54 protein-coding genes, 2 tRNA genes, 1 pseudogene and 1 riboswitch (1 of these 58 cut by a window edge) are annotated in these 55,180 nt (G+C 71.7%); of the genes and pseudogenes, 29 read left to right on the forward strand and 28 right to left on the reverse strand.

Annotated elements, in window-relative coordinates; genetic code table 11:
- The 4 genes and pseudogenes from AB0L00_RS34490 to gcvT form a co-directional block, all read right to left on the reverse strand.
- Positions 1-123: pseudogene (locus AB0L00_RS34490) on the reverse strand (lipoyl synthase); the annotation flags it as partial.
- Between the two features lie 13 nt (positions 124-136).
- Entirely contained in the window at positions 137-1,393 is a 1,257-nt protein-coding gene (gene glyA / locus AB0L00_RS34495) for a serine hydroxymethyltransferase (RefSeq protein ID WP_364441413.1), read from the reverse strand.
- A complete protein-coding gene (gene gcvH, locus AB0L00_RS34500; protein WP_364441414.1) occupies positions 1,393-1,776 on the reverse strand; it encodes a glycine cleavage system protein GcvH in 384 nt (127 codons plus the stop codon). The genes glyA and gcvH overlap by 1 nt, the downstream gene beginning before the upstream one ends.
- The gene (gene gcvT, locus AB0L00_RS34505; RefSeq protein ID WP_364441416.1) at positions 1,773-2,879 is read right to left on the reverse strand and encodes a glycine cleavage system aminomethyltransferase GcvT; all 1,107 of its coding nucleotides are present in this window, start codon (positions 2,877-2,879) and stop codon (positions 1,773-1,775) included. The genes gcvH and gcvT overlap by 4 nt, the downstream gene beginning before the upstream one ends.
- A 165-nt stretch (positions 2,880-3,044) precedes the next feature.
- A riboswitch (glycine riboswitch) is annotated at positions 3,045-3,142 on the reverse strand.
- A gap of 240 nt (positions 3,143-3,382) precedes the next feature.
- On the opposite strand from gcvT, the gene AB0L00_RS34510 reads away from it, so the two are divergent.
- Both AB0L00_RS34510 and AB0L00_RS34515 read left to right on the forward strand, forming a co-directional pair.
- The gene (locus AB0L00_RS34510; protein ID WP_364441417.1) at positions 3,383-4,681 is read left to right on the forward strand and encodes a site-2 protease family protein; all 1,299 of its coding nucleotides are present in this window, start codon (positions 3,383-3,385) and stop codon (positions 4,679-4,681) included.
- Positions 4,682-4,762: 81 nt separating this feature from the next.
- Positions 4,763-5,599, forward strand: coding sequence for a hypothetical protein (locus tag AB0L00_RS34515; protein ID WP_364441418.1), 837 nt, complete (start codon positions 4,763-4,765; stop codon positions 5,597-5,599).
- A 3-nt stretch (positions 5,600-5,602) separates the two neighbouring features.
- Here the strand turns inward: AB0L00_RS34515 and AB0L00_RS34520 are convergent, their stop codons facing one another.
- Positions 5,603-7,132: an ATP-dependent DNA ligase gene (locus AB0L00_RS34520; RefSeq protein WP_364441419.1), complete on the reverse strand. Its 1,530-nt coding sequence runs from the start codon at positions 7,130-7,132 to the stop codon at positions 5,603-5,605.
- Between the two features lie 210 nt (positions 7,133-7,342).
- On the opposite strand from AB0L00_RS34520, the gene AB0L00_RS34525 reads away from it, so the two are divergent.
- Entirely contained in the window at positions 7,343-8,104 is a 762-nt protein-coding gene (locus AB0L00_RS34525) for a hypothetical protein (RefSeq protein WP_364441420.1), read from the forward strand.
- A gap of 592 nt (positions 8,105-8,696) precedes the next feature.
- Here AB0L00_RS34525 and AB0L00_RS34530 read toward each other — a convergent pair.
- Positions 8,697-9,107 (reverse strand): hypothetical protein, encoded by a 411-nt coding sequence (locus tag AB0L00_RS34530; protein WP_345349623.1) that lies wholly within the window; start codon positions 9,105-9,107, stop codon positions 8,697-8,699.
- A 217-nt stretch (positions 9,108-9,324) separates the two neighbouring features.
- Between AB0L00_RS34530 and AB0L00_RS34535 the strand changes: the two genes are divergently transcribed.
- From AB0L00_RS34535 to AB0L00_RS34580, 10 genes are all read left to right on the forward strand, one after another.
- Positions 9,325-9,990 carry a class F sortase gene (locus AB0L00_RS34535; RefSeq protein ID WP_364441422.1) on the forward strand — a complete coding sequence of 222 codons (666 nt, stop codon included), beginning with the start codon at positions 9,325-9,327 and terminating at the stop codon, positions 9,988-9,990.
- A gap of 68 nt (positions 9,991-10,058) precedes the next feature.
- Positions 10,059-10,487 (forward strand): CBS domain-containing protein, encoded by a 429-nt coding sequence (locus AB0L00_RS34540; RefSeq protein ID WP_364441423.1) that lies wholly within the window; start codon positions 10,059-10,061, stop codon positions 10,485-10,487.
- Positions 10,488-10,629: 142 nt separating this feature from the next.
- Positions 10,630-11,376, forward strand: coding sequence for an alpha/beta fold hydrolase (locus AB0L00_RS34545; protein ID WP_364441425.1), 747 nt, complete (start codon positions 10,630-10,632; stop codon positions 11,374-11,376).
- A gap of 9 nt (positions 11,377-11,385) precedes the next feature.
- On the forward strand, positions 11,386-12,342 hold the full coding sequence (locus AB0L00_RS34550; RefSeq protein WP_364441427.1) for an NAD-dependent epimerase/dehydratase family protein: 957 nt from the start codon (positions 11,386-11,388) through the stop codon (positions 12,340-12,342).
- Complete coding sequence (locus AB0L00_RS34555) at positions 12,339-13,529, forward strand: glycosyltransferase (RefSeq protein WP_364441428.1); 1,191 nt, start codon at positions 12,339-12,341, stop codon at positions 13,527-13,529. The genes AB0L00_RS34550 and AB0L00_RS34555 overlap by 4 nt, the downstream gene beginning before the upstream one ends.
- A 71-nt stretch (positions 13,530-13,600) precedes the next feature.
- Complete coding sequence (locus tag AB0L00_RS34560; protein ID WP_364441429.1) at positions 13,601-14,329, forward strand: hypothetical protein; 729 nt, start codon at positions 13,601-13,603, stop codon at positions 14,327-14,329.
- Entirely contained in the window at positions 14,326-14,682 is a 357-nt protein-coding gene (locus tag AB0L00_RS34565) for a hypothetical protein (RefSeq protein ID WP_364392628.1), read from the forward strand. The genes AB0L00_RS34560 and AB0L00_RS34565 overlap by 4 nt, the downstream gene beginning before the upstream one ends.
- Complete coding sequence (locus tag AB0L00_RS34570; protein ID WP_364441430.1) at positions 14,682-15,794, forward strand: glycosyltransferase family 4 protein; 1,113 nt, start codon at positions 14,682-14,684, stop codon at positions 15,792-15,794. Before AB0L00_RS34565 ends, AB0L00_RS34570 begins: the two co-directional genes overlap by 1 nt.
- 53 nt (positions 15,795-15,847) lie before the next feature.
- Complete coding sequence (locus AB0L00_RS34575; protein WP_364441431.1) at positions 15,848-16,471, forward strand: hypothetical protein; 624 nt, start codon at positions 15,848-15,850, stop codon at positions 16,469-16,471.
- The gene (locus AB0L00_RS34580) at positions 16,468-17,307 is read left to right on the forward strand and encodes a hypothetical protein (protein ID WP_364441432.1); all 840 of its coding nucleotides are present in this window, start codon (positions 16,468-16,470) and stop codon (positions 17,305-17,307) included. The genes AB0L00_RS34575 and AB0L00_RS34580 overlap by 4 nt, the downstream gene beginning before the upstream one ends.
- Positions 17,308-17,314: 7 nt before the next feature.
- Here AB0L00_RS34580 and AB0L00_RS34585 read toward each other — a convergent pair whose 3' ends face one another.
- The gene (locus AB0L00_RS34585) at positions 17,315-18,031 is read right to left on the reverse strand and encodes a DUF2993 domain-containing protein (protein ID WP_364441434.1); all 717 of its coding nucleotides are present in this window, start codon (positions 18,029-18,031) and stop codon (positions 17,315-17,317) included.
- A gap of 127 nt (positions 18,032-18,158) precedes the next feature.
- Here AB0L00_RS34585 and AB0L00_RS34590 point away from each other — a divergent pair, with 127 nt between their 5' ends.
- Together AB0L00_RS34590 and AB0L00_RS34595 are read left to right on the forward strand one after the other, a co-directional pair.
- The gene (locus AB0L00_RS34590; protein WP_364441435.1) at positions 18,159-20,471 is read left to right on the forward strand and encodes an FHA domain-containing protein; all 2,313 of its coding nucleotides are present in this window, start codon (positions 18,159-18,161) and stop codon (positions 20,469-20,471) included.
- 61 nt (positions 20,472-20,532) lie between these two features.
- Positions 20,533-21,654, forward strand: coding sequence for a PP2C family protein-serine/threonine phosphatase (locus AB0L00_RS34595; RefSeq protein ID WP_364441437.1), 1,122 nt, complete (start codon positions 20,533-20,535; stop codon positions 21,652-21,654).
- 1 nt (position 21,655) lies between these two features.
- On the opposite strand, the gene AB0L00_RS34600 is transcribed toward AB0L00_RS34595, so the two are convergent.
- Complete coding sequence (locus AB0L00_RS34600; protein WP_364441438.1) at positions 21,656-22,351, reverse strand: nucleotidyltransferase domain-containing protein; 696 nt, start codon at positions 22,349-22,351, stop codon at positions 21,656-21,658.
- Positions 22,352-22,474: 123 nt separating this feature from the next.
- On the opposite strand from AB0L00_RS34600, the gene AB0L00_RS34605 reads away from it, so the two are divergent.
- Positions 22,475-23,074, forward strand: coding sequence for a bifunctional 4-hydroxy-2-oxoglutarate aldolase/2-dehydro-3-deoxy-phosphogluconate aldolase (locus tag AB0L00_RS34605; RefSeq protein ID WP_364441439.1), 600 nt, complete (start codon positions 22,475-22,477; stop codon positions 23,072-23,074).
- Positions 23,071-24,003 carry a sugar kinase gene (locus AB0L00_RS34610; protein WP_364441440.1) on the forward strand — a complete coding sequence of 311 codons (933 nt, stop codon included), beginning with the start codon at positions 23,071-23,073 and terminating at the stop codon, positions 24,001-24,003. Before AB0L00_RS34605 ends, AB0L00_RS34610 begins: the two co-directional genes overlap by 4 nt.
- Positions 24,004-24,206: 203 nt before the next feature.
- On the opposite strand, the gene AB0L00_RS34615 is transcribed toward AB0L00_RS34610, so the two are convergent.
- Both AB0L00_RS34615 and AB0L00_RS34620 read right to left on the reverse strand, forming a co-directional pair.
- The gene (locus tag AB0L00_RS34615) at positions 24,207-24,989 is read right to left on the reverse strand and encodes an IclR family transcriptional regulator (protein ID WP_364441441.1); all 783 of its coding nucleotides are present in this window, start codon (positions 24,987-24,989) and stop codon (positions 24,207-24,209) included.
- Between the two features lie 136 nt (positions 24,990-25,125).
- Positions 25,126-27,036: an ABC transporter ATP-binding protein gene (locus tag AB0L00_RS34620; RefSeq protein ID WP_364441442.1), complete on the reverse strand. Its 1,911-nt coding sequence runs from the start codon at positions 27,034-27,036 to the stop codon at positions 25,126-25,128.
- A 388-nt stretch (positions 27,037-27,424) separates the two neighbouring features.
- On the opposite strand from AB0L00_RS34620, the gene AB0L00_RS34625 reads away from it, so the two are divergent.
- Positions 27,425-27,595, forward strand: a complete 171-nt coding sequence (locus tag AB0L00_RS34625) for an SflA family class IV lanthipeptide (RefSeq protein WP_364441443.1) — start codon at positions 27,425-27,427, stop codon at positions 27,593-27,595.
- A 173-nt stretch (positions 27,596-27,768) separates the two neighbouring features.
- On the forward strand, positions 27,769-30,480 hold the full coding sequence (gene lanL / locus AB0L00_RS34630; protein WP_364441444.1) for a class IV lanthionine synthetase LanL: 2,712 nt from the start codon (positions 27,769-27,771) through the stop codon (positions 30,478-30,480).
- 174 nt (positions 30,481-30,654) lie between these two features.
- On the opposite strand, the gene AB0L00_RS34635 is transcribed toward lanL, so the two are convergent.
- Positions 30,655-31,065: a RidA family protein gene (locus AB0L00_RS34635; protein ID WP_364441445.1), complete on the reverse strand. Its 411-nt coding sequence runs from the start codon at positions 31,063-31,065 to the stop codon at positions 30,655-30,657.
- 155 nt (positions 31,066-31,220) lie between these two features.
- On the opposite strand from AB0L00_RS34635, the gene AB0L00_RS34640 reads away from it, so the two are divergent.
- On the forward strand, positions 31,221-32,045 hold the full coding sequence (locus AB0L00_RS34640) for an IclR family transcriptional regulator (protein ID WP_364441446.1): 825 nt from the start codon (positions 31,221-31,223) through the stop codon (positions 32,043-32,045).
- A gap of 18 nt (positions 32,046-32,063) precedes the next feature.
- Here the strand turns inward: AB0L00_RS34640 and AB0L00_RS34645 are convergent, their stop codons facing one another.
- Positions 32,064-32,930 (reverse strand): NAD(+)/NADH kinase, encoded by an 867-nt coding sequence (locus AB0L00_RS34645; RefSeq protein WP_364441447.1) that lies wholly within the window; start codon positions 32,928-32,930, stop codon positions 32,064-32,066.
- A 322-nt stretch (positions 32,931-33,252) separates the two neighbouring features.
- On the opposite strand from AB0L00_RS34645, the gene AB0L00_RS34650 reads away from it, so the two are divergent.
- On the forward strand, positions 33,253-34,896 hold the full coding sequence (locus AB0L00_RS34650; protein WP_364441449.1) for an APC family permease: 1,644 nt from the start codon (positions 33,253-33,255) through the stop codon (positions 34,894-34,896).
- Between the two features lie 57 nt (positions 34,897-34,953).
- On the opposite strand, the gene serA is transcribed toward AB0L00_RS34650, so the two are convergent.
- Complete coding sequence (gene serA, locus AB0L00_RS34655) at positions 34,954-36,171, reverse strand: phosphoglycerate dehydrogenase (RefSeq protein WP_364441450.1); 1,218 nt, start codon at positions 36,169-36,171, stop codon at positions 34,954-34,956.
- Positions 36,172-36,315: 144 nt separating this feature from the next.
- Positions 36,316-37,128 (reverse strand): helix-turn-helix domain-containing protein, encoded by an 813-nt coding sequence (locus tag AB0L00_RS34660; protein ID WP_364441451.1) that lies wholly within the window; start codon positions 37,126-37,128, stop codon positions 36,316-36,318.
- A gap of 89 nt (positions 37,129-37,217) precedes the next feature.
- Here AB0L00_RS34660 and AB0L00_RS34665 point away from each other — a divergent pair, with 89 nt between their 5' ends.
- On the forward strand, positions 37,218-37,799 hold the full coding sequence (locus AB0L00_RS34665) for a TIGR03086 family metal-binding protein (RefSeq protein WP_364441452.1): 582 nt from the start codon (positions 37,218-37,220) through the stop codon (positions 37,797-37,799).
- A gap of 123 nt (positions 37,800-37,922) precedes the next feature.
- On the forward strand, positions 37,923-39,095 hold the full coding sequence (locus AB0L00_RS34670) for a cytochrome P450 (RefSeq protein WP_364441453.1): 1,173 nt from the start codon (positions 37,923-37,925) through the stop codon (positions 39,093-39,095).
- A 45-nt stretch (positions 39,096-39,140) separates the two neighbouring features.
- Here the strand turns inward: AB0L00_RS34670 and AB0L00_RS34675 are convergent, their stop codons facing one another.
- A complete protein-coding gene (locus tag AB0L00_RS34675) occupies positions 39,141-39,908 on the reverse strand; it encodes a DUF72 domain-containing protein (protein WP_364441454.1) in 768 nt (255 codons plus the stop codon).
- Between the two features lie 160 nt (positions 39,909-40,068).
- Between AB0L00_RS34675 and AB0L00_RS34680 the strand changes: the two genes are divergently transcribed.
- Complete coding sequence (locus AB0L00_RS34680; RefSeq protein WP_364441455.1) at positions 40,069-40,983, forward strand: hypothetical protein; 915 nt, start codon at positions 40,069-40,071, stop codon at positions 40,981-40,983.
- Between the two features lie 28 nt (positions 40,984-41,011).
- Here the strand turns inward: AB0L00_RS34680 and AB0L00_RS34685 are convergent, their stop codons facing one another.
- A complete protein-coding gene (locus tag AB0L00_RS34685) occupies positions 41,012-41,392 on the reverse strand; it encodes a hypothetical protein (protein WP_364441457.1) in 381 nt (126 codons plus the stop codon).
- Positions 41,393-41,683: 291 nt separating this feature from the next.
- Between AB0L00_RS34685 and AB0L00_RS34690 the strand changes: the two genes are divergently transcribed.
- Both AB0L00_RS34690 and AB0L00_RS34695 read left to right on the forward strand, forming a co-directional pair.
- Positions 41,684-41,756 (forward strand) — tRNA-Leu (locus AB0L00_RS34690).
- Positions 41,757-41,768: 12 nt separating this feature from the next.
- Positions 41,769-41,847: transfer RNA gene (locus AB0L00_RS34695), tRNA-Met, on the forward strand.
- Positions 41,848-41,905: 58 nt separating this feature from the next.
- On the opposite strand, the gene AB0L00_RS34700 is transcribed toward AB0L00_RS34695, so the two are convergent.
- Together AB0L00_RS34700 and AB0L00_RS34705 are read right to left on the reverse strand one after the other, a co-directional pair.
- Complete coding sequence (locus AB0L00_RS34700) at positions 41,906-43,801, reverse strand: bifunctional metallophosphatase/5'-nucleotidase (RefSeq protein ID WP_364441458.1); 1,896 nt, start codon at positions 43,799-43,801, stop codon at positions 41,906-41,908.
- Positions 43,802-43,955: 154 nt separating this feature from the next.
- Positions 43,956-44,918 carry a helix-turn-helix domain-containing protein gene (locus AB0L00_RS34705; RefSeq protein WP_364441460.1) on the reverse strand — a complete coding sequence of 321 codons (963 nt, stop codon included), beginning with the start codon at positions 44,916-44,918 and terminating at the stop codon, positions 43,956-43,958.
- 109 nt (positions 44,919-45,027) lie between these two features.
- Here AB0L00_RS34705 and AB0L00_RS34710 point away from each other — a divergent pair, with 109 nt between their 5' ends.
- The gene (locus AB0L00_RS34710) at positions 45,028-46,038 is read left to right on the forward strand and encodes a saccharopine dehydrogenase NADP-binding domain-containing protein (RefSeq protein WP_364441462.1); all 1,011 of its coding nucleotides are present in this window, start codon (positions 45,028-45,030) and stop codon (positions 46,036-46,038) included.
- Between the two features lie 156 nt (positions 46,039-46,194).
- Here AB0L00_RS34710 and AB0L00_RS34715 read toward each other — a convergent pair whose 3' ends face one another.
- Together AB0L00_RS34715 and AB0L00_RS34720 are read right to left on the reverse strand one after the other, a co-directional pair.
- Entirely contained in the window at positions 46,195-46,419 is a 225-nt protein-coding gene (locus AB0L00_RS34715; protein ID WP_364392676.1) for a DUF2945 domain-containing protein, read from the reverse strand.
- Positions 46,420-46,473: 54 nt separating this feature from the next.
- The gene (locus AB0L00_RS34720) at positions 46,474-47,370 is read right to left on the reverse strand and encodes a LysR family transcriptional regulator (protein WP_364441463.1); all 897 of its coding nucleotides are present in this window, start codon (positions 47,368-47,370) and stop codon (positions 46,474-46,476) included.
- A gap of 178 nt (positions 47,371-47,548) precedes the next feature.
- On the opposite strand from AB0L00_RS34720, the gene AB0L00_RS34725 reads away from it, so the two are divergent.
- Entirely contained in the window at positions 47,549-48,292 is a 744-nt protein-coding gene (locus AB0L00_RS34725) for an SDR family oxidoreductase (RefSeq protein ID WP_364441464.1), read from the forward strand.
- A 93-nt stretch (positions 48,293-48,385) separates the two neighbouring features.
- Here the strand turns inward: AB0L00_RS34725 and AB0L00_RS34730 are convergent, their stop codons facing one another.
- Positions 48,386-49,039, reverse strand: a complete 654-nt coding sequence (locus tag AB0L00_RS34730; RefSeq protein WP_364441465.1) for a response regulator transcription factor — start codon at positions 49,037-49,039, stop codon at positions 48,386-48,388.
- Positions 49,036-50,028, reverse strand: coding sequence for a sensor histidine kinase (locus tag AB0L00_RS34735; RefSeq protein ID WP_364441466.1), 993 nt, complete (start codon positions 50,026-50,028; stop codon positions 49,036-49,038). The genes AB0L00_RS34730 and AB0L00_RS34735 overlap by 4 nt, the downstream gene beginning before the upstream one ends.
- Before the next feature lie 290 nt (positions 50,029-50,318).
- Here AB0L00_RS34735 and AB0L00_RS34740 point away from each other — a divergent pair, with 290 nt between their 5' ends.
- A complete protein-coding gene (locus AB0L00_RS34740) occupies positions 50,319-50,828 on the forward strand; it encodes a hypothetical protein (RefSeq protein WP_364441468.1) in 510 nt (169 codons plus the stop codon).
- A 33-nt stretch (positions 50,829-50,861) separates the two neighbouring features.
- On the opposite strand, the gene AB0L00_RS34745 is transcribed toward AB0L00_RS34740, so the two are convergent.
- The 6 genes from AB0L00_RS34745 to AB0L00_RS34770 all read right to left on the reverse strand — a co-directional run.
- Positions 50,862-50,957 carry a DUF397 domain-containing protein gene (locus AB0L00_RS34745; RefSeq protein WP_364441469.1) on the reverse strand — a complete coding sequence of 32 codons (96 nt, stop codon included), beginning with the start codon at positions 50,955-50,957 and terminating at the stop codon, positions 50,862-50,864.
- Positions 50,948-51,727, reverse strand: a complete 780-nt coding sequence (locus tag AB0L00_RS34750; RefSeq protein ID WP_364441470.1) for a helix-turn-helix transcriptional regulator — start codon at positions 51,725-51,727, stop codon at positions 50,948-50,950. The genes AB0L00_RS34745 and AB0L00_RS34750 overlap by 10 nt, the downstream gene beginning before the upstream one ends.
- A gap of 151 nt (positions 51,728-51,878) precedes the next feature.
- Positions 51,879-52,508: a uridine kinase gene (locus AB0L00_RS34755; RefSeq protein WP_364441471.1), complete on the reverse strand. Its 630-nt coding sequence runs from the start codon at positions 52,506-52,508 to the stop codon at positions 51,879-51,881.
- A 34-nt stretch (positions 52,509-52,542) separates the two neighbouring features.
- Positions 52,543-53,424, reverse strand: a complete 882-nt coding sequence (locus tag AB0L00_RS34760; protein ID WP_364441473.1) for an SAM-dependent methyltransferase — start codon at positions 53,422-53,424, stop codon at positions 52,543-52,545.
- A gap of 361 nt (positions 53,425-53,785) precedes the next feature.
- Complete coding sequence (locus tag AB0L00_RS34765) at positions 53,786-54,511, reverse strand: alpha/beta hydrolase (RefSeq protein ID WP_364441475.1); 726 nt, start codon at positions 54,509-54,511, stop codon at positions 53,786-53,788.
- 107 nt (positions 54,512-54,618) lie between these two features.
- Positions 54,619-55,180: the 3' portion of a helix-turn-helix domain-containing protein gene (locus AB0L00_RS34770; RefSeq protein WP_364441476.1), read on the reverse strand. It continues 74 nt past the right edge of the window; only the last 562 of its 636 coding nucleotides appear in the window; its start codon lies off the right edge, out of view; the stop codon is at positions 54,619-54,621.

Here is a 55,180-nt window from a genome sequence, read left to right on the forward strand (position 1 = left end):
CTCGCGGTATTGGGGGCCCATCGACAGCCGGGTCTTGATCCACGGCGGTTTGCGCTCGATCGGGGTCGCGGAGTTCCGCACCTCGACACGCAACAGCTTCCGGCCCTCAGGAGCGATCGTCATCGTGCGTCATCCCTCACAGGCTGGGGTAGAGAGGGTGCTTGTCCGCCAGCTCGCGGACCCGGGCGGACAGCGCCGCGGAGTCGAACGACGGCTGCAGCGCCAGCGCGATGATGTCGGCGACCTCGGCGAAGTCGTCGGCCCGGAACCCGCGGGTGGCGAGGGCGGGCGTGCCGATCCGCAGACCGGAGGTCACCATCGGCGGACGCGGGTCGTTCGGCACGGCGTTGCGGTTGACCGTGATGCCGATGTCGTGCAGACGGTCCTCGGCGTCCCGTCCCGTGATCTCCGAGTCGACCAGGTCGACCAGGACCAGGTGGACGTCGGTGCCGCCGGTCAGCACCTTGACCCCCGCCTTGGCGGCGTCCTCGCGCAGGAGCCGGGCCGCGAGGATGCGCGCGCCCTCGAGCGTCCGGGCCTGCCGCTCGGCGAACTCGTCGGTCGCGGCGATCTTCAGGGCGACGGCCTTCGCGGCGATGACGTGCTCGAGCGGGCCGCCCTGCGTGCCGGGGAACACCGCCGAGTTGATCTTCTTGGCGTACTCCTCGCGGCAGAGGATGAGACCGCCGCGCGGGCCGCACAGCGTCTTGTGCGTCGTGGTGGTCACGACGTCGGCGTACGGCACCGGCGAGGGGTGCAGGCCCGCGGCGACCAGGCCGGCGAAGTGGGCCATGTCCACCATCAGCAGCGCCCCGGTCTCGTCGGCGACCCGCCGGAACGCGGCGAAGTCGAGCTGCCGCGGGTACGCGGACCAGCCGGCGATGATCATCTTCGGCCGGTACTCCTGGGCGAGCCGGGCGACCTCCTCCATGTCCACGAGGCCGTCGGGACCCACGTGGTAGGCGGCGACGTTGAACATCTTGCCGGAGTAGTTGATCCGCATGCCGTGGGTGAGGTGCCCGCCGTGCGCGAGGTCCAGGCCGAGGATCGTGTCCCCGGGCTCCAGCAGCGCGAAGTACACCGCGATGTTGGCCTGCGCGCCCGAATGGGGCTGCACGTTGGCGTGGTCCGCGCCGAACAGCTCCTTGGCGCGGTCGATCGCCAGTTGCTCGGTGACGTCGACGTACTCACATCCGCCGTAGTAGCGCCGCCCCGGGTAGCCCTCGGCGTACTTGTTCGTCATCACCGAGCCCTGCGCCTCGAGGACGCCGACGGGCGCGAAGTTCTCCGAGGCGATCATCTCCAGCGTCGACTGCTGCCGCCGCAACTCGTCAGCGATCGCGGACGCGACGTCCGGGTCGACCTCGGACAGGGGCAGGTTCAAGAGGTTCATCACGCCTCCTCGATCAGCTTCGAGTAGGCCTGCGCGTCGAGCAGGTCGGCGGGGTCGTCATCGGTCCGCACCCGGAACAGCCATCCCTCGCCGTACGGGTCGGAGTTGATGGCGGCCGGGTCCTCCTCAACGGCGGTGTTCACCGCGACGACCTCACCGGTGACGGGCGAATAGACGTCGCTCACCGACTTGGTCGACTCGGCCTCGCCACACGGCTCACCGGCCTCAACGGACGCGCCCTCCTGGGGCAGCGACACGTACACGATGTCACCCAGCGCATCGGCCGCGTGGGCCGTGATCCCGATGGTCACCACGCCCTCCGACGGCTCGGTGACCCACTCGTGCTCCTGGGTGTAGTACAGCGTCTCGGGAACGGTGCTCACGAAGTCCTCCTGTAGAACGGCAGTGCGACCTTGTCGACCGGCTCGTGCTTACCGCGGATGTCCACCGCGAGGTCGGTGTCCTCGGCATGGCCCGCGTCGATGTAGGCCATGGCGATGGGCTTGCCCAGCGTCGGGGACGGCGCGCCACTGGTCACGACCCCGCAGGGCGTACCGTCCGGCGTCACCACGGCGTACCCGTGGCGCGGGACGCGACGCCCCCGTCCGACGAGCCCCACGAGGGTGCGGCCCGGCGGCGTGTCGGCGCGGGCGGCCAGCGCGGCGCGGCCGACGAAGTCACCGGGCTTGTCGAGCTTGACGCTACGGCCGAGGCCGGCGTCGTACGGGGTGGTCTCGGTGGTCAGCTCGTTGCCGTACAGCGGCATGCCGGCCTCCAGCCGCAGCGTGTCCCGCGCGGACAGCCCGGCGGGCCGCAGGTCGTCGCCGCCGGCCTCCGTGACGGCGTTCCAGACGGCGACGGCGTCACCGGCCGCCACGAACAGCTCGAAACCGTCCTCGCCGGTGTAACCGGTGCGCGCGATCAGCGCGTCGATCCCGGCGACCTTGCCCGGCAGGATCGCGTAGTACTTGAGGTCGGCGAGCGCGGCGTCGGTGAGCGTCGCCAGGATGGCGTGGGCCTTCGGGCCCTGCACGGCGATGAGCGCGTACGCGCCGGACCGGTCGTCGACGGTGGCCTTCTCGAACCCGTCCGCCCGCGCGGTCAGCTCGGCCCGTACGGTCGCGACGTTGGCCGCGTTCGCGACGACCATGTAGGTCTCCGGGGCGAGCCGGTACACGATCAGGTCGTCGAGCACGCCCCCGGCCGGGTCGACGATCATGGTGTAGCGCGCCCGGCCGACGGCGAGCACGGACAGGTGTCCGATGAGCGCGTGGTCGAGGGCCGCCCCGGCCTGCGGGCCGGTCACGAAGATCTCTCCCATGTGGGACAGGTCGAACAGGCCCGCGCCGGTGCGGACGGCCTGGTGCTCGGCGGTCTCGCTGCCGTAACGCAGCGGCATGAGGTACCCGGCGAACTCGGTGATCATGGCGCCGAGCTCGGTGTGTACCTCGTGGAGTGGTGTTCTCTTGGCGTCCGGCGTGGACATCGGGGCAGGCTCCTATCACGCGGGCGGCCGGGAATCCCATCCTCCCATTGGCACGCGAAATGCGGTGGCGGTGCCCTCCCCCTCTGTCATCGGTGCCTGAGAGCTTCACCCCCCGTGGGGGCTTGCACCTTCGGCGGGAGCGTGGCTCCACTTTCCAGAGGTCGCCTGGTCCGCGCGGTTCGTGTGGCCTGAGAGGTTCCGGGGAGGGGTTGCTCCTTCGGCGTACCTCGCTGGCGGCGAGGTCGCTCTCCCGCACGGGATCAACGGCATGGTCAGGCTAGCAGGACCTCCCTGGAGACGGAATCGACGACCGGTGGCCGGGACCTCCGGCTCAATTCCCCGCGAACGCCGGGACGGCCCTCGCGCGCGGGTTTTCGGCATACGCTTGACCGGTCGAGATCTCGGAGGCCTTCGGTGAGCGTGCGCGACACGGTGCGCGAGGCGGCCTGCCGCGGTGCCCGGTGGGCGCCTGCGGTGCGACGGGTGAGGAGCGTGTGCGGGCAATGAGCGTGCTTTTCGTGGTGGGCATCGTCGTCTTCTTCCTCGGGCTGCTCGCCTCGATCGCCCTGCACGAACTGGGCCACATGTCCTTCGCCAAGCTCTTCGGCGTCCGCGTGCCGCAGTTCATGGTCGGGTTCGGGCCCACGATGTGGTCACGGCGCAAGGGCGAGACCGAGTACGGCGTCAAGTGGATCCCGCTCGGCGGCTACATCCGGATGATCGGGATGCTGCCGCCCCGCCGAGGTGATGCGCCCGGGACGGTCCGCCAGGGGTCCACCGGCCCGTTCCAGGGGCTGATCGAGTCGGCGCGCGGCGCCGCCCTGGAGGAGGTCGGCCCGGGCGACGAGGACCGCGTCTTCTACCGCAAGAAGTGGTGGCAGAAGGTCATCATCATGTTCGCCGGGCCGTTCATGAACATCCTGCTGGCGTTCGTGTTCATCAGCGTCGTCGTCATGGGGATCGGCATCTCGACGCTGCAGCCGGTGATCGACTCGGTGTCCAAGTGCACGATCCCGGCCGCGCAGGCGGGCCGGGACTGCCAGGCCGGCGACCCGGTGACCCCGGCGGTACGGGCGGGGCTGCGGCCCGGCGACCGGATCGTGTCCTACGAGGGCCACCGGATCCACACGTACGCGCAGTTGCAGGGCCTGATCCGGGGGTCCGGCGGCCGTACGGTCCCGGTCGTCGTCCACCGCGGCGGCCAGGACATTCCGTTGAGCGTGCCGGTGACCACCAACCAGATGCAGTCGCTCACCGACCCGGACAAGACCGAGACCGTCGGGTTCCTCGGGATCAGCCCGACGAGCGCCCGCGAGCGGCAGGGACCGGGCTTGGTCGTGAGCACGATGACCGACCTGACCAAGCACACCTTCGGGTCGCTGATCGACATGCCGAAGAAGATGGTCGGGGTCTGGAACGCGGCGTTCAGCGACAAGAAGCGCGACCCGAACGGGCCGATCGGCGTCGTCGGCGCCAGCCGGATCGGCGGGGAGATCGCCGCCTCGAAGGAGCCGGGCCTGGACAAGCTCGCGTTCTTCCTGATGATGCTGGGTACGGTCAACTTCGCGGTCGGCATGTTCAACCTCGTGCCGCTGCTGCCGCTGGACGGCGGACACATCGCGGGCGCGCTGTGGGAGGCGGTGAAGAAGGGCATCGCCCGGGTGACCCGCAGGCCCGACCCCGGCCACGTCGACGTGGCGAAGGCGCTCCCGCTCACGTACGCGATGGCCGCGGTGATCATCACGATGGGCGCCTTGCTGATCTACGCGGATCTGGTGAATCCGGTACGCCTGAACGGCTGACGGTCTCGGCGGCTCCCGAGCCGGCAGTGACCACCGACGTCAAGCGTTATCACAGACCGGAATGGGTCATGATGAGGACGTATGACGTCGGGGGCCAATGTGGAGGGACTGTTCACCGAGCGCGTCGTCCAGACCGGACGGCTGCCGCTGTTCTGCTTCTTCGTGGCGTTCATCGTCACGTTCGTCATCGTGCGCATCAACGTGCGGCTGATCCGCGCCAAGGTCCGCTGGTGGTTCAAGAACGTCGAGGTCGGTGACCTTCACATCCACCACGTGGTGTTCGGCGTCGTGCTGATGCTCATCGGCGGGGTGGCCGGGTTCTGCATCCCGGACGTCTACACGGGCTGGTACGCCCTCGCCGCCTCCGTCTTCGGGGTGGGGGCCGCCCTCGTCCTCGACGAGTTCGCGCTCATCCTGCACCTGCGCGACGTCTACTGGATGGAGGAGGGTCGCGCCTCCGTCGACGCGGTGTTCATCGCGGTCGCGGTGACCGGCCTGATCCTGGTGGGCGTCCGCCCGATCTGGCTCAGCGACGTCCATGATCTGCGGCCGGACGCGACCGTCTCCGTCGGCGTCTTCCTGGTCGTCTTCGCCAACATCCTCATCAACCTCGGTCTGGCCATCGTGACCCTCTTCAAGGGCAAGATCTGGACCGGGCTGCTGGGCCTGTTCCTGCCGGTGGTGCTCATCTTCAGCGCGTTCCGGCTGGCCCGGCCGGGATCGCCGTGGGCCCGCTGGAGGTACCGGCCGGGCACGCGGAAGTTCCGGCGGGCGCTCCGCCGTGAGCAGCGCATCCGCCGCCCGATGATCCGGGCGAAGATCTGGGTCCAGGAGTTCATCGCGGGCCGCCACGACCTGATCGCCCACGAGCGGACCGTGGGCCCCCGGCGCCGCCTCGACCGCGGCGGCCGCCCGTAGTGATCAGACCGGAAAAGGGGCGACGGCGCGCACGCTGGCGAAGGTGTCGGCCTCGGCGGCGGTCTTGTCCGGGCGGTGGCGGAGCACCCGCGCGAACCGCAGTGCCAGCCCGCCGGGGTAGCGCGGGCTGCGCTGCACGCCGTCGAAGGCGATCTCGACGACGAGCTCGGGCCGTACGTAGACCGTGTAGTCGTCGCGGTGCGTCTCCAACGCGAGCAGCCGCTCGGTCTGCCAGGCCAGCATCTCGTCGGTCAGGCCCTTGAACGTCTTGCCCAGCATCACGAACCCGCCGGTCTCCGGGTCGCGGGCCCCGAGGTGCAGGTTGGACAGCCTGCCCTGGCGGCGTCCGTTGCCCCACTCGACGGCCAGGACGACCAGGTCGAGCGTGTGGCGGGGTTTCACCTTGATCCACCCGGCGCCGCGCCGGCCGGCGGTGTACGGGGTGTCGAGGGACTTGACGAGCACGCCTTCGTGACCGTGCGCGAGGGCGTCGTCGAAGAACGCGCGGGCCTCGTCGACGGAGGCGGTGACCACCCGCGGCATGCGCAGCGCCTCGGGGACGACCCGGACCAGCGCCTCGTTGCGCTCGGCGCCCGGCAGGTCGATCAGGTCCTCGCCGTCGAGGTGCAGCACGTCGAACAGGAACACCGACAGTGGAACGTCCTGCCCGCCGCCCGGTCGCACGCCGTGGCTGGCGACACGGGCCGAGGTGACCTGGAACGGGTGGGGCCGGCCGTCGTCGCGCAGCGCGATGAGCTCACCGTCGAGGACGGCCGTGTCGGCGGGCAGCGCGCCGAGCGCGGTGACGATCTCCGGCAGCCGGCCGGTGATGTCGTCGAGCGTGCGGGTGAACAGGCGCACCTCGCCCTTGGACACGTGCGCCTGGACCCGGATGCCGTCGAGCTTCCACTCCACGGCGGCGGGGCTCACCTTCTCCAGCGCCGCCTCGACGGACGGCGCGCCGGCGGCGAGCATCGGCTTGACCGGGCGCCCGACCTCCAGGCCGAACGCGCGCAGCCCCTCCCGGCCCTCGGACAGCGCCGCGTCGGCCACCGCGCCGAGCGAGCCGCGGAACATCACGGCGCGGCGAACGTCGGCCGCCGGCACGTCGGCCGCGGCGGCGATGGCGTCGGCCATCACGCCGTCGAGAGCGCCCTGGCGCAGCTCGCCGGAGAGCAGGCGGAGGAGGAAACTCTGCTCGGCGGCGGTCGCTCGGGAGAACAATTCCCCCACCAACTGTCGCCGGGCGGTGACGGAACCCTTACCCGAAACCGCGCCGATCGCGGTGAACGCGGCGTCGACCTCGTCCACGGTGAGGGCCGCCTCGGTCGCGGCGGGCGGCAGGTCGCGGAGTGTCGCCCAGCCGACGCCGATCTGGCGTTGTGGCAGCTCACCGGAGAGATATGCCACCGCGATCGCCGTCTCCTCCGGCTCGGCGTCCCGCAGGCAGGCGGCGAGCAGCTCGATCTTGGCACGTCGGCCGGACGTCGCGGCGACGGCCCGTGAGGTCTCGGTGATCTCGCTCAACAGCACATTCCATTCTGACGCCGGGGACCGACAATCGGGTGAGCCCGTCCCGGAGGACCGGCGGCCGGGCAGCGGCGGCCGGAGGAGGAGGCGAAGAACGGCATGGCGTCACACTTGCCGGACGCGTATGAGTCTGGTTTGGGAGTGGAATCGCCGGTTACGGTCGCATCGAGCCGACATCCCGGGCCGTCCGGGGAACACGAGTGGGGAGAAGGATTGGGACTGCCGCGGCTGCCGGAACCGTTCCACCGGGTCTACTCGCCCCCGGAGGCGCCGAAGGCGAAGAGCCGCCGGCCGCGTACGGCCGGTGTCGTGGTCGCCGTGTTCGTCGTGGTGGCGATGGGCCTCGCCGCCGCGGCCGTCTTCGTGTTCGGCCGTGGGGGAGCCCGCCCGGCGGCGGCGCCGGCCCGGTCCCGTCCGGCCACGGCCGGTTCCCGGGCGGCCGACACGCCCGCGAGGGCCGCGCAGCCGCCCGTGTTCGCGAGCCTGCCGCAGGCGTGCTCGGTCCTGCCCGCCGACACGGTACGGCGGCTGGTGCCGACGGCCGCACCGAAGATCGACAAGATGGGCGCGGAGACGGCGGGCGTCTGCAAGTACTCGATGACCGACGGGGGCCGCTACCGCGCCGTACAGGTCGACGCGCGGGCGTTCCTGCCCAAGTACATGCACGACCAGGCCACTCGCATGACCGTCTGGTCGTTCGAGGCGCAGTGGCGGCAGGCGGAGAAGGACCGGACGACCGACACGAGCTCGCTGCGCCGTATCGGCGGCCTCGGCGACGCGGCGTTCGAGCGGTTCTGGATCGACCGGGACGTCCGGATCGCGGTCGGAGAGGCCACCGTGCGGTACCGCAACATCATCCTGCGGGTCCAGTACACCGAGGAGCAGCCGGCCGACAAGGACCGGCCCGCCGCCGAGCAGCGGTGCCTGGCCGACGCCATCGCGGCCGCCCGCGCGGGCCTGACCTCGTTGCACTGATCCCGGAGCGGCGCCGGTACCAGCACCCGGGAATGTCCGAAAAATGAGTGAAACGGCATCTTGTTGGCGTCCGACACATAATTCCGCATGAGGTGATCGTCTCTCGTCGGAGTCGTACCTTCTACGACCCTCATGGCCGCCTGTCAGCCGATTCGGCATGACCGGCCACTCATCCGCGCATAATGACCGATGTGGGACGGAGAAGGGTGCTTGGATGCGGCCGCGTTCACGGGTGTGGACTGTCTCGCGCACGGTGACGTGGCAGGTCAGCGCACATGTCCACGGTGCGGGGCGGGCGGTGGCGGTTGTGCGGCAAATCCGCTTAATGGAGCTGAGGTCGCCTGATTCCCTACTCGTTGATAATGGCGGTATGGCTGATCCGACTAAGTGTCCATCTCGCACCGTAATCATTTGATCAAGAGCATAGAGACTTAGGTCGCGGTGTCGGTGATGGGGGAATGAGGGGAGCGGTGGCGATGCCGGCAGCCAGGGAGCAGTCCGGGCTGCCGCTGACATCAAGGGGGTACTTATGAGGGTCGAACTCCTGACCCTGACAACCGCTTCAGCGGCCGCTCTGACGATCGGGCTTGCTTCACCCGCTCTTGGCGCGGCGCTCCAAAGCGACACTCAGGCCGGGCTGCACCACCGGGCGCAGCACCTTGCCGTCCAGACGGGAGCACACAAGGCGCTGAATGCCGAAGGTGCGCACGGCGCGGCCCTCCGCCGGGGCGGCGACGATGACGACGGTGACGGTGACGGTGACGGCGGCGGTGACGGCGGCGGTGACGTCGGCATCGCGCATCACCAGTTCCGTCACCGGCACCACGGCATCCTCCGTGGTCCCTTCGCCTTCGGCGACGAGGGGGGAGGCGGCTGTGACGACGAGAGCTGTGGTGGAGACGGCGACCACGCGGCCGGTGACGAAGAGGGCGAAGGCTGCTGCGCCGGTGGCGGTGGTGGCGGCAAGGAGGTCGTGAAGAAGATCCGCGGACGGGTCGTGCACGCGGTGCCCGGCCAGGTCAGCGCGGTTCCTCGTGGCGCCGTGCCGACCGGTTTCGGTGGCAGCCAGGGAGCGAGCGTGCCGATCGGCGTCGCCGGGCTCACCTTGATCCTTGGCGGCGCGGGGCTCATTGCTCGCCGGCGGATCCGGACCGGTGCCCGCTCCTAGCCGATCATCGCGATCACGTGGCGGCCGTCTCCGCGGCGGGGCGGCCGCCGGGTTGATCGCTACCGGGGCGGCGGTCCTGTGGTTCGACGCGTGTCACCACACAGGGCCGCCGCGACCGGACCCGCATGCCGCCCGGTCGGGCGCGGCGATCAGCCCGCCGGCCGGGCCGGTCCTCAAGGCGGCGGCGCCGTTGCGCGTGGACGTCCCGCGGGTCGGGATCCACTCGCGGCTGATCCGGGTCGGCCTCCAGCACGACGGCTCGCTCGGCGTGCCGCCGCTGTCGCGCGCCCAGTTGGCCGGCTGGTACGAGAAGGGCCCGTCGCCGGGTGAGCGCGGACCCGCCGTGCTCGTCGGCCACGTCGACACGAAGAAGGGGCCGGCCGTCTTCTTCCGGCTCTCGAGCCTGCACCCGGGCGACCGGATCGAGGTCACCCGCGCGGACGGGAAGGTGGCGACGTTCAGCGTCGACTCGGTCGAGCGCGTCCCCAAGAAACACTTCCCGACGCAACGGGTCTACGGCGACCTGAACTTCGCCGGGCTCCGCCTGATCACGTGCGGTGGCGACTTCGACGGCCACAGCTACGAGGACAACACGATCGTCTACGCCCACCTGGCCATGAACCGCCGGCCCGGCGGGCCCTCCGCCACCGCGACACCCGCCACGGGCGGCTCACCGGAGGCTCCCCGAACCACCGGCCGGGTTTCGCATAAGCCGTGACGTTTCCTCGAAGAGGGAGGATGCTTGGCGTAATGCTGCCTGGTCACGACCGGTCGGGAGGTCGACAGATGCGAATTTCGGAGATCCTCCGCGTCAAGGGCGCGGATGTCGCGACGATCGCCCCGGAGGCGAGCGTACGGCGACTCCTCGGGCTGCTGGCGGAGCGCAATATCGGCGCCGTCGTCGTGTCGGCGGACGGTTCCACGATCGAGGGCATCGTCTCGGAGCGCGACATCGTCCGGCGGCTGAACGAGCGGGGCACGGACCTGCTCGACGCTCCGGTGTCGTCGATCATGACGAGCCCGGTGCGCACATGCGATCCCGGCGACGCCGTGGACGGGCTGCGCGGCACGATGACCGAGCACCGCATCCGTCACCTGCCGGTCGTCCGCGACGGCCGCCTGGTCGGGATCGTCAGCATCGGCGACGTCGTCAAGAGCGCCATCGCCGAGCTCGAGACCGAACGCGAACAGCTCGTCGACTACATCAAGCGCTGACCCCCGTCCCGGCGCCCGGTACGCCACCGGCCGCCCGGTCCACTCGGTCCGTCCGGTCCGCTCAGCCTGCCCGGTTCGTTCGGTACGCCACCGGGGGATCCGGTCGCCGTCGGTCCGGGCGGGGGCGGGCACGATGGACCACATGAGCGTTGAGCCCCTCACCCTGCATGCGATGGACGGCGTCCGGATCGACGCCGGCCACCTACCCGGAGACGGCCTGTGCCTGGTCCTCGCGCACGGGTTCACCGGCGCGTGGCGACAGCCGACGACGCGGCGGATCGCCGCGGTGCTCGGCGAGGTGGGCGGCGTCATCGCGATCGACTTTCGCGGCCACGGGCGGTCCGGCGGCCGGTCCACGGTCGGTGACCGGGAGATCCTCGACGTCGACGCGGCCGTCCGGCACGCCCGCCACCTCGGGTACCGGCACGTCGGGCTCGTCGGCTTCTCGATGGGCGGGGCCGTCGTCGTCCGGCACGCGGCGCTGCACGGCGGCATCGACGCGGTCGCCGCGGTCAGCGCGCCGGCCCGCTGGTACTACCGCGACACCAAGCCGATGCGCCGCGTGCACTGGGCGATCGAGCGCCGGTCGGGCCGCCTGGCCGCCCGCCTCGTCAAGCGGACGCGGATCGCCGGCGGCACCTGGGCGACGGTTCCCGCGGCGCCGCACGAGGTTGCGGGGCGCATCGCGCCGACACCGCTGCTCGTCGTGCACGGCGACCAGGACCCGTTCCTGCCGGTCGAGCACGCCGAGCAGCTGTACGCCGCGGCCCGCGATCCCCGTGAGCTGTGGATCGAACCCGGCTACGGGCACGCCGAGAGCGCCGCGACCCCGGCGCTGATCCGCCGGATCGGACAATGGGCCGCATCTCAGGCGACCGCCGTGCACTAGGGTGCGCACGTGCGGGTGGTGGTGACGGGGGCCGCCGGGTTCATCGGCGGCCATGTGGCGGAGGCGTTCGCCGGGGTGGGCCATGAGGTGCTCGCCGCCGACGCGCTGCACCGGTCCGCCGCGCCGGAGGCCGCGCGGCCCACCTGGGCGGCGCTCGCCGACCGGCCCGGCGTCACGCTCGTCGAGGCCGACCTGGCGGCCGACGACCTGACCAAGCTCGCCGACGCGGACGTGGTCGTCCACCTGGCCGGCCGGCCCGGAGTGCGCAGTTCGTGGGGCGCCGGGGAGGCGGCCACCGAGCGCGACAACGTCACCGCCACGCGGCGGTTGCTCGCCGCCTGCCTGGACCCGGCGGCCGGTCGCCGTCCGCGCGTGGTCGTCGCGTCGAGCTCCTCGGTGTACGGCTCCGCGGGCGACCGCCCGCACCGCGAGGACGATCCGCCGCGTCCCGCCAGCCCGTACGCGCGGAGCAAGGTCGCCGTCGAGCACCTCGTCGCGCGGGCGGTGCGGGAGGGCCTGCCGGCGGTGACCCTGCGGTACTTCTCGGTGTACGGCCCGCGTCAGCGCCCCGACATGGCCTTCCACCGGTTCATCGAGGCGGCGCGGCACGGCCGGCCGCTGCCGGTCTTCGGGGACGGCCGGCAGTCCCGCGCCTTCACGCACGTCGCCGACGTCACGGCCGCGACGCTGGCCGCGGTCACCGCCGACCTGCCGCCGGGGACCGTGCTCAACATCGGCCATCCCGAGCCCGTCACCGTCCGGGACGCGATCGACCTCCTCGCCGGTCTCCTGGGCGTACGTCCGCGGGTGCGCGAGTACGCGCCGGCGGCCGGCGACGCGACCCGTACGTGGGCGGACACGGCCAGGGCCGAGCGTCTGCTCGGCTGGTCCGCCCGGATCGGGCCGGCCGAGGGCCTGGCCGACCAGGTCCGGTGGCACCGCGAGCGTACGGAGCGGGCGGGATGAGTTCCGAGACACCGGCGGCCGTCCGGGCCGCCTACTTCGCCTTCGACCGCTTCCCGTCGAGCAAGGGGTCGGCGGTGCACATCGGGCACATGGCGGCCGAGCTCTTCGCCCGGTTCGACGGCGGCCTGCTCGGCGTGCTCGGCGGTGGGCCCCTGCCGCGCTACCAGCGGGAGGCGGGCGGCATCGAGATCGCGCGCTTCGGCGAGCAGATCCCCAACTTCCTCGACCGCGCCGAGGCGTTCTCCCGATGGGTCGCCGCGCACGTGGAGCCGCACCGCGAGACCCTGCGGATCTGCCACGTCCGCGATCCGTGGAGCGCGCTGCCCGTGGTCGCCCTGCCGGGCCGGAGATATCGCGTCGTGTACGAGGTCAACGGGCTGCCGTCCGTCGAGCTCGCGCACACCCGCCCGTCGGTCACCCCCGCCACCCTGGCGAAGATCGCCGACCTGGAGCGGCTCTGCCTCGAGGGCGCCGACGCGGTCGTGGTGCCCTCGCGGGTCATCGCCGGGGCGCTGTCCCGCCGGGGCGTCCCCGAGACGAAGGTCCACCTGGTGCCGAACGGCGCCGACGTGCCCGCCGCAGCGTCCCGCCCGGACGGCGCGCCGGAGCGGTACCTGGTCTACGTCGGGGCGCTGCAGCCGTGGCAGGGCGTCGACGTGCTGCTGCGGGCGTTCGCCCGGCTGGCGGACCTGACCGATCTCCGGCTGGTGATCTGCTCGTCGGTGCCGGAGCGCCGGGCCCGTCCGCTGCACCGCCTCGCGGAGCGCCTCGGCGTCGCGGACCGCCTGCTCTGGCGGTTCACGCTCCCACACGCGGAGGTGGCGGGCTGGCTGGCGGGCGCTGCGATCTCCGTCGCGCCGCTGACCGCCTGCGCGCGCAACCTCGACCAGGGCTGCGCGCCGCTGAAGATCCTGGAGTCGATGGCCGCGGGGGTCCTGGTGGTCGCCTCCGACCTGCCCGCCGTACGAGAGATCATGACCGACCGGGAGCATGGCCGGCTGGTCGCTCCGGACCGCCCCGCCGAGCTGGCCCGCGTGCTCCGCGTCCTGCTGGAGTATCCGGACGCCGCCCGCGCGATGGGCGAACGCGGCCGGCAGCGGATCCTGGCCGACCTCACCTGGCCGGCGTCCCGCGCCCGGCTGTCCGCGGTGTACGACTCCCTGACGTCTCCTGTCGTGCGCCGCTGACCCGGACCGTGGAGGCCGAACATGCCATATGAGGCTTATCCCGGGCGATATCCGGTTGGTATTGTCCGCCCATGTTCTGGCGGAAGACACGGGCGGCGATCGAGCGATTCCACCCGGTGCACCAGGGGCTGATTCTGCAGCGCACCGCGTCCGCCACGCTCCCGCCGGCGGAGTGGGAGGCCGTCGTGGCCAGCCTCGCCCGGCACGCCGAGACGGTGAAGCGGCGGAAGTGGCGCATCCCGGACCGGGCGGTGCACGTGGTGGTGCCGCTGATCAGGGTGCTGTGCGAGGACGTCGCGCCGAACGGCGCCATCGGCATCACCGCCGACCTGCGCGGCCCCAAGGTGCCCGAGAAGACCGGGCCGAGCCAACGGTTTCCGGGGCGCGGGCGGGTGCGCGGCATCACCGAGTGGTTCGCGCAGGACCCCTGGTTCACGGCGCGGGCCGAGCTGCGGGACGGCAGCGTTCTGGAGCTGGCCGTCATCGACCGGGTCCGCTACCGGAAGATCCACAAGGTCAATCCGCGCGGCAAGCACAAGACGAAGACGAAGACGAAGACCGTCCAGCGGATCACCGCCCGGCGCACCCTGCAGCCCGACCAGAACGTACGGCGGCCGGACACCCCGCCGCCGCCCTCTCTCGCGGTGCGCGTCAAGTCCGCCAAGCGCACGGTGGTCAGCGCGACGACGAAGCTCGGCCCGGCGCCCGCTCTGGACGACCAGGTGCAGTGGATCCTGGCGGTGGCGACCGAGCCGTTCCGGTGGACGCCGCCGACGGCGCCGGTGAGGAGGACCGCGTGAACCCCTGCGCCGTGACGACCGGCTTCTTCGTGCTCGGCCGCTGCGGCCGGCCGTCGGTCACCGTGTGCCGCTGCGGGCGTCCCGTCTGCGGCCATCACGTCGACCCCCAGGGGCTGTGCCCCGAGTGCGCCGCCGCGCAGGCCTACGAGGACCCCTTCCACCCCGGATGGGCTCGCGGGTACCGCCGGCACTACTACCAGCAGAGCTCCGGGCAGTACAACGACCCGATCTGGTACTCCCGGTTCGACTCCTATGACCGCGGCCAGTTCGACGCGGGCGACGGCTTCGACACGGGCGGCTACGAGGGCGACGGCTTCGACGGCGACGACGGGAACGACTGGGTCGACAGTTGATGCGCGTCCTGTGGATCACCGAGCACTACCCGCCGAGCCGCGGCGGCATGGCGGAGTCGTGTGACCGCATCGTCCGCGGCCTGCGCGCGGCGGGCGTGGAGATCGACGTGGCGCACCTGACCCGGCGGTCGCGGCCGTGGCGGGTGGAGCGCGAGGCCGGCGGGCGGCTGCTCGTGGTCCCGCTGGAGGACAACCCCGAGCACGCGCTGCGCCGGCTGTGGACCGAGCTGCACGGCGAGGAGTACACCCACGTCGTCGCGTTCGGCGGCACGTACGCCCTGGTCGGCGCGCCCGTGCTGGCCGCCTGGCTCGGCGCGCCGCTGGTCACGCTGCTGCGCGGCAACGACTTCGACACCGGCGTCTTCTCGCTGCGCCGCCGCGAGGCGCTGCTGACGGCGCTGCGCGCGTCCGCCCGCGTCTGCGTGGTCGCCCGGTCGCACGGCCCGCTGGTGTCCGCGCTCGTCCCGGACACCGCCGTGACCTGGGTGGCCAACGGCATCGACACCGCGGACTGGGAGGTCCTGCCCTCCGAGCGGGCCCGCGCACGGGAGTGGCGGGCGGCCCATGTGGAGCCGGGGCGGCGCGTGCTCGGCCTCGTCGGTCAGCTGAAGAACAAGAAGGGCGTCGGCTTCCTGCTCGACGCGCTCGCCGCCTCCGGGCACGTGTCGGCGTTCCACCTGCTCCTCGTCGGCGAGGTCGAGGACGGGATGGAGGAGCGGCTGGCCGCCGTGCCGCACACGCGGATGCCGTTCCTGGACCGGTACGAACTGCCGGGCGTGTACGCGTCCTGCGACCTGGTCGCACTGCCGTCGTTCTACGACGGGCTGCCGAACGTCTCGCTGGAGGCCGCCGCGCTCGGCGTACCGCTGCTCGCCTCTGACGCCGGGGGCCTGGCCGACCTGGCCGACGAGGAGATCGGCTTCACGTTCCGCGCGGGCGACCCGCACGGCTGCCGTGCGGCAGTCGACCGGGCGGTACGGGCGACGGACGAGGAGCTCGCCAAGCTGGGCGCGGCGGCGCGCGAACGCGTGCGCCGGGACTTCGCCCCGGCGGCCGAGACCGCCGGATACCTGGCGGTCCTCACGGAGACCATGAGCGAGCGGAGCGAGTGAATCATCAGCACAGCGCCTCTGGTCACTCCTCCGACGAAGGAGGCCGTACGGCCGTGAAGCGTACGGCGAGCGGCCTGGTGGCGGCGGTGCTGCTGCTCGCCGGCTGCTCCGGCGGCGGGGGCGGCGACCGTACGACGACCGCACCACCACCGTCGCCGACCACCGGCTCCGCCGCCCCGGCGTACCTGCGCGTCACGACTGCCGCCGGCGGCCCGCTCCTGCTCATCGACACGACCGGTGGGACGACGCGGATCACCAGCAGGCTCGGCGGCGCATCGGTCACCATCACCGGCGCGGACGGCCGGTACACCGAGGGCGGCCGGGTGGTGGCCGTGGTGAAGCCGTCCGCCGACGGCGTCAAGCTGAAGGACACCGCCGGACGTACGCTGTGGCGCGCCAAGCTCGCGGGCGGCAGGGTGCGGATCCGGCGCGGCGAGTCCGACACGCGGTACGAGTTCCGGCACGAGGCGGACGGCCGGATCAAGGTGAAGCAGGGGCGGACCGAGGTCGGCGACGTCCGGTCCCTGGAGCAGGGCACCAAGGTCGAGACCGCGGCCGGCGCCACGGTCGCCCGCTCCGGCACCGCACCGAGCACCGGCCTGGCGGTCCTGCTCTGCCGCGAGGTGCCGCCGGACCTGCGGGCCGTACTCGCCGCCGCGCTGGCGTCCCGGCTTTGATCGTCTGCTACGCGCAGGGCGGGGGCCTCGGGCACCTCACCCGCATCCGGGCCTACCTGCACACCCGTGAGGTGGGCGACGAGCCGGTGACGATCCTGACCGGCTCGCCGTTCGCCGGTGACCCGCGGGTCGTGGCCGGCCGCCCGGTGCTGTCCGCGCCCGCCGGGCTGGACCGGGACGCGCTCACGCGCTGGATCGGCGGGACCCTGGCCGGGCTGCGGCCGCGTGAGCTCGTCGTCGACGCCTTTCCCGCGGGGCTGTCCGGTGAACTGAGCGCCGCCATCGTCCCGGCGGGCACCCGTGTCGTGCACCTCGCCCGGCTGCTGCGCTGGGACGCGTACCGGCCGCTGCTGGCCGCCGATCCCCTCGAGTTCGCCGAGACCCGGCTGGTCGAGCCGGTGGGCGACGCGCACCGCGCATACCTCGAGTCGGTGTCGTCCGTGGTCGCGCCGCTGACGCTGGTCGACCCGCCGGAGCCGGAACCCGCCGTCCCCACCGAGCCCGGCGGCTGGCTGATCGTGCACTCCGGGCCGGTCGCCGAAGTGTCGGAACTCGTCGCGTACGCGCTGGACGTCGCGGCGCTCGACGGCGTGCGTCCGAGCTTCACGCTGGTGTCGCCGAACCGTCCGGACGGCCTGCCGCCGGGGATCGCGCACCATGACGTCTATCCGGCCTGGCCGTTGTTCGCCGGGGCGGACCGGATCGTCACCGCGGCGGGCTGCAACGTGGTCCGCCAGCTGGCCCGATGGCCGGAGCGGCACCGGATGCTGCCGTTCCCGCGCCGCTTCGACGACCAGTACGCCCGCGCCGCCCGCGCCCGCCGCTCGATCTCCTAGGGCCGGTTCAGCCGCTGAAGGTGATGTGCGCGCCGGAGACGTGCAGCTCCACGCCCTTCGCGGTGACCGACAGGCTGTCGAACGTGAGGCCGAGCGGCAGGCCGCCGACCGGCACGGTGAAGTCGAGGTCCTGGTCCAGGTCGGAGAGGGAGAATCCCTCGGCCGACAGCGGGTGGACGCGGATCTGGTCCCGGCCGACCTTGGTGACCTGCCAGACCACCGTGCCGGAGCCGATCCCGAGGTCGACGTCGCCCTTGACCTTGTCGGGACCGGCGGCCGTGAACCGTACGCCGGGCTCGTCGGCGGTCTTGGCCAGCTCGCCGAACCCGATCGTCGCGGTGCCGTCCACTCTGCCGAGGGAGCCCTTGCGGAACCCCGAGTCGACGCGCACGTCCCGGACGTCCCCGTCGATGCGGCTGATGGTGATCGGCCCCTCCCGCACGTTGCGGGCGGTCAGGTGGGCGTGCGGGAAGTGACGGTTCAGGACCTGGGTGACGAAGGGGAAGCCGCTGATCGTCACGTCGGGCCGGGCGCCGAACCCCTGCTTCTGGATCTCACTGGAGATACGGCTCTCGGCGTACGCGGCGGCGATCCGGTCGAGGGCGACCAGAAGGCCCAGCAGCACCAGAAGGACGACCAGCAGGACGACCCACGGCCGCCGCCGGCGGCGCCGTTTCGCCGGAAGGCCGTCCGGGCGGGTCAAGTCGCTGTCGTAGGCGCTCATTTGACGGTGATGGAGGTCGCCATGATGTTCAGCAAATTTCACCGCGGGGTAGTCGTCAATGGTTTAACCGCAGAGTCATGACAAAGTTGATGGGCGTTTCATGACTTCGGATCTACACTGCGGAGATATGGCGGCCGAGGGCTTTGTCTCGTCGATGGCCCCACCGGCGCTCGTCGTGCGGACCAAGGAGGCCGTCCGCAGACTGCAGCCCGGGGGCTCCTACTCCATCGGCCGTGATCCGGCGGCCGACATCTCGATCGCCGACCCCCGCGTGTCGTGGCGGCACGCCGTGCTGCGCACCGACGACAAGGGCTGGCTCCTGGAGGATCTGGGCAGCACGAACGGTACGTTCGCCGGCTCGCGGCGCGTCCGGCGCGCCGGCATCGAGGGCGAGATCGTCTTCCGGCTGGGCAACGCCGAGAGTGGTCCGCCGGTGGCCTGTTCGGTTCCGCCGGTGCTCGACTCGCGCATCGGCGTGGACCGCCGGCCGACCTCCGTCATCCACGTCCCGTCCCGCCCGCTGCGGATCGGCCGGGCTCCGGACAATGACGTCGTGCTGTCCGATCTGATCGTTTCCCGCTATCACGCCGAGCTCCGGAAAAGAGCCGACGGGCGGCACGAGATCGTTGATCTCGGTGGCCACAATGGGACTTTCGTCAACGGGAAAAGGATCAACTCCGAGCCGCTCACCGAAAGTGACATCGTCGGCATCGGGCGGGCCACTTTTCGGCTCGTCGGCGACGAACTCAGGGAGTTCATCGACACCGGCGACGTGTCGCTGGTCGCCCAGGACCTCACCGTGCGGACCGCGAAGGGAAAGGTGCTGCTCGACCACGTCAGCTTCCCGATCCCCGAGCGCTGCCTGGTCGGGGTGATCGGCCCCAGCGGTGCCGGCAAGTCGACCCTGCTCGGCGCGGTGACCGGAACCCGGCCGGCGACCGAAGGCGGTGTCCGATACGACAATCGGGACCTCTACCGGCACTACGCGGAGCTGCGGCACCGGATCGGCCTGGTCCCGCAGGAGGACATCCTGCACACCCAGTTGCCCACCCGCCGGGCGCTGCGGTACGCGGCGGAGCTGCGCTTCCCCGGCGACACGGTCGCGGCGGAGCGGAACCGGCGCGTCGACGAGGTGATCGAGGAGCTCGGGCTCACCGCGCACGCGGATACGCGGATCGACTCACTGTCCGGCGGCCAGCGCAAGCGGGTGAGCGTGGCGCTGGAACTGCTGACCAAGCCGTCGCTGCTGTTCCTGGACGAGCCCACGTCCGGTCTGGACCCGGGGCTGGACAAGTCCGTCATGGAGATGATGCGCGACCTCGCCCACGACGGCCGGACGATCGTCGTGGTCACGCACAGCGTCGCCAACCTCGACACGTGCGACCGCCTGCTCGTCCTCGTCCCCGGCGGCCGGGTGGCCTACTACGGGCCGCCGGCGGAGGGCCTGGGCTTCTTCGGCAAGGAGAGCTGGGCGGAGGTGTTCCAGGCGTTCGACCGGGAGCCCGACCGCGACTGGGCCGCCGAGTTCCGGATGGCACCGCTGTACACCCGCTACGTCCTGTCCGGCCTGGACGGCGACGCCGAGGTGCACCGTCCGGAGCCGGTGGCGGCGGACCCGCCGCCCCGGCGGCAGGGCCGGTTCTCCCAGCTCGGCACGCTCTGCCGCCGGTACACCGCGGTGATCGGCTCTGACCGCAGCTACCTGGCCGTGCTGGCGGTGCTCCCCCTGGTCGTCGGGCTGCTGATCCGGGCGATGCCGGCGCCGCACGGGCTGACCGGGCTCGGCGAGAACGACGACGCGGCGTCGGTGCTCCTGACGCTCGTCATCGGCGCGTGCTTCGTCGGGGCCGCCAACTCCGTGCGCGAGCTCGTCAAGGAACGCCCGATCTACCGCCGGGAGCGGGCGGCGGGGCTGTCCGCCGGGATCTACCTGCTGTCGAAGATCCTCATCCTCGGTCTGATCACCGGGGTGCAGGCGGTGCTGCTCGTCCTCATCGGCCTGGTGTTCCGCCCGATGCCGGCGCACGGCGCGTTCACCTCGCCGTACCCGGAGCTCATGCTGGCCATGGCCGGCCTGGCGGTCGTGTCGATGGCGATGGGCCTGCTGGTGTCGGCGGCGGTGAGCACGTCGGAGAAGACGATGCCGTTGCTGGTCCTGCTGTCCCTGGCCCAGGTGATCCTCTGCGGCGCCCTCATGCCGCTCCAGGGCAAGGCGGGCCTGGAACAGGTCGCCTGGATCACGCCGTCGCGCTGGGGCCTGGGCGCGGCCGCCTCGACCGTCGACCTCGCGCACCTGCCGCACAAACCGATCGTCGACCGGCTCTGGCACCCGGACGCGACCACGTGGGGCACGGACATGGGGGTGCTGGCCGGTATCGGGCTGCTGTTCGTCATCGTCGCCTGGTGGCGCCTCGAGCGCCTGCGCCCGGGCCGCCGCTGACCAGGGGCCGGACGGACCTGCGGCAGGCCCGCTGCCCGTTTTGTCGGGGTACGGTGTGAACGTGCGGCTCGGCGAGCATGTGCGCCAAGTCTTCGCGTCATGGCGGCCCGGTCAGGCCATGGTGGCGATCCCGGTCGCGCTCATCGTGCTGATCAGCGTGGCGGACATCCTGTCTCCGACCCACATTCACCTGGGGCCGCTCCTGGTCGTGGCGCCCGCGCTCACGGCGTCGTTCGGCGGGCCTCTGATGACCGGGGCGATCGGCGCCCTGGCGGTGGTGGCGCAAGTGGTGATCGCCTTCCTGCACGGCGGGATCGAGACCATGAACCATCAGGTACAGATCCTCACTCTGCTGGTGGTCTCGGCGTTCGTGGTGGCGTTCCGCTACCTGCGCGACCGCCACGAGCGGCAGCTCAGTGAGGTCCGGTCGGTGTCGGATGTCGCGCAACGCGTCATCCTGCGTCCGCTGCCGCACCGGATCGGCCCGTTGCGGATCGCGTCGATGTACCTCGCCGCCGCAGCCGAGGCCCGGATCGGCGGTGACCTGTACGCCGCCGCGCGTACGGCGGGCGGCACCCGCCTGCTCATCGGCGACGTGCGGGGGAAGGGCCTGGCCTCGGTCAGCGACGCGGCGCTGCTCCTGTGCGCCTTCCGCGAGGCGTCGCACCGCCACGCGAACCTCCCCGATCTCGCGAGGCACCTGGAGGCCAGCGTCTGCCGGAACCTGGCCGAACTCTCCGAGACGAACATCGATGTCGATGAGTGCTTCGTCACCGCGGTGATCGTCGACATCCCCGACGCGGAGCCGGTCGTGCACGTGGTCGACTGCGGCCACCCACCGCCGCTGCTGCTGCGCGGAGACCGGGTCCTGACCCTGGGCTCGGAGCGGCCGGGTGCGCCGCTGGGCCTGGGTGAACTCACGGCCGATGACCACCTGGCCGGGACGTTCCCCTTCGAACCGGGCGACGTCCTGCTGCTCTACACCGACGGCATCGTCGAGGGCCGCGACCGGACGGGAACCTTCTACGCCCTCGCCGAGCGCCTCCGCAGGTGGGTGGGCGAGGATCCCGGCACCATCGTCGCGCGGCTCGAGAAGGACCTCCTCGACCACGTCGGCGGTCATCTGGAGGACGACGCGGCCGCCATCGCGATCGAACGCCTGCCGGCCGCATCCGCCCGCTGACTCACGAGGCCGGCCGGGCCGTGTAGTGGGCCGCGCGGACCGCCCGCAGCCACGCCTCGACGGGAGCCTCGTCGGGGCGCTCCGGGAGCGGGGTGCGGACGCGGGCGAAGTCGGCCTCGGCCTCGGCGAGCAGCCGGCGGGCGACCTCCAGGTCGCCCGCCGCGACCCGGTCGCCGAAGCGGTGGTACCGGTCCGGGTCGTCGAGGCGGATGCGCAGCCGGCCGGTGGAGTAGAGCTCCCGGCCCTGGTGGACGAGCCGCGCCAGGTGCCGGGCGTGCTTGGCCGTGCGCCTGCGGGTGTCGGCGGAGAACGCGCCGTCCCCCCGGTTCTCCAGCTTCCGGAACTGCTGCGAGGCGTAACCGAGGTAGGCGTCCCGGACCCGCTTCGCCGACAGGAAGGCGGCGCGGATGCCGATCAGCTCGTCGCCGAACGCCGTTCGCGTTTCGTACAGGTCGTCGGGCAGCCAGACCAGTTCCATGACGGTCGGGTTGCCGCCCAGGGCGAGGACGCACCACTTACGGGCCTCGTGCAGGGTCCGGTCGGGGGCGGTCGTCACGATCGACTCGCGCGGAGTGCGCAGCCCGAGCAGGGCGTCGGTCGGCGCGGCGAAGACGCCGAGCCGGTCGACGTCGGAGTCGGCGGTGGCCAGGCCGTACGCGGTGGACCCGACGACGCCCGCCAGCAGGATCTCGGTCATCGGCGTTCCCGGGGGTAGATCATCGGCGACGGCTACGCACCTTAACCGCGGCGCCCCGGTTCCGTCGCGTGAATTATCATCCATGAGACAGAACGCCGTCCCGTATGACAGAACGGACGCACAATGGATCAGGCGGAGATCGAACGGGCGATCGGCGCGGGCCGGGTGCTGCCCGTGCTCAGGACACCGGACGCCGACGGCGCCGTACGGGCGGCCGATACGCTGCTGGCCGCCGGCCTCACCGTCATCGAGCTGACCGCGACCACTCCCGGCTGGGCCGACGCACTGGCCGGGCTGCGGCGTGCGAACCCGGCGGCGGTCCTCGGCGCCGGTACGGTCACGACGGCCGAGGACGCCCGCCGCGCCCTCGACGCGGGCGCGGACTTCCTCGTCAGCCCCCATCCGGCCGAGGCCGTCCGCGCGGTCGCCGCCGAGACCGGGACCGTGTTCCTCGAAGGCGGGTTCACGCCCGGCGAGGTCGCGGCCGCCGCCGGGCGCGGGATCGCCAAGCTGTTCCCCGCGCACGTGGGCGGCCCCGCCTACCTGCGCTCGGTGCTGGCCGTGCTGCCGGGCGCGCGGGTCGTGCCGACCGGCGGGATCGCGCTGACCGACGTCCCGGCCTACCTGGAGGCGGGCGCGTACGCCGTGGGCGTCGGCTCGGACCTGGTCAAGGCGCCCGACCCGGCCACGGCGGTCCGGGAACTGCTCGAGGCGGCGAAGTGACCGGCGACATTCCCGACGTCGTCATCATCGGCGAGCCGCTGGTGGAGTTCTCGGCGGCCGACCCGCTGACCCACGCGGAGACCTTCCGGCTCTCCTTCTCCGGCGACGCGCTCAACACGGCGGTCGCCGCGGCGGCCGGCGGCGCCCACGTCGCCCTGGTCACGCGCGTCGGCGAGGACGAGTTCGGCGACCGGCTCGTGGACTTCGCCGCCCGGCGCGGCGTCGACACCCGCTGGATGGAGCACGGACCGGGGCACACCGGGGCGTACGTCGTCGGCGCCGATCCGCTGGGCACGCGCGCCTTCGCCTACCTGCGCGCGGGCAGCGCCGCGTCCCGGCTGAGCCCGGCCGACGTGGACCGCGCACCGGTCGCGGAGGCCGGGGCGGTCCTGCTGAGCGGCATCACCGCGGCGCTGTCGGACTCCTGCGCCGCCGCAGTCGTGCACGCGGCCGAGAAGGCCCGCGGCACGGTGGTGTACGACCCCAACTTCCGGGGTCGCCTGACGACGCCCGGCGACGCCCGAGCGGTCCTGGCGGCGGTCGCGCCCCGGGCCGCGCTGGTCCTGCCGTCCTGCCCCGCCGACACCTCCGCCCTGCTGGACACCACAGACCCCGAAGAGGCCGCCGAGGCCTGCCTCGAACTGGGGGCGGCCGCCGTCGCGGTCACCTGCGGAGCCGACGGCGTCCACCTCGCGAGCGGAGCGGACCGCCGGTGGCTGCCCGCCGTACCGGCCCCGGAGATCGTCGACGCCACGGGCGCCGGAGACGCGTTCGGCGGCGCGCTCACGGCGCGGCTCGCGCGCGGCGCGTCCCTCGTGGCGGCCGTACGCGGCGGCGCGGCGGCCGCCTCGATCTGCCTCGGCGGCCAGGGCGGTACCGGCCGGGTCGCCACGGCCGACGAGATCGAGCGCCTCCTCGCGGCCGGCTGACGCCGGGCCGCACCTCGCGCGCCGACGCGCGCGCCGGTCGGCCGGGGCCGGCAGGCGGGGGCGGCCGATGTGCCGGTCGAACCGGGGGGGCGGGTGAGGCCGGGGCCGATCCGCGTGAGCCGGGTCGGACCGGTATCTGGGCGCGCGGGCCGGGTCGGACCGGTGTCCGGGCGCGCGGGCCCGTGAGGCCGCCGGTGCGCCGGTCAGGCGGAGGCGGGCGCGGGCACGCGTTCGGGCGGGGCGCCCATGGCCAGCGAGACGTCCCGTGCCGCGGCCACCACCTCGGCGATCAGGGACGCGTCCCGCACGTCGATCTCGAACGCGAGCCCGGACACCGAGATGCCGCCCAGCACCGCCCCGGTGTGGTCGAACACCGGCGCCCCCACGCAGCGGATGCCCCGCTCGTTCTCCTCGTCGTCGACGGCGTGGCCACGACGGCGCACCTCGGCCAGGTGCGCGACCAGTGCGTCGACGTCCGTGATCGTGTGCTGGGCGCGCGGCTCCAGCCCGGTCCGCGACATGATCGCGGTGACCTCCCGGTCGGGCAGTTGCGCGAGGATCGCCTTGCCGATCGAGGTGGAGTGCAGGCGCAGGCTCATGCCGACCCGCGAGCCCATCTGGTACGGCCGCAGGCCCTCGAGCTTGCGGACGTACACCGCCTCGTCGCCGCTGCGGATCGCGAAGTGCACGGTGCAGCCCGTACGGTCGCGCAGCGCCTGCAGGGCCGCGTCGGCGTGCTGCGCCGGGTCGAACCGGCTCATCACCTTGCCCGCCAGGGTGAGGATGCGCGGACCGGGGAGGTAGCCGCCGTTGCCGTCGGCACGGGCGAACCCCCAGCCGACGAGGGACTGGAGGATGCGGTGCACGGTCGACTTGGGCAGCCCGGTACCGGCCGCGATGTCGGTCACCCGGCTGTGCTCGGCCAGTGCCTCCAGCACCGTGAGCGCCTTGTCGATCGAACCGCCGCCGGTCTGCGTCGCCACCACACGGCGAGGATATCCGCGCGCAGCGGCGTACGGCGGGAGCGGCGCAGGCGGCGGTCACCGCCGGCCGCAGGTCGGTGCCCCCGCAGGGTCGGCTTGGCAGCAGGTCGGCCCGCACGCAGGTCGGCTCGGGCGCAGGTCAGCCCGGTTGGAGGTCGGGTGCGGCCCGGTAGGCGGCCGCCTGCAGTTCGTAGAGCTGGGCGTACAGCCCTTCCGCGCGCATGAGCTCGGCGTGCGTGCCGTGCTCGGTGACCCGGCCGGCGTCGAGGACGTAGATGTGGTCGGCGTAGCGGACGCTCGCGAGGCGGTGCGTGATCAGCACGACCGTGCGGTCCTGCGCGTGGTCACGGATGCGTTCGAACAGGGCGTGCTCGGCGCGCGCGTCGAGCGCGGACGTGGGCTCGTCGAAGATCATCAAAGGCGCGTCACGGTAGAAGCCACGAGCCGTCGCGATCCGCTGCCACTGCCCGCCGGACAGCTCGTGACCGCCTTCGAACCTGCGGTCGAGCAGAGTGTCGTACCCCTGGGGCAACCGGGCGACGACCTGGTCGGCGCCCGCGGCCCGGGTGGCGTCGGCCAGCCGGTCCTCCTCGGGCGCACGGCCCATGAGGATGTTGTCCCGTACGGTGAGCGGCCACCGCGTGTGGTCCTGGGCGATCACCGCGATGCGCTCGCGGAGGGTGTCGCCGTCGATCGCGGAGATGTCGGTGTCGTCCCACCGGACCGTGCCGGAGTCGGGTGCGTACAGACCGGCGAGGAGCTTGGCGAGGGTGGTCTTGCCGGAGCCGTTCTCCCCGACCAGCGCGATCACCTGGCCCCGGCGGATCGTCAGGTCGACGTCGCGCAGGGCGGGGGTGCCGGCGCCCGGGTACGTGAAGCTCAGCCGGTCCGCGGTGATGCGGCCGAAGGACTCCGGGGCCGTCGGCGCGCGCCGGGCGGGGACGCGTTCGCGGGCCATCGCGCAGAAGTCCAGGTAGTCGCCGAAGTACAGGCCGGCCTCGTACAGCTTGTTGAGCGCCTGCATCAGGGCGGCGAGGGAGGACTGGCCGGCCCGGATGGCGAGCACGGCCGTTCCCGTGACGGCGAGCGGGATGATCCCCGCGGCGAGCAGGCCGCCGAGTGCCGCGTAGACCAGGCCGGTGGTGGTGCCGGTCAGGAGGTCGCCGGCGACCCTGGTGGCGGTCTGCTGCCGGGCGACGTCGAGTTCGACCCGCTGTTCCGCGTCGGCGATCCGGTCGTACTCCCCGAGGAGGAAGGAGCGCAGGCCGAACGCGCGTACCTCGGCGGCCGGCGGCCGCTCGGCCATGAGGTCCGAGAGCATGTACTTGCGGCGCCGGGCCCGGGACATCCTGCGGAAGGCCAGGTAGCGCATGCGGGCGGCGCGCAGGGCCGCCCACCCGTCCGGCAGGGCCGTGATCAGCAGTAGCGGCATCAGCACCGGGTGCAGCACGCCGAGGGTCGCGGCGGCCGCGACGACGCCCACCGCACCGGTGAGGACGTTCACCGTCATCTCGACGACGGTCACCGAGTCGGGCACGCCGCTGTCCCGCGCCCGCTGCATCGCGTTGTGGAACTCGTCGTCGTCGAACGCGCTGAGCTCGACCCGTGTCGTCAGCCGGAACAGACGCGTCTCGGCCAGCCGTTCCACGCGCGGCTTGAGCCGCAGTTGCGCCCAGCCGGCGGCCGCGAGCAGCCCGGCGCGGACCGCGGTCGCGGCGGCGACGAGGATCAGTGCCGGGAGCGCGGCGCGCACGCGGGCGGCGCTGGGGCCGCCGGCGAACAGCGACTGCAGGACGCCGGTCGTCGCGAGGAGCCCGAACGCGGTGAACACCCCGGCGATGAGGTTCAGGCCGAGCGCGGCGAGCGTGTCCAGCCGGTCGGCCTGCCAGGCCAGGCGCAGGGCGGCGCCGGTCAGGGTGGGCAGCCTGCGTGCCATCGTGACCAGGCCCGCGGACCTGAACCGATCGTCGTGGATCTCCCAGTAGCGCAGCGCGAGACCCGACTGGTCGGCGGCGGGAGCCGTGGTCCGGTTCCTCCGCCGGAATCTCACCGGACGCGATCCGTAGTGATCATGACTACCCAAGCTAGGCGACCGCCGAGGGGATGTAAATAATCTCCACAATCCATACTTGGTTGGTAGAAGATTCACGCCAAGCCATTATGCCTGTTCTTCGGGAGAAGGCAATGGCGTCAATGGCTGTAATTTTGGTCGTTGACCGGACCCCATATGGGACGCAAACAAAATCGTCACCACAACCTGGACAGCGTTCAAGATCGTAATGATAATGCTGGAGGTTGATCATGACGAAGACGTCGTTTCCCGCGCTCCCGTCCTCGTCATCGATGGGCCCGGGGCACATTCTCCACACCAGGACGGTCGTGTCCCGCGAATCGGTTGCGGCCCGCCCACAAGGCGCCGGCCGAGAAAGGAGTCCGTTATGCCCGCACTCACGCTCGAACCCCGCGACGCAGGTGTGCTCGAGGTCGACGACCTCGTCATCGACTTCGAAGGCGAGCTGATGGAGCTGCTGCACGGCCCGCAGGCCTGCGTCAACACCTGCAAGCGCACCGTCTGCAGCACCTTCCCCTGCTGCCCGTCCATCAAGTGACCGTCTGAGCGGGCGCCGGTCCGGGCCCTCTCCCGGTCCGGCGCCGACCACGGACGCCGGGACGGAGCGCTTCCGGAGGAGTGGTGAGAGAAAGGCCGTCGGCGTGCCCCGATGGCCTTTCTCGCTGACATATCGCGGTGAATGCGTATCGAGTGCTCGCGTGGAGGAACTCTATGGACGCCGCTGTCTCAGATCGCACCGAGGACATGGCGGAAAGGGTCGCTGAAATAGCGGAGAGTGAGGGCCGCGAGGTCTATGTGGACGACACCTGGGTCAGCGTGCACCGGCCCGGCCTGGACCTGCCCGCGCAGGGCTGGAAACTCCACGTGTCCGCGCGTCCCGGCACCCTGGTGGCGACGCTCGACCGGATCCTCCCGCTGCTGTTCCACCTCGACTGCGACTTCAAGGTGGCGCGTTCCACCTCGGTGCTGCGCGAGCTGAACTCCGGTGACGTCGATCCGGGCGCGGTCGGCAAGGCCGTGACGGTCTACCCGCCGCAGGACCGCGTGGTGAAGGCCGGGCGGGTGCTCGCGGCGGCGCTCGCCGGGTACGCCGCGCCTCGGGTGCCCAGCGATCGCCGGGTGCACCGGAGCGCGCCCGTCTACTACCGGTACGGGCCGTTCGTCCCGCAGTACCGCGTGGACGAGAACGGCGACTGGGAGCTCGTGCTGATCGGTCCCGACGGCGAGTTCCTGCCCGGCGCGGCCGGTCCGGAGTTCCGCTGCCCGCCCTGGGCGTCCGACCCGTTCCGGCAGGTGACGCCGGGCTCGGCCGCCGAGTCCACCGGGTCACCCGGCGGGAAGAGCGGTGGTCCGGGACGGGCCGATGACTCGGGACGGCCGGGTGGGGAGACCGCCGGCTCACCGGGGACCGGGGACGGTGTGCCGGGGGATGGGAACGGTCCGTCCGAGGACGTGCCGACGCTCGGCGGCCGTTACCGGCTCACGTCCGGCGTGGTCCGCGGCGCACGCGGCAACGTCTACCGGGCCGAGGACACCGCCTCGGGCCACCGCGTGGTGGTCAAGGAGGCCCGCGCGTACGTCGGGGAGAACGCCGACGGCATGGACCTGCGGCTGCAGATCCGCAACGAACGCCGCATCCTGCAGGCACTCGCCGGAGTCGACGGCGTCCCCGGCCTGATCGACCACTTCCGGCACGGCGAGGACGAGTTCCTCGTGATCACCGAGGAGGGGAGCCGCGACCTCAACCGCTTCGTCAACGAGCACGGGCTCTTCGCCGACGACCCGCGCGGCACCGGCCGTGACCTGGCCGTTCTCGCCACGCAGCTCGTCGGTCTCCTCGACGCCGTGCACGCCCGGGGCGTCGTCGTACGCGACCTGTCCCCGAAGAACGTCGTGCTGGACGACGACCTCCGCTGCACGCTCGTCGACTTCGGCAACAGCAGGTACGACGGTTTCCAGATCCCCGGCTGGACCCCGGGCTACAGCGTGCCGGATCAGCACACCGGCCGCCCGTCCGAACCGGCGGACGACTACTTCGCCCTCGGCGGCGTGCTCTTCTTCGCGGCCACCGGCATGCACCCGATCGGCGTCGACTCCGACCCGGCGCGCAACCTCGAGCGCACCCTGATGAGCCTGGCGGCGCTGTTCCCGGGCGTCACGACCGGTGTCCGGGGACTGATTCCCCGGCTGCTCAGCCTCGACCCCGCCGAGCGCACCGCCGCGGCGGCCGACATCCGGCACGGACGGCACCGTACGGGAGGGGTGACCGCCGGGGCGGCGCGGGTCGTACCGCCGAGGTTCACCTCCGACCTGCTCGACGCGGTCATCGCGCACACGAGGGACGAGTGCGTCCGGTTCGCCGAGAAGACGATGGCCGGCCCGGCGGACCCGCGACGGTCCTCGCCTCCGGTGACGCACGTGTACGGAGGGTCGGCCGGCCTCGGGATGGAGCTGCTGCACCACCCGGACACCGAGGCCGTGGCGGGCGAGCTGGCCCGCTGGACCGCCGAGGTGATCCCACCGACGCGGCTGCCCCCGGCGCTGTTCTTCGGCCGGACCGGCACCGAGCTGTTCCTGAGCACCGCGCGGCGGATGCTGGGCGCGGATGTCCCCGCCGCCGATCCGATCGACCTCGGTGCCGCGGAGCGCGGCGATTACGTGCACGGCCTGGCCGGTGTCGGCGCCGGTCACCTGATCCTGGCGGAGCTGGATCCCCGTCCGGACCACCGCGCGGTCGCCGCCGAATGCGCGCGGCGGCTGCTGGCCGGGGAGGTACGCGACACGCAGGACGCGGTGGCGCCCGCCCAGCCGGGTACGGGCGTGGCCACCGAGTCCGGCTTCGCCCACGGCGCGGCGGGCATCGCCGCGTTCCTGCTCGCCTACCACCGGGCCACCGGCGACCCCGGAGCCGGTGCGGCGGCCCGGCGGCGGCTGGACGCGCTCGCCGGCGAGGCCGCGGCCCTCGCCCGGGTGCTGCGCGAGCCTGCGGCCCGGCCCATGGGCGCCTCCTGGTGCCAGGGACTCTCCGGCATCGTCACGGCGCTGGTGCACGCCGCGCGGGCGTACGACGAAGAGTGGTACCTCGAGACCGCCAGGGCGGGTGCCCGCGCCTGCCTGGGGATCGCGCCGCAGGCGTGGGTGGTGTCGCAGTGCTGCGGGCTGGCCGGCATCGGTGAGATGCTCCTCGACGTCGCGCTGGCGACCGGGGAGGAGGAGTTCTGGCGGGGCGCCGAGCGGGTCGTCGAGCTCATGCTGACCCGGAGCGGCGGCGACCCGGAACACCCCGTCTTCCCCGACAACACCCTCGAAGGGGCCAGCGGCAGCTGGGGGATGGGCACTCCCGGCGTGCTGTCCTTCCTGCGGCGGCTGCGCGACCGCGACGGGGCACGCCTCTGGACCCCGGGCTGGGCCCCGCCGCGCTGACCCCGGCGGCGCCGCGCGGGCCGTTCAGACGAACGGTCCGCGCGGCGCTCGGACCGGAGCCCTGCAGGGTGTTCAGGCCGAGGCCTACGGGACGCTCAGACAGGGCGCTACGGGGTGCTCCGGCCGGGGTCCTGCGGGGCGCTCCGGCCGGGGCTCGCGGGTGCCGCGTCGTTCTCAGCGCCGGGGCGGCGCGACGACGGCCTCGATCTCGACCGTCAGGTCCGGCCGGGCGAGCGCGGCGACGACCATGAGCGAGTGGGCGGGCCAGTCGCCGTCGGGATACCAGGCGCCCAGGATTTCCTCCCGCGCGAGCCGGCTCCCCTCGAGGTGCTCGGTCCCGGCCACGAACGTCAGCAGCTTCACGAGGTGCTCGGGACCGGCGCCGAGGGAGTCGAGCAGCCGTCCGATGTTCGCGAACGCCTGCCGGGTCTGCGACCGGGCGTCGGGACCGGCGAGAGTGCCGTCTTCGGCCACTCCCACCTGGCCGGAGACGAACACCAGCTCGTGGTCGGCCGGCGCGGTGGCCAGGTGGCTGTACTGCCCGATCGGCGGCGCGAGGCCGTCCGGGTTCCAGCGACGGATCATCGACGCTCCTGTCATGCGGTTCGGAGATGCCGAGGCTAGAGGCCGCGGATCGGCGGGCTCCCGTCTCGGCGCCCCGGATTTCACATAGTCGAAATTCGGCCGCATGCTGGTCGGACGACGATCGGGCGTCGACGACCGGAACACGGGGGAGGGCCATGCCGGAACGGGAACAGGGCACGGACGGTAAGCCGGTCGCGGAGCCCGGTCGTACGACGCTGCGCACCCTCGAGCGGGGCCTCGTCCTGCTCGAGGCGGTGGCGACCGCCGACGGCACCGCCACCGCCAAGGTGCTGAGCCGCACGCTCGGACTGAAGCTCGGGACCTGCTACCACCTGCTGCGCACGCTGCTCGAGAGCGGGCACCTCGTCAGGCTGCCCGGAGGGCGCTACGACGTCGGCCCGCGCGCCGCGTCACTGGGCGGGCACCTGCGGCGGCGCTCAGCCCCGTCCCCCGAGCTCTCCGTGATCCTCACCCGCCTGCACACCAAGACCCGGGAGACCTCGTACGTCTCCGGGTGGTACCACGGCAGCCTCATCCTCCAGCACTATCTCTCCGACCCGGACGCCGTCCGGCCCGCCGCCCTGGACGTGGGCTACAGCGAGCTCATGCACGCGCGGGCGGGCTCGAAGGCGGTGCTGGCCTTCCTGCCGCGCGACCACGTGACGGCCCTGTTCGACGGGGTGGACCTGACGCCGGTCACGCCCCGGACGATCGTCGACCACGACGCGTTCCTCGCCGAGCTGGCGAGGATCCGGCGGCAGCGGTACGCCCTCGACCTGGAGGAGTTCAGCCCGGGGGTCTGCTGCGTGGCCGCGCCGTTCTTCGACGGGACCGGTCATCCGGCGGGGGCCTTCACCGTCTCGGTCCCGGCCTCCCGGTTCGAACGGCGGCGAGAGTGGCTGACCACCCAGGTGCGGGAGGCGTCCGTGATGGCGACCGGGCTCCTGCGCACCGGCCGGCTCACCGTACCGACCGTCTGAGGCCGGGACGGGCGGGGCTCAGTCGCCGTCCGCCTCGGCCGAGCCCATCAGCCGCAGGCGGCGTTGCGCGCGCTGGTAGAAGGTCGTCTGCCCGAGCCGTACGACGCCGGCCGCGCCGGGCAGCGCCGTCAGGTCCAGGACGTCGCCGGGTGCGAGCCGGCCGATGAGCCGGCCGTCGGCCTCGACGGCGACGGCGCCGCTGGTCGGCAGGATCCGCAGCGCGAGCTTCTCCTGCGGGGACAGGAACAGCGCGCGGTTGAAAGCGGAGTGCGGCGCGACCGGCGTGACGAGCAGCCCCTCGGCACTGGGCGAGACGATCGGGCCGCCGGCCGAGAAGTTGTAGGCCGTGGAGCCGGTCGGCGTCGCGACGACGACGGCGTCGGCGGCGTACCGGACGAAGGGGTTGCCCTCGACGCACAGCTCGACCACGGGGATCCCCTCTCCGGGGACGCGGGCCAGGTCGATGTCGTTGAACGCCAGCGCGTCGATGCCGTTCGCGGTCGCCCGGAGCCCGGTCCGCGGCTCCACGGTGAAGCGGTGCTCGTCGATCGCGCAGAGCGCCGCGGCCAGGTCCGGAATGTCGATCTCGGCGAGGAAGCCGAGGCGGCCGAGGTTGACGCCGAGGACCGGGGTCCGCTGCGGGTAGCTCAGCCGCATGGCGCGCAGCATCGTGCCGTCACCGCCGAGGCTGACGATCAGCTCGGCGTGGTCGGCCAGGTCGTCCGGCTCCACCGGCTCGACGTCGCCGTCGATGCGGGCGACCTCGCCGGGCACACCCAGGACCTGGGCCTTCCGGTCGCGCGCCCAGCCGGTGATGGTGTCGATGACGCCCCTGCAGTTGCGCTCGGGATGCAGGACGAGACCGACAGTCGTGATCAGACCCATACGTCATTGTCTCAGGGCCGGCCCGGCCGTCGTCCACGCCGGTCCGGTCGGCCGCCCGGCTCACGGAGAGGGCGTGGCTCCCGGATCGAGGTGCCGCCGCTTCCGTAACATCACTCTCAGAATCTCCTCACGCCACGTGAATGTACTGTCGCTCATTGCGATCGGGGCTGTATCGAATTAGCCTTCCTCCGGCGATGACCTACATTACGGCCCGTCCTTAATGTCGATTAGCGCCGCAAAGCCAACGGTTCGTCCGGCGTGTGGGGAGAGGGGCCCTTCGCCGCCGTCGGGTGGCCGTAGTACTGCTCTCGAGGGGGGCTCCATGGCGCAGAGCACGACCGGATCCGCCGATTCGGGACGACGCCTACGGCGCGACGTCGGTTTCTGGGGACTGATGTTCGTGTCGCTCGGATCGATCATCGGCTCCGGCTGGCTGCTCGGCGCGCTGACGGCCGCGACGATCGCCGGACCGGCCTCGCTGGTGTCCTGGCTCCTCGCCGCCGTGATGCTGGCGATCCTCGCCCTGGTGCACGCCGAGCTCGGCGCGGCCTATCCCATCGCCGGCGGCACGGCCCGGTTCCCGAGCTTCGCGTTCGGCCCGCTGGTCGGTTTCGCGGCGGGCTGGATGGCCTGGATACAGGCGGTCACGATCGCCCCGATCGAGGTCGAGGCGACGCTCTCCTACTCCGACCACATCGGGTGGGTGCGGCACCACATCACGATGCTGCACACCGATGGGACGCTGACCGGCGTCGGCCTGCTGGTGGCGACGGTGTTCATGCTGCTGTTCACGGTCATCAACATCGTCGGCGTCAAGCTCCTCGCCGACTCCAACGGGATCACCGTGATCTGGAAGACGGCGATTCCGCTGCTCACCGTGGTCGTCCTCCTGCTGCTGACCTTCCACGCGTCCAACTTCACGGCGGGCGGCGGGTTCATGCCCTTCGGGGCGCACGGCGTGTTCGCCGCGCTGCCGGCCGGCGTCGTCTTCGCCCTCCAGGGGTTCGAGCAGGCGATCCAGCTCGCGGGAGAGGCCAGGAAGCCGCAGCAGGACGTCTCGCGCGCGGTGATCACGGCCACCGCGATCGGCACCGTCGTCTACATCCTGCTCGAGGTCGCGTTCATCGGCGCCCTCAACCCCGCCCACATCGCGCACGGCTGGGCGAACCCGGTGGGCAAGGGCGACTTCGGCCCGTACGCCACGCTCGCCATCGGCGCCGGTGCCGCCTGGCTGGCGGCGCTGCTCTACGCGGACGCGGTGATCTCACCGGCCGGGACCGGTCTGGTGTACGTCGCCGCGTCGTCCCGGCTCTCGTACGCGCTGGGCCGGGAGAGGTCGGTGCCGGGCGTGGTGGCCAAGGTCAGTCCGAAGGGCGTGCCGATCGTCTCGGTCCTCATCGCCTTCGTCGTCGGGGAGATCGCGTTCCTGCCGTTCCCGAGCTGGCACTCCCTGGTCGGCCTCGTCACCTCGGCGACCGCGATCATGTACGCGTTCGGGCCGATCGCCCTGCGCGCCCTGCGGCTGCGCGATCCGGAGCGGAACCGCCCGTACCGCCTCCCCGCGCACCGGGTGCTGGCGCCCCTCGCGTTCGTCTCCTCGAACCTGATCATCTACTGGTCGAGTTTCCAGGCGGAGTGGAAACTCGGGATCGCCATCCTGTTCGGCCTGGTGATCTTCGCGGCGACCCGGGCGAGGACCCCGCGGGCCGAGCGTGCCTCGCTGAAGTGGGCCGCGGCCATGTGGGTCTGGCCGTGGCTGGGCGGCATGATCCTCATCGGGTTCCTGGGCCGCTACGGCGGCATCAAGGTGCTGCCCGAGTGGGTGGACATCCTGACGGTCGCGGTGTTCTCCCTCGCCGTCTACCACCTCGCCGTGCGGATCGCCGTGTCCAGCCGCGAGGTCGGCGCGGCGGTCGCGGCGGAGGAGGCCGAGATCGCGTCCGAGCCGGAGCTCAACGTCGCGTGAGCACGCGCCGCTCGTACGCCCGCCCGGTGGGGGAGCGTACGAGCGGCGGGCGGGTGGTCAGGACAGCAGGCGCAGCCGGACGGTGTTCGGCAGCGCGCGAAGCTGCTCCAGCACGTCGGTCGTGTACTGGGTGCCGATGTCGGTGATCACATAGCCGATCTCACCGCGCGTGCCGAGCAGTTGGCCCTCGATGTTCACGTCGTGGTCGGCGAGGATGCCGTTGATCGTGGCCAGCACGCCCGGGGTGTTGCGGTGCAGGTGCGTCAGGCGGTGGCCGGCGGCCGGGGCGGGCAGCGACACGGCCGGGACGTTCACGCTGAGCGCGGTGTTGCCCGTGGCCACGAAGTCCTGCAGCTTCCCGGCGACGAACTGGCCGATGTCCTGCTGCGCCTCTTCGGTCGAGCCGCCGATGTGCGGCGTGATGATGACGTTGGGCAGCCCCCGCAGCTCCGAGACGAACTCGTCGCCGCGGCCCTTGGGCTCCTGCGGGAAGACGTCGATCGCCGCGCCGGCCAGGTGGCCCGACTCGATGTGCTTACGGAGCGCGCCGTGGTCGACGACGAACCCGCGGGAGAGGTTCAGGAACAGGCTGCCGGGACGCATCCGGGCGAACTCCGCCTCACCGAACAGGCCGCTGTTGCCGGGCCGGCCGTCGACGTGCAGGGTCACGACGTCGGAGACGGCCAGCAGCTCCTCCATGCTCGCGCACCGGCGGGCGTTGCCCAGCGCGAGCTTGTCGGCCGTGTCGTAGAAGAACACGCTCATGCCCAGGCTCTCGGCCAGCACCGACAACTGGCTGCCGATGTTGCCGTAGCCGACGATGCCGAGCCGCCGGCCCCGGACCTCGTGGGCGCCCTCGGCCGACTTGTCCCAGACTCCGGCGTGCATCGAGGAGTTCTTCTCCATGAGCCGGCGGGTCAGCGCGATGAGCTCGGCGACCACCAGCTCGACGACGCTGCGCGTGTTGGAGAACGGCGCGTTGAACACCGCGACGCCGCGCTGCGCGGCGGCGGACAGGTCGATCTGGTTGGTCCCGATGCAGAACGCGCCGACCGCGAGCAGGTCCGTCGCGGCGGCGAGCACCGCGTCGGTGATCGTCGTCTTCGACCGGATGCCGAGAATGTGCACGCCCGCGACACGAGCGATCAGCTCGTCCTCGTCGAGGGCGCGATCCAGCAACTCGACGGCGTAGCCGTTCTTCTCGAGGGAGGCGACAGCGTCGGAGTGAATGCTCTCCAACAGCAGCGCGCGCAGGGGTTCAGTAGCGGAGCTCACCTGGGAACAGTCCTTCTGCCGGGCGTCGTCGTCCCTCAAATGCTACGTGAAACGGTTACAAGCCGGTCACGGCGTCCACAGGCTAAGACGATCATGCCTGCGTACGGCCGCCGGTCGGGCGGTTCGGCGGGGTGTGGCCGGGCGTCACCGCGCGTCCTGCCGCGCGTACCTCGCCGGAGGCATGCCGATCGTGGCGGAGAAGTCCCGGACGAAGTGCGCCTGGTCGGCGTAGCCCAGATCCGCGGCGAGGGCCGCCCAGTCGACGTCCGTGCCGCCGGCCGCCCGGTCCGCGGCGTCCTGCATCCGGCATCGGCGGATCACCCACTTGGGGCCCACCCCCACGTAGTCGGCGAACAGCCGCTGGAGGCGGCGCGTCCCGACCCCGACCGCGGCCGCCAGCCTGTCCACCCTGCTCAGCGCCGGGTCGGCGGCGATCCGGTCCACGATGGCGGACACCTCGAGGACCAGCGGGTCCGGTCCCCCCGGCGCGCCGGAACGAAGGAGGTCCTCCACCAGGAGGATCGCGTCCCCGGGGTCCGGCGTGGCGATGATCGCGTCGGCGACGGCGTGGGCCCGCCGGCCGAAGATCTCCTCGACCGGGACCCGCCGGTCGGTGATCGTGGACATCGGCGCGTCGAGGAAGGGCCGGAGGCCACCGGGCCGGAAGCGTAGGCCGATCACCCGGCCGCGACCTTCGATGGTCTCGGCGAAAACCCCGCGCACGACGCCGACCACCCGGGCCTGCCCGTCGCTGATGAAGGTCATGTGCACGGATGGATGGGTGAGGACCCGCTGCCGGTGGGATCCCCCTTCGCCGAGATCCCAGTGCAGGATCCAGTGATAGTCGGCAAGCCAGGCGAGATCCGCCGCCGGCGCCCGGTGGGCGACCTGGAAGCGCTCCTGCGCCGCCGCACGGTTCAGGATGGCCCGCAGGCTGTCGGGAGCGGCGTCGGCCATACGGCTCAGTGTCGCATTTCTTCAAGACCGGCGGCCCCGCCCGGCCTACGGTCTATAGCCCTGCCACCAGACGACTCACGGAGACATCAATGGAACTGCGTCCGCTCATGACGCGCGCCGCGGAAGTGCCGATCGCGGTCGTCCAGGGGATCGGCCCCGATCTGTTCAGCCTGCCGACCCCGTGCACCGAGTACGACGTCCGCGCCCTGCTGAACCATCTGATCTCCTGGACGGGGTCCCGCTTCGAGGCGGCCGCGCACAAGACGCCGCCCCCCGAGTCCCCGGCGGAGGACCACGACTTCACCGCCGAACCCGACTGGGCCGCCCGGTACGCCGTGAGCGTGCGGGCGGCCGCCGCGGCCTGGTCCGAGCCGGCCGCCTGGGAGGGCGAGACCGGGCTCTCCGTCTCGGGGGCGATGCCCGCTTCGGTGATCGGCGGGATGATGTTCGCGGAGCTCCTGCTGCACGCCTGGGACCTCGCCGCGGCGACCGGCCAGAAGGTCCCGGTCGACGACGAGCTGGCACGCGCGCTGTTCGGCCAGGCGTCCGCGATGGCCGAGATGGCCCGGCGGTACGGTGCGATCGGTCCGGAGGTGGCGGTGCCCGAGACGGCTCCGCTGCTCGACCGGGCGCTCGGCCTCGCCGGCCGCGATCCCGCGTGGACGTCTTGACCAGCGAGGGCGTCGGCCACAGCCGGCAAGACCGACTTCTCCCACTTCATACGCATTGACGAGTGATATGACGGGTGAAAGCGTGGAGGTTGACTGAACTCTCGGGGAGAGGACGTTCGCCTCATGGCCGACCTGCCGCGACTGCCGTTCGAGCGCACCGACGCGCTGGGGATCTCCACGACGTACGCCACGTTGCGCGCCGAGGAGCCGATCGCCCGGATCCGCACCCGGACCGGCGACGAGGCCTGGCTCGTCACCGGGTACGAACAGGCCAGAGCGATCTTCGCCGACGAGCGCTTCGGCCGTTCCCACCCCGACCCCGACAACGCCCCCCGGCTCTCCAACTCCGCCCTCACCGGCGGCCCGACGGGGGAGTTCGCCACCGAGAAGGACGTGCACGACCGCATGCGGCGGCTACTCGCGCCGGCGTTCTCCGCGCGCCGGATGCAGGCGCTGTCCGGGCACGTCCAGGAGCTGGTCGACGGCCTGCTCGACCGGATGGAGGAGCATGGCCCACCGGTCGACCTGCACGCGTCGCTGTCGGTGCCGCTGCCCATCCAGGTGATCTGCGAGCTCCTCGGCGTCCCCCTCGCCGACCGCGACCACTTCCGGGCGATCGCCGAGGAGATGACCGACCTCACCGACCTGGACCGGTCCGCCGCCGCCCGTACGGCCATGGAGGAGTACTCCCACGGGATCGTCATGGCCAAGCGGGACGACCCGGGGGAGGACGTCTACTCCGACCTGGCCCGGGCCGACCTGCCCGCCGACGAGATCGCGACCATGGCGGGCGGGCTGCTGTTCGCCGGACACGAGACGACGGTCAACCGCATCGACCACGGAGTCCTTCTCCTGCTGGCCGACCCCGCGCAGGCCGCGGCGCTGCGAGATGATCCGGCGCGGGTCTCCGCGACGGTCGAGGAGATCATGCGCGTCGCCGTGCCGAACGACCACGGCCTCGCCCGGTACGCCCGCGAGGACGTCGAGGTCGACGGCGTGCGGATCAAGGCGGGCGAGCTCTGCGTCATCATGACCGCGGCCGCCAACCGGGACGAGACCGTCTTCGCCGACGCCGAACGCTTCGACATCGGCCGCGACCCGCAGCCCCACCTCGGATTCGGGTACGCCATCCGGTACTGCCTGGGCGCGAACCTGGCCCGCGTCGAACTGCGGGCCGTCTTCGGCTCGCTGTTCCAGCGGTTCCCGGACCTGCGCCTGGCGGTGCCGCGCGACCGGCTGCCGTGGCGCACGGACCGCCTCACCGGAGGCGTGTCCGCGCTGCCCGTCACCTGGTGAGGCGCGCCGTCACCGCCGGGTGGGCGTGGCGGTGCTACGGGCTCGTCAGTGCGCGGCCAGCGCGGGCGTGCGGGTCACGCTGCGACCGGCCGCGCGGGCGAACTCGGCGAACCGCCCGGCGTCCCGTACGGCCGCGCCGCCGGGATCGTTGTTGAAGTAGACGTACACGTCCTGTCCGTCGTCCCAGGTCTCGGCGAGCCGCCGCGCCCAGGAGCGCAGCGCCTGGTCGCCGTACTCCGGCCAGGGCGTCGCCGCACCCTCGTGGAACCGCAGGTAGCCCCAGTCGGCGGTCCGCCACAGCGGGGTCAGCGGCCGGCCGAGCCGGTCGGCCCAGCACAGCGCGGCCCCGTGCCGGATCAGCAGTTCACGGACCTCGTCGGTCCACCAGGACGGGTGCCGGGGCTCGACCGCGACCCGAACGCCCGCCGGGAAACGGCGCAGGGTCCGTGTCAGCCGTTCGACGTCGACCTGGAGGGTGGGCGGCAACTGGACGAGGACCGGGCCGAGCTTGTCGCCCAGGCCGCCCGCGGCGTTCATCAGCCGGTCCACCGGTTCTTCCGGGTCCTTGAGGCGCTTGATGTGAGTGAGGTAGCGGCTGGCCTTGACCGCCATCACGAACCCCGGCGGCGTCCGCTCCCGCCACCCGGCGAAGACCTCACGGCTGGGCAGCCGGTAGAAGGCGTTGTTGTTCTCGACCGTGTCGAAGCACTCGGTGTACCGCTCCAGCCAGAGGCGCTGCGGCATCCCGGTCGGATAGAGGACGTCGCGCCAGTGCTTGTACTGCCACCCGGACGTACCGATCAACAGCGGCATCCCGGCCTCCCCCACACCCGCACGCCGCCCTGCACCCTTCCAGCCGGATCGTTCGGCATGTCGCGGGTTGTACCCCCCTCCCACCCCCCAAACGGGACAGGCCGTGTCGCTGCCGGGACGATAAAAATAATGGGTAATTAGCCGTAGATGACCGCTATATGTGCTGGTCAAGCGTCAAAATCTCGTACGCATCCAGTCGATCGTCGATAATGTCTCCCGCATGCCGACCACAGAACATGAAGCAGTGGCGCTCTTGTTTCGCGACCGCCCGCAACTGGCGGCGGATCTGCTCGGTGACGTGCTGAATTTTCCCGTTCCTGAATTCAAAGATGTTCAGGCTGAATCGGGCGATTTGACCGAGGTCGTGCCCAGCGAGCTTCGGGCGGACGTCGTCGTAGTGCTGCGGACCGATCGACCGGTCCTCGGGGTGGTGGTCGAGGTTCAGCGCGGCCGCGATCCGCGCAAGCGGTGGAGTTGGCCGCTGTATGTGACCAGCCTGCGGGCGCGCATGGAGTGCCCGACGGTGTTGCTCGTGATCTGCGTGGATGCCGCAGTCGCGTCGTGGTGCGCGAAGTCGATCCCCATCGGCCATCCGGGCTGGGCCCTGAGGCCGTTGGTGCTGGGGCCGGATTCGATCCCCGCGGTAACGGATGCCGACGAAGCCGATAACCTGCCCGAATTGGCCGTATTGTCGGCAGTGGTGCACGGTTCAAAAAGGTTCGATGTCCTCGATGCCCTTTACAAGGGTGTCCTGCGCGACGTCGACGGCGAACGCTCCCGGTTGTACGCTGACGTCGTACTCGCGGCGCTACAGACCGAGCATGCACGCAGTTACCTGGAGGCCCTGTTGATCGCTGAAAAGTACGAGTACCAGAGCAGCTTCGCCAAGAAATACTTCGCCGAGGGCGAGGCCCGTGGCGAGATCAAGGCGCTTTTTGCTGTCCTGGACGTACGAGGGATCACTCTCACCGACGAGCAGCGTCTTCGGATCGAGGAGTGCACCGACCTCGCGCAGTTGCAGGAGTGGGTCCGGCTGGCCGCTGTGGCCGGTTCGGCCGACAAGCTCTTCGACTGATCCGTCGGCGAAGCCGCGCCTGGAGGGCTCATCCGATGAGCAGGGCTCTGGTGCCGCATGCGGGGTGGTGCCACGGCTCGACGCGGTAGCCGGTGTCGCGGAGGCGGGCGGTGATGCGGTCCGGGGCGTCGGGGCCCGGCGGGATCTCGACGTGGGCGGTGGCGGCCGGGGTGTGGCGCCGGCGGATCGTGACTCCGTCGTACAGATAGAGCCCCCACGCCGACCATGGGACGTCGGGGGTGGGATCCTCGTGCTGCATCCAGGCCATCCAGGTGTCGCCGTGGACGTACCAGCAGTGGATCGCCCCTTTGCGCCAGGCGCCCTTGTGGCGGATCCAGACCCAGGCGTCGCGGGCCTCGATCCGGTGGGAGCCGGACGGGTAGTGGTCGAGTGGCCGGGCGTCATGCATGAGACCATCTTCGAACTGGTGTTCGAAAGATCGCAAGTCGACGCAGGTCAAGCCTGCTTCAGGTTTCTCGTACGCCCTCCGGGGCGGGCGTGCGGCCGCGCGGTCGCTCCAGGCGGCGAGCGGAATGCTCGGTGGAGGCGGGCGGGGAAGCGCTCATATCGCTTCGAACCACCCCCTGGCGGTTCGCTTCACCGAGGATCGTGAACACGCGGTGCCGTCGGAACCCGCCCGAAAATGCGTTGCCGCAACAGCCGGACTTCTTCACACTAAAGGCGACGGAAAGATTTCCGCGCCGCTCTGGCCCAACGGCAGAGGCGTCCGGTTCAGGACCGGAAGGTTCAGGGTTCGAATCCCTGGAGCGGCACGTCACGCACGGAGCGCAGTAGGGGAGTTCGGTCGTCCCCGCCGGTCTCATAAGCCGGAGGTCGTGGGTTCGAATCCCACCTGCGCGACCATTTCAATGGCGGGATGACGCGGCCACGGCCGCGTCATCCCGCCATTCACATATTCGCCTCAGCAGGGGATGTGGAATGAGCCGTAGGTGAGGTTGTTGCCGGTGCGCGGTTCGTCGGACGGGGCCGGGACCTCGACGGCGCGCGGGGCGAAGGCCGCGTTCTTGGCCGTGACCCGCTCGAGCGGGGCCGGGGTGAGCACCTTCTGGGCGCGGACGTACTTCACGAAGTTCTCGAAGTCCCGGGGGTGCCGGACCGGCCGGTCGAATGTCGCGAGCGCGGGATACCCGTCGCCCTGGACGAAGGTGTAGGCCATCGTCGCGAGCCGGTACTTCCGCGTGACGTCGAGGGGCTTCCCGTCGATGAGCACGTCGGCCGGGTCGACCCGGTCGCCGACGGGCCCGCTCGCGTCGTAGGAGTACCGGACGTTGCGGGAGACCGCGAACGGCGCGAACACGACCTTGCCGTCGGTGCCCGTGGTCCACTGCTGTTCCAGGGCGTCGTGGATCTGCTGCCCCGTCACGGTCGCGGTGACGACCGGGTCGCCGTACCCGACGGCCTTGAACGCCTGGGCCAGCGTGACGGCGCCGTCGGACGCGGTCGAGACCAGGTCGCCGCCGACGACGCCCTGGCCGACGCGCGGCGCGATGGCGATGAGGGCCAGGTCGGCGGGCACGTTCGGGTACGCGTTGCCGTTGTTGGTCGGGTCGATCGGCTGCCGCCCCGACCAGTACGCCCAGTCGGCGGCCAGGTCGCCCATCGTGCTCTCGCCGGCGGTGTTCCGGGTCCGCGTGAACGGCGCGGTCACCCGGCCGATCGCGGTCTGGCCCCGCTTGGTGGCGAAGTCGAGCCAGTAGTCCGCGACCTCCTGCAGCTCCGGGTCCGGCGTGACGTCCTGGGTGTTCGCGTGGTTCGTGGACACGGTCAGCTCGCGGACGACCTTGCCCGTACGGGGGTCGAGCCGCACGTTGATCTCGTTGATGAGCTGGCCGTTGTAGCCGGCCTCGACGAACGGGCGCGGCACGCCGTTCGGGTCGGGGACCATCATGTTGAACCGGCAGTGCCAGTGGCCGGTGACGATCGCGTCGACGTCCGGGGAGACCTGGCGGGCCAGGTCGTACGCCGGGCCGGAGGGGTCGCTGCCGCTGTTGAAGTCGCTGCCCGCGACCGCCCCGTCGTGCATGCTGAGGATGATCGCGTTGACACCCCGCCTCTTCAGCAGGGCGGCGTACCGGTTGACCGTCTCGACCTCGTCGAGGGTCCGCAGCGCCGGCTGGAACGAGGCCGGCATCGTCTCGGTCCCGAACGCCGTCAGGTGGATGAACCCGATCGGCAGGCGGCGCCCGCCGCCGGCGTCGACCCACTCGATGTTGTACGGCGGGACGACCGTCCGGCCGGTCGCGGACCACACGACGTTGGCGCTGTAGTAGCGGAACCTCGCGCCCCGGAACCGGCGGCCGGTCGAGTCGACGAACTCGTCGTCCCACCCGACCTCGGGGAAGGGGATGCCGCGCTCCATGTGGGCGGTGAGGAACGCCGGTGACTTGTCGAACTCGTGGTTGCCCGCCGAGCTGAACCGGAAGTTCATGCGGTTGAGCGCCTCGACCGTGGACTCGTCGGCGACGCTCTCGGCGTCGAACTCCCAGCCGGAGAACATGTCGCCGGGGCCGAAGAAGATCGAGTTCTGGTGGCCGTCGCGGAGCCGGTTCAGGTGGGCGGCGAGGTACCCGACGCCGCCCACGGTGTAGCGGGCGCCGGCCGCGCCGGTGATGACGCTGCTGCCGTGCAGGTAACCGTGCAGGTCGGTGATGTTGAGCAGTTGCACGTCCACGTACTCGTCGGCGGTGGCCGCGTCGCGGGCGTCCTCCGTCGCGTACGCGGGGGTGCCGATCGCGGCCACCGTCGCCATCGCGCCGGTCGCCGTCAGGAAGGTCCGCCGTCCCAGGTCCTGCGTCATCGCCCATCTCCCGATCGTGAGGAAGCGCAGGCGAGTAAAACGGTCCAAGATCAAGTCCGTGTCACGTACGGTCGGCCGCGGCGTGAACGTCAGATGATCGCGCAGGCCCGGCCGTCGCACCGTGGCCGCACCCGGACGTCGCCGGGAGCGCCCGTCACGGGCCCGGGTCGGGGGCCGACGTCCGCGAGCGGAACGTACGGCGGTAGGTGTCCGGAGGCACGCCGACCGTGCGGTTGAAGTGCCGGCGCAGGGTCGTGGCGGTGCCCATGCCGATCGCCGCCGCGATGCCGTCGATGCCGTCGTCGGTGGTCTCCAACAGCTCCTGGGCGTGGCGGATCCGCTGAGTCAGCAGCCACTGCAGCGGGGTCGTACCGGTCACCGCCCTGAAGTGGCGGCCCAGGTTGCGCGAGCTCATCCGCGCCTGGCGGGCCAGGTCCTCCACGGTCAGCGGCTGGTCCAGCCGTTCGATCACCCAGGGGAACAGTTCGGCGAGCGGGTGGTTGTCCGGGGCGGGCACCGGGGCGGTGACGAACTGCGCCTGACCCCCGTCCCGGTGCGGCGGCACGACCAGTCGGCGGGCGACCACGTTGGCGATCGAGGAGCCGTGGTCGATGCGGACGAGGTGCAGGCACAGGTCCATGGCCGCCGCCTTGCCGGCGGAGGTGAGCACGCGGCCGTTGTCCACGTACAGGACGTCCGGGTCCACCTCCACCCGGGGATGGCGGGCGGCCAGGATTTCGGTGTGCGCCCAGTGCGTGGTCGCGCGCCTGCCGTCCAGCAGGCCGGCGGCGGCCAGCACGAACGCACCCGTGCAGAGGGAGGCCACGCGTGCGCCGGCCTCGTGGGCCGCGCGCACCGCGTCGACCAGGTCGGCGGACGGGTCCACGTCCACGTCGGCCCAGCCCGGGACGATCACGGTGTCGGCATGCGGGAGCCGGTCGAGACCGTGATCGGGCTCCAGCCGGAACCGGCCGACCTCAATGGCGCCCGACCCGCAGACCTCGACGTCGTACCAGGGGACCGCCACGCCGTCCGGGGCGGCGCCGAAGACCTCGTACGCCAGGGACAGCTCGAACTGCAGCATCCCGTCGGTGACGGCGATCGCGACGGTGTTCATGTCCGGAATTGTACGGGTAATGGCGTTCCGGACGCTCGCGGCTGGATGCCCGCTCTCGCCAAGCTCTCCGTGACGGTTCGCACTAGGTCGTTCGAGTGGGAGGAGACCCATGGGATCGGGGCAGATGGTGGCGGTGTTCGGCGCGTACGGGCACACCGGGCGCTTCGTGGTGGCGCAGTTGCGGGAGCGCGGGTTCGTCCCGATCCTCTCCGGCCGCGACCCCGGCAAGCTGCAGGCGCTGGCGTCGGAATCCGGGCTGGAGGCCCGCCCGGCGTCGCTCGACCGTGCCCTGGCCGGTACGGCGGCCGTGATCAACTGCGCCGGGCCCTTCGCCACGACGGCCGCTCCCGTGATCGAGGCGGCGCTGCGCGCCGGAATCCCGTACGTGGACGTGGCGGCCGAGATCGAGGCCAACGCCGACACGTTCGCCCACTTCACGGACCGCGCCCGCGCCGCGGGAGCGGTGATCGTCCCCGCGATGGCCTTCTACGGCGGCCTGGGCGACCTGCTGGCCACGGCGGCGATGGGCCACTGGACGACGGCCGACGAGGCGCACGTCGCGTACGGGCTGAGCAGTTGGCACCCCACCGCCGGGACGCGTGCCGCGGGCGCGGTCTCCGGGCAGCGGCGGGGCGGCCGACGCGTCCGTTACGCGAACGGCCGGCTGGAGTACCACCAGGACGACCTGCCGACCCTGGAGTGGCCCTTCCCCGAACCGATGGGGCCGCGGGCCGTCATCGGGGAGTTCACGATGGCCGACGTCGTCACCATCCCCAGCCACCTGCCCATCCCCGAAGTGCGCACCTACATGGCGATCGAGGCGGCCCGGGACCTCTCGTCCCCCGACACCCCGCCGCCGGCCCCGGCCGACGAGCAGGGCCGGTCCGCGCAGACCTTCCTCGTCGACGTCGTCGTACGCTCCGGCGGCCGGGAACGGCGCGCCGTGGCGAGCGGCCAGGACATCTACGCCGTCACCGCGCCGCTCGCGGTCGAAGCGGTCGACCGCATACTCACGGGACGGACCAGGACGGTCGGCGTCGCCTCCGCCGGCGAGATCTTCGACGCGCCCGACTTCCTCCGCGCGCTGTCCCCGCGCATCTCCGTGGAGATGCGTTCCTAGCGGGGCAGGGTTCGCGCAGACTGCGGGACGCGACTCGCGAACATCTCCTGAGGTCTTGAGCGGGTTGTGGCCCCAGTTCATCAGTCGCGCGGCGTGGAGACCCTGGCCTTCAGGCCCAGGCTCCGGATCTCCTCGTCGTCCTCGCCCGCCACGGTTTCAGTCCTCTTTCTTCTTCAGCGCCTCGGGCTTGTGCACGGCCCGGCCGCCGGACTTGTCGCTGCGGACTTCGTACTGCGGCTCGTCCGGCGACGCGGCGACCGTCCGGCCGGCCGCCTCGGTCCGTTCGGTGATCTCGCGCTCGACCTCGCCGTGGGCCTCGCCGCCGTGGCTGCGCCAGGAGACCTGGTCGCCCTTGTGCAGCTTCTTCTTCTCTTTCGCCATGGTGCCCTCTTCCTTCGCCCGCCCGCCTTCCCATACCCGCAGGTCAAGGCGTATTCATCGGGCGCCTCGGAGGTGGGCCTCGGCGATCTTCCGGAACGCCGCCACCAGGCGGTTGCGGTCGCCGGCGCGGGTGGCCAGCACGACCTGGCTGGGCTCGACGCCCTCCAGGGGGATCGTGGTCAGGTCGGGGCGCAGACGGCCGACGTGCTCTCCGTCCGGGATGATCGCGACGGCCTGTCCGGCGGCGACCAGTTCGGCCTTGTCCTCGACGTCGTCGATGAGGGGGCCGCCGGGCGCCGGGCCGCCGCCCGGTCGGGGATCGATGCGCCAGAAGGCGTTCCAGTCCGGGTCGGACACCCGGGGCAGGGGCTCGTCGGCGATGTCGTCGAGGGTGACGGACTCCTTGCCGGCCAGGCGGTGGTCGAGGGGCACGACGAGGACTCGGGGCTCGTCGTAGAGGACCGTGACCCGCAGCCCGTCCGTCCGGAACGGCAGCCGTGTCACGACCGCGTCCGCGCGGTGGTCGAGCAGCGCGTCACGCGGTTCGTTCCAGCCCAGATGCACGGTCCGGACCTCGGCGTCCGGGTGCCGGTGGCGCAGCTCGCGCACGGCGGACGTGACGATGAGGTTCGTGGTGTAGCCGATGATGATCCGGGTCGGCCGGGCGGCGGCCCGGGTGCGCGCCATCGCCTGGGTGGCGGAGCGCAGCAGCGTCCTCGCGAGCGGGAGGAAGATCTCCCCGGCCTCGGTGAGTTCGGTGCCGCGCGGGGTGCGATCGAGCAGCCGGACGCCGAGTTGCTGTTCGAGGCGGTGGATCTGCCGGCTCAGGGACGGCTGGGTGGTGTGAAGGGCCGCGGCGGCGCGACCGAAGTGCCGGTGCTCGGCCAGGACGGTGAAGCACTGCACCAGCCGCAGATCGAGGTTGACCGGAGGCGGTGGCGAGTCGGGCATACCGGGATCGTAGCCCTCGTATGTCGTGACGTGGGGTGATACGCAAGTCGTATTGCCGGATGCGGAACATTCATTGGACCCGGCGCGCTCCGCGGCCCGAAGGTGGAACCCGCGGCCGGACACCGGCACGGTGCCGTCTCGGGCCGCTCCCTGACCGTTGTCCCGAATGGAGTGCACCATGCCCGCGCCCACAGCCCTGATCACCGGCGGAACCAGCGGAATCGGCAAGGCCACCGCCGAACTGCTGCATCGACGCGGGTATCAGGTGATGGTCACCGGGCAGAACCCCGACACCCTCGCCGCCGCCGAGAAGTCACTGCCCGAACAGGTCGTCGTGCTGCGGGCCGACGCCCGGTCGCTGACCGACAGCGACCGGGTCGTCGACGAGGTCCGGGAGCGCTTCGGCAGCCTCGACGTGCTGTTCCTCAACGCCGGGATCGTCCGGGGCGGGCCGGTCGAGGCCTTCGACGAGGCGACGTACGACGACCTGTTCGACGTCAACGTCAAGGGCCAGTTCTTCACCCTGCAGAAGGCCCTTCCCCTGCTCAACGACGGGGGATCCATCATCTTCACCATCGGGATCGGGGCCACGAGAGGCATCGTCGGCGGCTCCGTCTCCGCCGCCTCGAAGGGAGCCCTCCTGTCCCTCGTGCCGTCCCTCGCCCTTGAGCTGGCGCCCCGGCGGATCCGGGTCAACGCCGTCAGCCCCGGCCCGATCGAGACGCCGATCTGGGCCAAGGGCGGGCTCCCGCCCGAGGCGCTGGAAGAGGTCGCCAAGGCCATGACCGCCCAGATCCCCCTCGGCAGGTTCGGGACCGGCGAGGAGGTCGCCGAAGTCGTGGCCTTCCTCGCCTCCGACGCGGCCGGCTTCGTGACCGGCGAGAACATCGTCGTCGGCGGCGGTTCCGGAATCAGGGCATAGACCCGGCCGCGACCGGCTCCAGCGCCGGTGTCCACTGACGACACCGGCCGGTGATGGGGCGGCGCGTCGGACGGGGCCTGCGACCAGGCGGGATCAGCGGATCAGGCCGTGCCGGGCGGCGTAGTCGGCGACCTGGCTCCGGTTCGTGATCGCCGCCTTGGCGAAGGCCCGGTTGATGTGCGACTTCACCGTCACCATCTCGATGTGCAGCCGCGCGGCGATCTCCCCGTTCGAAAGTCCCGCGCCGACCAGCGTGAGCACCTCCGCCTCCCGGACGGTGAGGCCATCCGGGAGGCGCGTGCGGTCGGGCACCCGGCCGAGTCGCGCTGCGGCCACCAGCCGTGCCTGTACGGCCGGATCCACCGAGGCCAGGCCCGCGGCGGCGGCGGCGACGGCCTGCCGGATCTCCTGGCGTCCCGCGTTCTTCGTCAGGAACCCGCGGGCCCCGGCGGCGAGCGCGGCGAGAACCGACTCGTCGTCGGCGTACGAGGTGAGGATGACGACGGCGACCTGCGGATGGTCCGCGACGATCCGCTCGGTGGCGCCTTCGCCGCCGAGGCCGGGCATCCGCAGATCCATGAGTACGACGTCGGGCCGGTGCGCGGCGACCGCCGCGATCGCCGCGTGGCCGTCCTCGGCCTCGGCGACCACCTCGATGTCCGGCAGCAGGTCGAGCAGGGCGACCAGCCCCTCCCGGACGGCGGTCTGGTCGTCGGCGACGACGACGCGGATGACGGACTCGTTCACAGGCCGATCCGGGCGCGTACCCGCCATCCCGCTTCGGTCGACCCGCTGGTCACCGTGCCGCCCGCCAGCCGGACCCGCTCGCGCATCGCGGTGAGGCCGTAGCCGCCGCCCGGCGCGGTGGCGGCCGGAACCCGCCCCGGACCGTTGGTCACCTCGACGGCCAGTTCGTCGCTCGTGTAGTCGACGCGGACCTCGACGTCGGCCCCGGGGGCGTGCTTGCCGGCATTGGTGAGGGCCTCCTGCACGGCGCGGTAGACGGCGAGGGCGGACTCCGCCGGAAGCGGGCGCGCGGTCCCCGTCACGTCGCACCGCACCGACGCGCCCGTGTCCTGACGGAACGCCGCGACGAGACCGTTGATCATCTCCTGGAGCTCGACCTCGCCCTCCCGCAGCGTACGGACGGCGGCGATCGCCTCCTCCTGCCCGGACCGGGCCAGCGCCCGGGCGCGACCGACGTGCCGCCGGGCCTCCTCACGGTCGCCGGTGAGTTCCAGAACCGCGTCGGCGGCCTCCAGCCGGAGCGCCAGGGCGCTGAGCGAGTGGCCGAGGACGTCGTGCAGCTCCCGCGCGATGCGGCCGCGTTCGGCGAGGACGGCGGCCCGTGCCCGTTCTTCTCCGGCCTGCCGGGTCTGCTCGGCCAGGAGCCGCGCCTGCTCGGCCCGGTCGACGTGGAGCCGGCGGTTGCGGCCCACGAGGTAGGCGACGAAGGTGACGGCGGCGAACGTCGCCAGCGCGTCGCCGCGCCCCAGGGCGTACCCGGTCACGAGCACGCCGCAGCAACCGCCGGCCAGCGCGACGCCCTCGCGCCGGGGGAACACGGTGGCGGCATCCATGCAGGCCCAGAACGTGAACCAGTACACCGCGGGCTGCGGGTGCAGGACGAGCAGCACGCTCCCGGCCAGCCCCGTGGCGGCGATCGTCGCGCGCAGCGCGGGCGAGTGCCCGCGCGGCCCGAGCACCGCCCAGCCGAGCCAGGCGGCGGACGACACGGCCAGGGCGATGGAGATCCGCAGATTGGCTCCGTGCAGCCCGGCGGCCCCTTTTGCGCGGTCTCGCCCCAGATGACGAACGCGAGCCCGGCCAGCATCGCGGCACGCGCGGGCCACTGCCCGCCCCACCGGATCGACATCCGGCCACCCCCTTTTCAGCAGCGGCGGAGCGAATTATCGCGCCAGGACCATCCGCTCCTACAACCGGATCTCCACCCGCGAGATGGACGACCTCCACCTGGGCCTCTTCCTACGGTGGGCCTCCACGACCGGCAGAGTGGGAGTGTTCGTTGTCCGCCATCACGATCGTCAACCTAGTGATCTTCGCCGCAGTCCTGATCAAGGATTGGGGCCACAACAGGGTCACGATGTTCGCCGTCCTGCGGCCGCTGCTGTTCACCGCGGTGATCGTGCCGTTCTTCCTGCCGAAGTTCGACACCGGCGGTGACGGCTTGGCACTGGAGGCCGCCTCCATCGGGGGCGGGATCGTGCTGGGAGCGCTGGCGTGCGCGATGCTGCGGGTGAGCGTGGACGAGTCAGGTCAGGGCTGGTACGACGCCGGCTGGGCGTACGTGGCCTTCTGGACCGCGATCACGGTGCTGCGTCAGCTCTTCATCTACGGATGCCAGCACTGGTTCGCCCGCGACCTGGGGAAATCCCTCATCGACAACCACATCAGCGTAGCGGCCTTCGCGGACTCGATCCTGTTCTTCACGCTGGCCCTGGTGGTCACCACCCGAGCGGGCATCCTGCTCCGCAGCCGCATGCCCTCGGCCCGCCCGGTCCCGTCCGCCGCCTGACACCAGGCGACGGACGGCTCCACCGTCCCGGGACTACTTCGCCTGCTCCACAGCACAGACCTCGACGCAGTTCCCGCCGTTGGTACCGCTGCGCTGAGATTTGCGCCATTCAGCGTGGTTCAGGTCCATCGTTCCTCCGCCGTTCTCTTGATGAGTTCGATCGATTCGCGCTGTGACAGGGTGCACGTCCGGATCGATTCCCAGACGTCGATGATGCTCGCGATATCTTCCTGGTTGCTCGTGACCAGACCGCGAACGGCGGTTTCGATGTAGGCCACGTCGCTGCCGTCGACGGTAGCGATGGTGAATGATCCTTGCAGGCCCTCATGGCGGACGCCGGACGGGACGATCTGGACTGCGAGTCGAGGCGAGTCGCAATTCACCAGGTGCTCTAGTTGATCGCGCATCACCGCCGCATCGCCGAAGCCGCGAGTAAGGACCGTTTCGTCGAGTACACACCTGAGTGTAGGTGGATTTTCGCTTTTGAGAATGGCCTGGCGTTCGAGGCGTGCGGTGATGGCGGCCTCGTCGCCGTCGAGGACCGAACGGGCGTAGTCGGGCGTCTGTAGTAGGCCGGGGACGAGGGCCAACTCGAATGCCCGGAGCGCCGATGAGCGGCGTTCCTCGGCGAGCCAGTCGCGCATCCAGACCGGCAGGCTCTCTCCTTCCAGGAGGTCGTAGACCTCCATCAGGACGCCGGGCGGGAGGCTGAGAGCCTGCTCGATCGCGGTGATGTGTTCGCGGCGAGGACGGAGCTGGCCGGTCTCGACGTTGCTCAGCCATCCATCCGAATAACCGAGCCTTTTGGCGAGGTCGGCCTGGAGAATGCTCGCCGCGTCGCGGTAACGCCGAACGAGACGTCCGAGGGTGATGAGCGTAGGACTCGGAGGGATTCGCATGTTCTGCCTTCCTGACGTTTTCGCTGGTCATTGCAGGCAGGTTAGGCAGAACGAAGTGGGTTTACGGCGAGGTCGTCAATTGACCGCCGAGCGCCGCGAAGAATTCTTCCCCGAGGTGTTCGGTATCTTCCCCGAGAGCCGGGCCTCGGTGTTAAGGGTGTTCTACGAGGGCCGGGTGTCGGGGGTCGTCGACGCGGACGACGACGTCTGCGGTCAGGGTCGGCTGGGCCTCGTCCTCGTATCGCGCGTAGGCGGGCAGGGTCCACTCCTCGTCCGGGTCGGTCCGGCGGGTCAGTGCCGCACGGGACATCGACAGGTGCACGGTGTGGTCGAAGGAGAGTCCCCGGCCGAGGAGGAGCGCGCCGTCGAGTACGAGCACGCCGCCCGGCGCCAGGGTCACGTACGAGGCGCGGGTGGCGCGGTCGATCGTGCTGTCCCAGAGCGCGGGCAGGACCCGGCCGGAGCCGCCCGGCTCCAGTGGCCCGAGCACCTCGCGGACCAGGCCGCCCCTGTCGAGCCAGTCCGTGTAGAACGCGTCCGGGTCCTCCCGGCCGTACTCGAAACGGAGCGACGCCGGCCGGAGGAAGTCCCCGGCGGACACCCGGAGGACGTCGCGGCCGCGCAGCCGGAGGGGATCGACGAGCGCGTCCGCGAGGTCTGCCGTCCGGGTGGGTGGCGCTCCGTCGATCGCGATCCGCGTCCAGGACGATCCGGAGCGGGCGGCGATCCGGTCGGCGAGCTCTTCCACCAGGAGGGACGGTGAGATGGGCTGTGCGCGCACCTCACCATCCTCGCAGCCGGGTGATCAACCGGGCTCAGCGCGCCGGTTGCGGGCTCCGTACCAGCACGGTCGCGTGGGCCAGGCCGGACAGGTTCGACGGCAGCAGCGGGTCGGCCCGCTCCCACAGGGCGGCGTCGACGGCCTCGCGGTGCAGGGAGCGCTCGATCAGGCCGAACCCGCGCTTTTCGAGCAGCGCGGACATCTCCTCGGGGCGGAAGGCGCTGAGCCAGGGCTCGCCCTGCTGGGCGGACATCGACGACACGGCGTCGGCGTACATCTGGGCCGCGGCGTCGCGCAGCTCGGGGACGAGGGTGTAGTCGAGGACGATCTCGCTGCCCGGGGCGAGCCGGCCGACCGCGGTGAGGGTGTCCCCGATGGCCTCGGGGGTGAGGTACATGGTCACGCCGAGCCAGCTCACGAACGCCGGCCGGGAGGCGTCGAAGCCCTCCCGGAGCAGGACCTCGGACAGCGACTCGGTCTCGAAGTCGATCGGCGCGTACGTCACCGTGTCCGGGATCGCGACGCCCGCCTCCGCCAGGAGGTGGCGCTTCCACCGCTGGGTGGCGGGGTGGTCGACCTCGAACACCCGGACCCCGTCCGCCGGGTCGGCGCGGTAGGCGTAGGAGTCGAGGCCCGCGCCGAGGATGACGTACTGGGTGACGCCCCGTCGTACGGCCTCGGCGAGACGCTCCTCCGTGTAGCGGCTCCGCACGGTGGCCGTCGCCCGTACGGCGGCCAGGATGGGGTGCTCGCCCTGCGTGCGGTGGTAGCCGACGAGTTCCTCGGCCTGGTCGCCCAGGAGCGAGTACGCGACGGTGTCAGCGAAGATCACGGGAGGGGAGTCGACGATGAGGTGGGCCGCGCGCGCCGCCGCGGCCATGAGCGCTGTGCGGCTGGGTCGTCCGTTGTCAATCACGACGCCGAACTTACAATGCCATTCTCCAATCATAGCACAAAGACAAATCATATAGAAGATCTCCAAGATAACGATACAGTGGCATTTTTGATGGCTTTTAGCCTATTCTTCCTCAGAGTGACACGCCATCGCCTTCGGCTCTACCCCCAAGGTCGCCCGATGCGCCCAGGCCATCGGCGGCCGGTCGAGTGAGCGCCGCCGTCCGCCAGGATGCCGTTGCTTTTTCTGCGCCGTCTACTGAGAGGAGACAAATTCTCCTCTCAGTAGACGGCGCAGAAAAAGCCGCTCCGCTGCCGAGTCCCGATTTTGCCATTCGCCCGTTTTTGGCGGAATGTCGTAGGCCCTCACCAATGCAGCATGTTCACGGACTCGGCGAGGTGGTCCTCGGGGCACCGGCTTCGTGCCGGTTGTGGCGCGCGTAGGCGACCAGGCGGTCGGCCAGTTCGGCGGGGCGGCTGAGCATGACCATGTGGCCGCCGTCGATCTCGTCGGGAACGATGCCGAGGCGCTCCCGTACGACCCGGCGCATGAATTCGGCCGGAAACAGGCGGTCGCCGCGGCACAGCAGGAATTTCGTCGGTACCCGCGGCCACGCGGGCAGCGGCCAGGGCTCTTTCATCGGGGTGCCCGACTGGCCGCGGGGGTGCTGCTCCACCTCGGCGACCAATTCCGCGGGGACGTCGTGGTAGAAGACCGGGTCGAAGCCGTGGTCCTCCTCCGGGGGCCCATGGTGTCCGGCCGCCTCGCGCATCGCCTGGTCGTGCCCGGTGGCGGTCCACCATTCGCCGGGAGTCTCGCCGGGGGAGGGGGTCATCGCCGTGAGCATCACGAGGAGATCGACCGGCACGCGTTCGCAGACGAGCGGGCCGGTGAAGCCGCCGAGGGAGTGCGCCACCACGATCAGGCCGGTGCGGTCGCCGATCTGCTCGACCGCGGCGTCGGCGTACTCGGCGAGCCCCGCCGCGTCGTCCTCGCAGGGCAGGTCCACGCGCACGGCCTCGTGGCCGCGCTCGCGCAACTCGGCCACGAGCGGCCGCCAGTACGACGAGTCGCACCCGCCGCCGGGAATCAGAACGAAGGTCGCCATGCCGATGGTCCTCTCGATGAGGTGGAGGGAACGACCTGTGCCGACCGCCCGGCCGCGCGAAACTCATCGGAACATCGCGGCGGGCGGGCTGAAGCGACCGTGAGGGTTCAGTGCGCGCGGAGGCGGCCGACCGGTTCGGCCGGCGGGTCGCCGGCCGGCAGGCCGTACATCGTGAACAGCCGGTGGCGGACCGCGGCGAACGGGTACGTCCGCGGGTAGACCGCCATCTTGAAGATCACGCCTTCCAGGACGCTGCGGAACATGACCTCTTCGAGGGCCGGGTCCTCGGCCCCGCGGTCGGCGAAGATCTGCCGGAGGCGGTCTTCGAACCGCTCGATGACGTCGGCCTTCGTCGACTCCACCTTGATGAAGATCTCGCGGGTCGCGGGCTGGAGCATCAGGCAGAGCACGAGTCCCTGGATCCCGAGCGTGTCCCGCGCCATCGTCAGGGTGCGGTCGATCACGCCGGCGAGCCGCTGGTCCGCGGTGACCTCCCCGTCGACCGGGTCGGTTCCCGCGAGGAGCCCGTCGAGGGCCTGGCCCAGCAGTTCGTGGAGCAGCTCGTCCTTGGCCGGGAAGTAGTACGACACGAGTCCCCGGGCGACCCCCGCGCGCTCGGCGATCTGGGAGATCGTGGCGCCTTCGTACCCGTGTTCGGCGAACAACGTC

Source organism: Actinoallomurus sp. NPDC052308, assembly GCF_040679195.1.
Taxonomy (GTDB): domain Bacteria; phylum Actinomycetota; class Actinomycetes; order Streptosporangiales; family Streptosporangiaceae; genus Actinoallomurus; species Actinoallomurus liliacearum.

Excerpts from the sequence above, each read along its gene's own strand:
- AB0L00_RS34665 (WP_364441452.1), top strand. The coding sequence starts at position 37,218 with ATGGAACTGCGTCCGCTCATGACGCGCGCCGCGGAAGTGCCGATCGCG.
- AB0L00_RS34560 (WP_364441429.1), top strand. The coding sequence starts at position 13,601 with ATGTTCTGGCGGAAGACACGGGCGGCGATCGAGCGATTCCACCCGGTG.
- AB0L00_RS34670 (WP_364441453.1), top strand. The coding sequence starts at position 37,923 with ATGGCCGACCTGCCGCGACTGCCGTTCGAGCGCACCGACGCGCTGGGG.
- AB0L00_RS34720 (WP_364441463.1), bottom strand. The coding sequence starts at position 47,370 with ATGCCCGACTCGCCACCGCCTCCGGTCAACCTCGATCTGCGGCTGGTG.
- AB0L00_RS34515 (WP_364441418.1), top strand. The coding sequence starts at position 4,763 with ATGACGTCGGGGGCCAATGTGGAGGGACTGTTCACCGAGCGCGTCGTC.
- AB0L00_RS34510 (WP_364441417.1), top strand. The coding sequence starts at position 3,383 with ATGAGCGTGCTTTTCGTGGTGGGCATCGTCGTCTTCTTCCTCGGGCTG.
- gcvT (WP_364441416.1), bottom strand. The coding sequence starts at position 2,879 with ATGTCCACGCCGGACGCCAAGAGAACACCACTCCACGAGGTACACACC.
- AB0L00_RS34705 (WP_364441460.1), bottom strand. The coding sequence starts at position 44,918 with ATGAACACCGTCGCGATCGCCGTCACCGACGGGATGCTGCAGTTCGAG.
- AB0L00_RS34715 (WP_364392676.1), bottom strand. The coding sequence starts at position 46,419 with ATGGCGAAAGAGAAGAAGAAGCTGCACAAGGGCGACCAGGTCTCCTGG.
- AB0L00_RS34645 (WP_364441447.1), bottom strand. The coding sequence starts at position 32,930 with ATGGGTCTGATCACGACTGTCGGTCTCGTCCTGCATCCCGAGCGCAAC.
- AB0L00_RS34640 (WP_364441446.1), top strand. The coding sequence starts at position 31,221 with ATGCCGGAACGGGAACAGGGCACGGACGGTAAGCCGGTCGCGGAGCCC.
- lanL (WP_364441444.1), top strand. The coding sequence starts at position 27,769 with ATGGACGCCGCTGTCTCAGATCGCACCGAGGACATGGCGGAAAGGGTC.
- AB0L00_RS34590 (WP_364441435.1), top strand. The coding sequence starts at position 18,159 with ATGGCGGCCGAGGGCTTTGTCTCGTCGATGGCCCCACCGGCGCTCGTC.
- AB0L00_RS34685 (WP_364441457.1), bottom strand. The coding sequence starts at position 41,392 with ATGCATGACGCCCGGCCACTCGACCACTACCCGTCCGGCTCCCACCGG.
- AB0L00_RS34660 (WP_364441451.1), bottom strand. The coding sequence starts at position 37,128 with ATGGCCGACGCCGCTCCCGACAGCCTGCGGGCCATCCTGAACCGTGCG.
- AB0L00_RS34625 (WP_364441443.1), top strand. The coding sequence starts at position 27,425 with ATGCCCGCACTCACGCTCGAACCCCGCGACGCAGGTGTGCTCGAGGTC.
- AB0L00_RS34725 (WP_364441464.1), top strand. The coding sequence starts at position 47,549 with ATGCCCGCGCCCACAGCCCTGATCACCGGCGGAACCAGCGGAATCGGC.
- AB0L00_RS34585 (WP_364441434.1), bottom strand. The coding sequence starts at position 18,031 with ATGAGCGCCTACGACAGCGACTTGACCCGCCCGGACGGCCTTCCGGCG.
- AB0L00_RS34600 (WP_364441438.1), bottom strand. The coding sequence starts at position 22,351 with ATGACCGAGATCCTGCTGGCGGGCGTCGTCGGGTCCACCGCGTACGGC.
- AB0L00_RS34700 (WP_364441458.1), bottom strand. The coding sequence starts at position 43,801 with ATGACGCAGGACCTGGGACGGCGGACCTTCCTGACGGCGACCGGCGCG.
- AB0L00_RS34750 (WP_364441470.1), bottom strand. The coding sequence starts at position 51,727 with ATGCGAATCCCTCCGAGTCCTACGCTCATCACCCTCGGACGTCTCGTT.
- AB0L00_RS34650 (WP_364441449.1), top strand. The coding sequence starts at position 33,253 with ATGGCGCAGAGCACGACCGGATCCGCCGATTCGGGACGACGCCTACGG.
- AB0L00_RS34555 (WP_364441428.1), top strand. The coding sequence starts at position 12,339 with ATGAGTTCCGAGACACCGGCGGCCGTCCGGGCCGCCTACTTCGCCTTC.
- AB0L00_RS34710 (WP_364441462.1), top strand. The coding sequence starts at position 45,028 with ATGGGATCGGGGCAGATGGTGGCGGTGTTCGGCGCGTACGGGCACACC.
- AB0L00_RS34605 (WP_364441439.1), top strand. The coding sequence starts at position 22,475 with ATGGATCAGGCGGAGATCGAACGGGCGATCGGCGCGGGCCGGGTGCTG.
- AB0L00_RS34745 (WP_364441469.1), bottom strand. The coding sequence starts at position 50,957 with ATGGACCTGAACCACGCTGAATGGCGCAAATCTCAGCGCAGCGGTACC.
- AB0L00_RS34765 (WP_364441475.1), bottom strand. The coding sequence starts at position 54,511 with ATGGCGACCTTCGTTCTGATTCCCGGCGGCGGGTGCGACTCGTCGTAC.
- AB0L00_RS34635 (WP_364441445.1), bottom strand. The coding sequence starts at position 31,065 with ATGATCCGTCGCTGGAACCCGGACGGCCTCGCGCCGCCGATCGGGCAG.
- AB0L00_RS34545 (WP_364441425.1), top strand. The coding sequence starts at position 10,630 with ATGAGCGTTGAGCCCCTCACCCTGCATGCGATGGACGGCGTCCGGATC.
- AB0L00_RS34570 (WP_364441430.1), top strand. The coding sequence starts at position 14,682 with ATGCGCGTCCTGTGGATCACCGAGCACTACCCGCCGAGCCGCGGCGGC.
- AB0L00_RS34675 (WP_364441454.1), bottom strand. The coding sequence starts at position 39,908 with ATGCCGCTGTTGATCGGTACGTCCGGGTGGCAGTACAAGCACTGGCGC.
- AB0L00_RS34540 (WP_364441423.1), top strand. The coding sequence starts at position 10,059 with ATGCGAATTTCGGAGATCCTCCGCGTCAAGGGCGCGGATGTCGCGACG.
- glyA (WP_364441413.1), bottom strand. The coding sequence starts at position 1,393 with ATGAACCTCTTGAACCTGCCCCTGTCCGAGGTCGACCCGGACGTCGCG.